This window comes from Kitasatospora sp. NPDC004272 (genome assembly GCF_053603035.1).
In genome coordinates this window covers 1-54,120 of record NZ_JBSGET010000042.1, presented here as the reverse complement: position 1 = coordinate 54,120, position 54,120 = coordinate 1, and the positions used below count along the sequence as shown (strand labels likewise).

Annotated in this window: 51 protein-coding genes and 1 pseudogene; 36 read left to right on the top strand and 16 right to left on the bottom strand. The window is 74.4% G+C overall.

Annotated features, from left to right (window positions below; translation table 11 throughout):
* The first annotated feature begins 155 nt into the window (after positions 1-155).
* From ACWEO5_RS15615 to ACWEO5_RS15600, 4 genes are all read left to right on the top strand, one after another.
* On the top strand, positions 156-575 hold the full coding sequence (locus ACWEO5_RS15615) for a roadblock/LC7 domain-containing protein (RefSeq protein ID WP_344556529.1): 420 nt from the start codon (positions 156-158) through the stop codon (positions 573-575).
* A gap of 8 nt (positions 576-583) precedes the next feature.
* Entirely contained in the window at positions 584-1,093 is a 510-nt protein-coding gene (locus tag ACWEO5_RS15610; RefSeq protein WP_452162897.1) for a DUF742 domain-containing protein, read from the top strand.
* Positions 1,074-1,685: a GTP-binding protein gene (locus ACWEO5_RS15605; protein WP_452162896.1), complete on the top strand. Its 612-nt coding sequence runs from the start codon at positions 1,074-1,076 to the stop codon at positions 1,683-1,685. Before ACWEO5_RS15610 ends, ACWEO5_RS15605 begins: the two co-directional genes overlap by 20 nt.
* A 597-nt stretch (positions 1,686-2,282) precedes the next feature.
* Entirely contained in the window at positions 2,283-2,942 is a 660-nt protein-coding gene (locus ACWEO5_RS15600) for a winged helix-turn-helix domain-containing protein (protein WP_452162895.1), read from the top strand.
* Positions 2,943-3,061: 119 nt separating this feature from the next.
* Here ACWEO5_RS15600 and ACWEO5_RS15595 read toward each other — a convergent pair whose 3' ends face one another.
* Positions 3,062-3,832: an IclR family transcriptional regulator gene (locus tag ACWEO5_RS15595; RefSeq protein WP_452162894.1), complete on the bottom strand. Its 771-nt coding sequence runs from the start codon at positions 3,830-3,832 to the stop codon at positions 3,062-3,064.
* A 365-nt stretch (positions 3,833-4,197) separates the two neighbouring features.
* Between ACWEO5_RS15595 and ACWEO5_RS15590 the strand changes: the two genes are divergently transcribed.
* The 6 genes from ACWEO5_RS15590 to ACWEO5_RS15565 are packed head-to-tail and all read left to right on the top strand — an operon-like array spanning position 4,198 to position 9,887.
* On the top strand, positions 4,198-5,208 hold the full coding sequence (locus tag ACWEO5_RS15590; protein WP_452162893.1) for an ABC transporter substrate-binding protein: 1,011 nt from the start codon (positions 4,198-4,200) through the stop codon (positions 5,206-5,208).
* 30 nt (positions 5,209-5,238) lie between these two features.
* Complete coding sequence (locus ACWEO5_RS15585) at positions 5,239-6,279, top strand: ABC transporter substrate-binding protein (protein ID WP_452162892.1); 1,041 nt, start codon at positions 5,239-5,241, stop codon at positions 6,277-6,279.
* Positions 6,276-7,124, top strand: a complete 849-nt coding sequence (locus ACWEO5_RS15580; protein ID WP_452162891.1) for an ABC transporter permease — start codon at positions 6,276-6,278, stop codon at positions 7,122-7,124. Before ACWEO5_RS15585 ends, ACWEO5_RS15580 begins: the two co-directional genes overlap by 4 nt.
* On the top strand, positions 7,121-7,876 hold the full coding sequence (locus tag ACWEO5_RS15575; RefSeq protein ID WP_452162890.1) for an ABC transporter ATP-binding protein: 756 nt from the start codon (positions 7,121-7,123) through the stop codon (positions 7,874-7,876). Before ACWEO5_RS15580 ends, ACWEO5_RS15575 begins: the two co-directional genes overlap by 4 nt.
* Positions 7,877-7,902: 26 nt before the next feature.
* On the top strand, positions 7,903-8,811 hold the full coding sequence (locus tag ACWEO5_RS15570) for an ABC transporter substrate-binding protein (protein ID WP_452162889.1): 909 nt from the start codon (positions 7,903-7,905) through the stop codon (positions 8,809-8,811).
* 5 nt (positions 8,812-8,816) lie between these two features.
* Positions 8,817-9,887 carry an LLM class flavin-dependent oxidoreductase gene (locus ACWEO5_RS15565; protein ID WP_452162888.1) on the top strand — a complete coding sequence of 357 codons (1,071 nt, stop codon included), beginning with the start codon at positions 8,817-8,819 and terminating at the stop codon, positions 9,885-9,887.
* A 65-nt stretch (positions 9,888-9,952) separates the two neighbouring features.
* On the opposite strand, the gene ACWEO5_RS15560 is transcribed toward ACWEO5_RS15565, so the two are convergent.
* Complete coding sequence (locus ACWEO5_RS15560) at positions 9,953-10,942, bottom strand: aldo/keto reductase (RefSeq protein WP_452162887.1); 990 nt, start codon at positions 10,940-10,942, stop codon at positions 9,953-9,955.
* A gap of 165 nt (positions 10,943-11,107) precedes the next feature.
* Here ACWEO5_RS15560 and ACWEO5_RS15555 point away from each other — a divergent pair, with 165 nt between their 5' ends.
* The 9 genes and pseudogenes from ACWEO5_RS15555 to ACWEO5_RS15515 all read left to right on the top strand — a co-directional run.
* The gene (locus ACWEO5_RS15555) at positions 11,108-11,557 is read left to right on the top strand and encodes a group III truncated hemoglobin (protein ID WP_452162886.1); all 450 of its coding nucleotides are present in this window, start codon (positions 11,108-11,110) and stop codon (positions 11,555-11,557) included.
* 257 nt (positions 11,558-11,814) lie between these two features.
* A complete protein-coding gene (locus ACWEO5_RS15550) occupies positions 11,815-15,441 on the top strand; it encodes a BTAD domain-containing putative transcriptional regulator (protein ID WP_452162885.1) in 3,627 nt (1,208 codons plus the stop codon).
* A 157-nt stretch (positions 15,442-15,598) separates the two neighbouring features.
* Entirely contained in the window at positions 15,599-17,770 is a 2,172-nt protein-coding gene (locus ACWEO5_RS15545; RefSeq protein WP_452162884.1) for an MMPL family transporter, read from the top strand.
* A gap of 54 nt (positions 17,771-17,824) precedes the next feature.
* On the top strand, positions 17,825-18,184 hold the full coding sequence (locus tag ACWEO5_RS15540; RefSeq protein ID WP_452162883.1) for a DUF488 domain-containing protein: 360 nt from the start codon (positions 17,825-17,827) through the stop codon (positions 18,182-18,184).
* Positions 18,185-18,241: 57 nt separating this feature from the next.
* Positions 18,242-19,924 carry an aspartate-alanine antiporter gene (gene aspT / locus ACWEO5_RS15535; protein ID WP_452162882.1) on the top strand — a complete coding sequence of 561 codons (1,683 nt, stop codon included), beginning with the start codon at positions 18,242-18,244 and terminating at the stop codon, positions 19,922-19,924.
* 6 nt (positions 19,925-19,930) lie between these two features.
* Entirely contained in the window at positions 19,931-21,628 is a 1,698-nt protein-coding gene (gene aspT, locus ACWEO5_RS15530; protein WP_452162881.1) for an aspartate-alanine antiporter, read from the top strand.
* A gap of 22 nt (positions 21,629-21,650) precedes the next feature.
* Positions 21,651-23,303 (top strand): bifunctional aspartate transaminase/aspartate 4-decarboxylase, encoded by a 1,653-nt coding sequence (locus tag ACWEO5_RS15525; RefSeq protein ID WP_452162880.1) that lies wholly within the window; start codon positions 21,651-21,653, stop codon positions 23,301-23,303.
* 242 nt (positions 23,304-23,545) lie between these two features.
* The gene (locus ACWEO5_RS15520) at positions 23,546-24,409 is read left to right on the top strand and encodes a universal stress protein (protein WP_452162879.1); all 864 of its coding nucleotides are present in this window, start codon (positions 23,546-23,548) and stop codon (positions 24,407-24,409) included.
* Between the two features lie 211 nt (positions 24,410-24,620).
* A pseudogene (locus ACWEO5_RS15515) lies at positions 24,621-24,911 on the top strand (SDR family oxidoreductase); the annotation flags it as partial.
* Between the two features lie 54 nt (positions 24,912-24,965).
* Here ACWEO5_RS15515 and ACWEO5_RS15510 read toward each other — a convergent pair.
* Both ACWEO5_RS15510 and ACWEO5_RS15505 read right to left on the bottom strand, forming a co-directional pair.
* Positions 24,966-25,295 (bottom strand): MoaF-related domain-containing protein, encoded by a 330-nt coding sequence (locus ACWEO5_RS15510; RefSeq protein ID WP_344556573.1) that lies wholly within the window; start codon positions 25,293-25,295, stop codon positions 24,966-24,968.
* Positions 25,296-25,409: 114 nt separating this feature from the next.
* Positions 25,410-25,805 (bottom strand): ribonuclease domain-containing protein, encoded by a 396-nt coding sequence (locus ACWEO5_RS15505; protein ID WP_452162878.1) that lies wholly within the window; start codon positions 25,803-25,805, stop codon positions 25,410-25,412.
* 516 nt (positions 25,806-26,321) lie between these two features.
* Here ACWEO5_RS15505 and ACWEO5_RS15500 point away from each other — a divergent pair.
* The gene (locus ACWEO5_RS15500; protein ID WP_452162877.1) at positions 26,322-27,476 is read left to right on the top strand and encodes a glycoside hydrolase family 16 protein; all 1,155 of its coding nucleotides are present in this window, start codon (positions 26,322-26,324) and stop codon (positions 27,474-27,476) included.
* 31 nt (positions 27,477-27,507) lie between these two features.
* On the opposite strand, the gene ACWEO5_RS15495 is transcribed toward ACWEO5_RS15500, so the two are convergent.
* Positions 27,508-27,975: a hypothetical protein gene (locus tag ACWEO5_RS15495; protein ID WP_452162876.1), complete on the bottom strand. Its 468-nt coding sequence runs from the start codon at positions 27,973-27,975 to the stop codon at positions 27,508-27,510.
* Between the two features lie 90 nt (positions 27,976-28,065).
* Here ACWEO5_RS15495 and ACWEO5_RS15490 point away from each other — a divergent pair, with 90 nt between their 5' ends.
* Both ACWEO5_RS15490 and ACWEO5_RS15485 read left to right on the top strand, forming a co-directional pair.
* On the top strand, positions 28,066-28,623 hold the full coding sequence (locus tag ACWEO5_RS15490; RefSeq protein WP_452162875.1) for a hypothetical protein: 558 nt from the start codon (positions 28,066-28,068) through the stop codon (positions 28,621-28,623).
* A gap of 369 nt (positions 28,624-28,992) precedes the next feature.
* Positions 28,993-30,327, top strand: a complete 1,335-nt coding sequence (locus ACWEO5_RS15485; RefSeq protein ID WP_452162874.1) for an SUKH-4 family immunity protein — start codon at positions 28,993-28,995, stop codon at positions 30,325-30,327.
* Positions 30,328-30,334: 7 nt separating this feature from the next.
* Here ACWEO5_RS15485 and ACWEO5_RS15480 read toward each other — a convergent pair whose 3' ends face one another.
* A complete protein-coding gene (locus tag ACWEO5_RS15480; RefSeq protein WP_452162873.1) occupies positions 30,335-31,105 on the bottom strand; it encodes an IclR family transcriptional regulator in 771 nt (256 codons plus the stop codon).
* A gap of 126 nt (positions 31,106-31,231) precedes the next feature.
* On the opposite strand from ACWEO5_RS15480, the gene aceB reads away from it, so the two are divergent.
* Together aceB and ACWEO5_RS15470 are read left to right on the top strand one after the other, a co-directional pair.
* The gene (gene aceB / locus ACWEO5_RS15475) at positions 31,232-32,878 is read left to right on the top strand and encodes a malate synthase A (RefSeq protein WP_452162872.1); all 1,647 of its coding nucleotides are present in this window, start codon (positions 31,232-31,234) and stop codon (positions 32,876-32,878) included.
* Between the two features lie 83 nt (positions 32,879-32,961).
* On the top strand, positions 32,962-33,348 hold the full coding sequence (locus ACWEO5_RS15470; protein WP_452162871.1) for an allophanate hydrolase-related protein: 387 nt from the start codon (positions 32,962-32,964) through the stop codon (positions 33,346-33,348).
* A 23-nt stretch (positions 33,349-33,371) separates the two neighbouring features.
* Here the strand turns inward: ACWEO5_RS15470 and ACWEO5_RS15465 are convergent, their stop codons facing one another.
* Positions 33,372-33,734: a hypothetical protein gene (locus ACWEO5_RS15465; RefSeq protein ID WP_452162870.1), complete on the bottom strand. Its 363-nt coding sequence runs from the start codon at positions 33,732-33,734 to the stop codon at positions 33,372-33,374.
* Positions 33,735-34,192: 458 nt separating this feature from the next.
* Between ACWEO5_RS15465 and ACWEO5_RS15460 the strand changes: the two genes are divergently transcribed.
* Positions 34,193-35,824, top strand: a complete 1,632-nt coding sequence (locus tag ACWEO5_RS15460) for a TROVE domain-containing protein (protein WP_452162869.1) — start codon at positions 34,193-34,195, stop codon at positions 35,822-35,824.
* 128 nt (positions 35,825-35,952) lie between these two features.
* On the opposite strand, the gene ACWEO5_RS15455 is transcribed toward ACWEO5_RS15460, so the two are convergent.
* The 7 genes from ACWEO5_RS15455 to ACWEO5_RS15425 form a co-directional block, all read right to left on the bottom strand.
* Positions 35,953-37,335 (bottom strand): 8-oxoguanine deaminase, encoded by a 1,383-nt coding sequence (locus ACWEO5_RS15455; protein WP_452162868.1) that lies wholly within the window; start codon positions 37,333-37,335, stop codon positions 35,953-35,955.
* Positions 37,296-38,705 carry a nucleobase:cation symporter-2 family protein gene (locus ACWEO5_RS15450; protein ID WP_452162867.1) on the bottom strand — a complete coding sequence of 470 codons (1,410 nt, stop codon included), beginning with the start codon at positions 38,703-38,705 and terminating at the stop codon, positions 37,296-37,298. The genes ACWEO5_RS15455 and ACWEO5_RS15450 overlap by 40 nt, the downstream gene beginning before the upstream one ends.
* A gap of 209 nt (positions 38,706-38,914) precedes the next feature.
* Positions 38,915-39,835, bottom strand: coding sequence for a factor-independent urate hydroxylase (pucL, locus tag ACWEO5_RS15445; RefSeq protein ID WP_344556601.1), 921 nt, complete (start codon positions 39,833-39,835; stop codon positions 38,915-38,917).
* Positions 39,836-39,866: 31 nt separating this feature from the next.
* Positions 39,867-40,199: a hydroxyisourate hydrolase gene (gene uraH, locus ACWEO5_RS15440; RefSeq protein WP_344556603.1), complete on the bottom strand. Its 333-nt coding sequence runs from the start codon at positions 40,197-40,199 to the stop codon at positions 39,867-39,869.
* 45 nt (positions 40,200-40,244) lie between these two features.
* A complete protein-coding gene (gene uraD, locus ACWEO5_RS15435) occupies positions 40,245-40,760 on the bottom strand; it encodes a 2-oxo-4-hydroxy-4-carboxy-5-ureidoimidazoline decarboxylase (protein WP_452162866.1) in 516 nt (171 codons plus the stop codon).
* A gap of 153 nt (positions 40,761-40,913) precedes the next feature.
* A complete protein-coding gene (locus ACWEO5_RS15430; RefSeq protein ID WP_452162865.1) occupies positions 40,914-41,285 on the bottom strand; it encodes a helix-turn-helix domain-containing protein in 372 nt (123 codons plus the stop codon).
* Positions 41,282-41,554: a thiamine-binding protein gene (locus tag ACWEO5_RS15425; protein ID WP_344556611.1), complete on the bottom strand. Its 273-nt coding sequence runs from the start codon at positions 41,552-41,554 to the stop codon at positions 41,282-41,284. Before ACWEO5_RS15425 ends, ACWEO5_RS15430 begins: the two co-directional genes overlap by 4 nt.
* Positions 41,555-41,752: 198 nt before the next feature.
* Here ACWEO5_RS15425 and ACWEO5_RS15420 point away from each other — a divergent pair, with 198 nt between their 5' ends.
* The 8 genes from ACWEO5_RS15420 to ACWEO5_RS15385 all read left to right on the top strand — a co-directional run bounded on the left by ACWEO5_RS15420 (position 41,753) and on the right by ACWEO5_RS15385 (position 50,829).
* Positions 41,753-42,598 (top strand): TIM barrel protein, encoded by an 846-nt coding sequence (locus ACWEO5_RS15420; RefSeq protein ID WP_452162864.1) that lies wholly within the window; start codon positions 41,753-41,755, stop codon positions 42,596-42,598.
* Positions 42,599-42,641: 43 nt separating this feature from the next.
* On the top strand, positions 42,642-43,529 hold the full coding sequence (locus ACWEO5_RS15415) for a 2-hydroxy-3-oxopropionate reductase (RefSeq protein ID WP_452162863.1): 888 nt from the start codon (positions 42,642-42,644) through the stop codon (positions 43,527-43,529).
* 229 nt (positions 43,530-43,758) lie between these two features.
* Entirely contained in the window at positions 43,759-44,871 is a 1,113-nt protein-coding gene (locus ACWEO5_RS15410) for a glycerate kinase (RefSeq protein ID WP_452162862.1), read from the top strand.
* 157 nt (positions 44,872-45,028) lie between these two features.
* On the top strand, positions 45,029-46,381 hold the full coding sequence (gene allB, locus ACWEO5_RS15405; RefSeq protein WP_452162861.1) for an allantoinase AllB: 1,353 nt from the start codon (positions 45,029-45,031) through the stop codon (positions 46,379-46,381).
* Between the two features lie 38 nt (positions 46,382-46,419).
* Positions 46,420-47,571 carry an allantoicase gene (gene alc, locus ACWEO5_RS15400; RefSeq protein WP_452162860.1) on the top strand — a complete coding sequence of 384 codons (1,152 nt, stop codon included), beginning with the start codon at positions 46,420-46,422 and terminating at the stop codon, positions 47,569-47,571.
* Between the two features lie 141 nt (positions 47,572-47,712).
* Positions 47,713-49,173: a catalase gene (locus ACWEO5_RS15395; RefSeq protein WP_452162859.1), complete on the top strand. Its 1,461-nt coding sequence runs from the start codon at positions 47,713-47,715 to the stop codon at positions 49,171-49,173.
* A 185-nt stretch (positions 49,174-49,358) separates the two neighbouring features.
* A complete protein-coding gene (locus tag ACWEO5_RS15390; protein ID WP_452162858.1) occupies positions 49,359-50,150 on the top strand; it encodes an IclR family transcriptional regulator in 792 nt (263 codons plus the stop codon).
* 52 nt (positions 50,151-50,202) lie between these two features.
* Positions 50,203-50,829 carry a GNAT family N-acetyltransferase gene (locus ACWEO5_RS15385; protein WP_452162857.1) on the top strand — a complete coding sequence of 209 codons (627 nt, stop codon included), beginning with the start codon at positions 50,203-50,205 and terminating at the stop codon, positions 50,827-50,829.
* Positions 50,830-51,078: 249 nt separating this feature from the next.
* On the opposite strand, the gene ACWEO5_RS15380 is transcribed toward ACWEO5_RS15385, so the two are convergent.
* Positions 51,079-51,456, bottom strand: coding sequence for a fluoride efflux transporter FluC (locus ACWEO5_RS15380; protein WP_452162856.1), 378 nt, complete (start codon positions 51,454-51,456; stop codon positions 51,079-51,081).
* Positions 51,446-51,943, bottom strand: coding sequence for a fluoride efflux transporter FluC (locus ACWEO5_RS15375; RefSeq protein ID WP_452162855.1), 498 nt, complete (start codon positions 51,941-51,943; stop codon positions 51,446-51,448). Before ACWEO5_RS15375 ends, ACWEO5_RS15380 begins: the two co-directional genes overlap by 11 nt.
* 170 nt (positions 51,944-52,113) lie before the next feature.
* Between ACWEO5_RS15375 and ACWEO5_RS15370 the strand changes: the two genes are divergently transcribed.
* The 3 genes from ACWEO5_RS15370 to ACWEO5_RS15360 all read left to right on the top strand — a co-directional run.
* Entirely contained in the window at positions 52,114-53,079 is a 966-nt protein-coding gene (locus ACWEO5_RS15370) for an urea transporter (protein WP_452162854.1), read from the top strand.
* A 67-nt stretch (positions 53,080-53,146) separates the two neighbouring features.
* The gene (locus tag ACWEO5_RS15365) at positions 53,147-53,452 is read left to right on the top strand and encodes an urease subunit gamma (protein ID WP_344556628.1); all 306 of its coding nucleotides are present in this window, start codon (positions 53,147-53,149) and stop codon (positions 53,450-53,452) included.
* 2 nt (positions 53,453-53,454) lie between these two features.
* On the top strand, positions 53,455-54,120 hold a 666-nt coding region (locus ACWEO5_RS15360; protein ID WP_452162853.1), incomplete at its 3' end, for a cobalamin biosynthesis protein CbiX.

Sequence of the window (54,120 nt, the reverse complement as noted above, 5' to 3'; positions counted from 1 at the left end):
CCGCTGCTCCCCGTCCCCGGGCAGGCGCCCAGACTGCGGGTCGCGCTGCCCTCCGCGCCGGTGCCGCCCGCGCTGCCCGCCGCCCCCAGCCGTTCCGTCCCGCCGGCGCACCAACCGCCGACCGCACCGCCCGCACCAGCAGAAGGAACCGAATCATGACCGCAACAACACCGCCGTCCGGGGACCTCGACTGGCTCCTCAACGACCTGGTCGGCCGGGTGGCGACCCTTCGGCATGCGGTGATCCTGTCCAGCGACGGCCTGGCCACCGGCGTCTCCAGCGGCCTCGGCCGCGAGGACGCCGAGCACCTGGCCGCGGTCGCCGCGGGCTTCCACAGCCTCGCCAAGGGCGCCGGCCGGCACTTCCAGGTCGGCGGAGTCCGGCAGACCATGGTCGAGCTGGACGAGGCGTTCCTGTTCATCACCGCGGCCGGTGACGGCAGCTGCCTCGCCGTGCTCAGCGACGCCGAGTCCGACGTGGGCCAGATCGCCTACGAGATGGCACTGTTGGTCAAGCGCGTCGGCGAGCACCTGGCCGCCGAACCGAGGACCGAGAACACGCTGCCCGGGAGATGACCGATTCGATGAGCGAGCCCGATCCGACCGAGCCGACCGAGGCCACCGCCCCGGCCGGTGCCGGTGGTGCGCCCGCGGACGACGAGGGGGCCGGCGCCGAGCCGGTCGACCTGTTCGCGCCCCGCACCCCGGTGGACGACCGCTGGTTCGACGACGAGGCCGGGCCGGTGGTCCGGCTGTTCTCGATGACCAGGGGGCGCGCCCGCCCGGTCGACGACGGCCTGTTCGACCTGATCTCCCTGGTCACCGCCGCCGGGCCGGCCCCCGGCCCCGGCGGCGCCCGGCCCGACCTCGTGCTCGACCCGGAACACCACGCGATCCTCGGACTCTGCCGCGACGAGCCGCTCAGCGTCGCCGAGCTGGGCTCCTACACCGACCTTCCGGTGAGCGTGGTCCGGGTCCTGCTCGGCGACCTCCACGACGCCGATCTGATCAGCGTCACCCGACCCTTCCAGCTCGCCCAGCAACCGGACGAGCGCCTGCTGCGAGACGTGATCAATGGCCTCCGTGCACTCTGACGCCCCGTCGACCTCCACCGCCGCCCGCAAAGCCCCCTGGGCCACCAGCGCGGTCAAGATCCTGATCGCCGGCGGCTTCGGCGCGGGCAAGACCACCCTGGTCGGCGCGGTCAGCGAGATCCGCCCGCTGCGCACCGAGGAGTCGCTCAGCGAGGTCGGCCGCCCGGTCGACGACACCGCCGGGGTGGAGGCCAAGCGCACCACCACCGTCGCGATGGACTTCGGCCGGATCGACCTCAAGCCCGGCCTCGCCCTGTACCTGTTCGGCACCCCCGGCCAGGACCGGTTCTGGTTCGTCTGGGACGAGCTCGCCCGCGGCACCCTCGGCGCGGTCGTCCTCGCCGACACCCGGCGGCTGGCGGACTCCTTCCCCTCGGTCGACTACTTCGAGCAGCGCGGCATCCCGTTCATCGTCGCCGTCAACTGCTTCGAGGGCACCGAGGTGTACGCCCCCGACGACGTCCGCGCCGCGCTCGACCTGCCGGCCGGGGTGCCCGTGCTGCTGTGCGACGCCCGGCGCCGCGAGGACGGCAAGGAGTTGCTGATCCGCCTGGTCGAGCACGCGGCGGACCGGGCCGGCGTGCGGCTCTGACGCCGTTTCGGGCCTCCGGGCCCGGGCGGCCGAGGTATTTCTGCCTCCGATATTTTTTGCGTCCGTGCAGGTGGGGGCGGTGGCGTCCGGATGGTGGACGCTTTCCGTCTCGCCCTGCGGATGCGCCCCTCCGGTGGGTTGCCTTCCGGGCACCGGGCGTGGAAGTCTCGTAGTCGTGCCCGCCGCCGAACGGCCGCGGAGCCCGACACACCCGGGGGGAGGAGCCGCGCCATGACCGTATCGGTCCGCCTCGCCGCGCTCCCGGTGCTCCCCGTCCTCACCGTCCGCCGGTACATCGACCACGGCCGGATCTACAGCGCCTGCTGTCGCTGACGCACCGCCACCCGGCCCGCCCCTGACGGGCGGTGGCGGTTCCGTGCGTCCCCGCCGACCCACGCAGCGCCCGGAGAGCAACCGTGCACGTACGCACCCTCCTCGAACCGTTCTGGCCCTCGCGCCGGAACCACCACTTCGACCTGCCCTGTCGGCGCGCGACCAGCGCCTCCCGGCCCCGGACCTGACCGACCGTCAACTCCCGTGCGCCGGAAGCGCAGACGACGACCACCCACCGACCGTCACGCGCGAAAGAGCCCTCACATGTCGTACGCCGCCACCGCCACCGCGACCCCGCACCTGCGCGCGGTCCGCTCCCTCCCCAACCTCGCCCCCGCGACCGCCGCCGGCCTCGCCGCCGAACACCGGCGGGCCGCCGGGCCCCGGCCGGTCGCCGCCGCCACCGTCGCCCCCGCGCCCGCCCCGGAGAGCCTGCTCGCCGGACTCCAGGACGGCGCCGCCGTGGTCGCCGCCCTCCCGCAGTCCGTCCTCCCGCAGGGGCTGCTCGCCCAGCTCGGCGCGACCAACTCCCCGCTGGTCGGCTACCTGGTCCTGGTGCCCGCGGAGACCCCGGCCGCCGCCGCCCCCGCCGCCGTCGAGGCCCCGGCGGCCCCCCGGCCGTTCACCCGCCCCGCCGACAGCGGCATCTCCGTCGACCTCGACCGCCGCAACGCCTACGTCGACGGCGTGCTGCTCGACCTCACCTACCTCGAATTCGAACTCCTCGCCCACCTCACCGAGCACCCGCACCGGGTCCACACCCGCGACCAGCTCGTCCACACCGTCTGGGGCTACGGCCACGTCGGTGACGGCCGCACCGTCGACGTCCACGTCGCCCGCCTGCGCCGCAAGCTCGGCGCGGCCTACCGCGACACCATCGTCACCGTCCGCCGGGTCGGCTACAAGTACGCCCCGGTGGCGTAGCGGACCGCACGCCCGCCCGCGCAGGCCGCGGCGAGGACACCCCGGTGTCCCGCCGCGGCCTGCGCGCTTCCGCGCCCCGGGCCGTCAACCGCCTTTCCGCACCGCCCCGGCGGCGCGGCTCAGCGCTGGTCCGGGGGCAGCAGCAGGACGGTGAGCGCCGCCGCGCAGGCACGGGCGTGGGTGAGGGCGCGGGGCAGCTCCTCGTCGGGGAGGCGGGCGGGGGTGGCGCGGACGGCGAGGGCGAAGCGCGCGCTCGGGGTGCGGTCGAGGACGGGGACGGCGAGGGTGCGGACGCCGGGGGCGGACTCGCCGTCGTTGAGGGCGTAGCCGCGCTCGCGGGTGCGGGCGAGCTCGGCGTCCAGCGCGGCCGGGTCGGTGAGGGTGTGCGGGGTGTAGGCGGGCAGCGGGCCGTCCAGCGGCGGGTCGGCGGGGGAGGGCCAGGCCAGCAGCACCTTGCCGAGGGCGGTGGAGTGCAGCGGGCGGCGCAGGCCCAGGCCGGTGGAGGGCAGGACGGAGCCGCCGACCAGGATGACGGCGTGCGGGCCGGAGCGGATGGCCAGGTCGGCGGTGGCGCCGGTGCGGGCGGCCAGCCGGTCGAGTTCGGGGCCGGCCAGGTGCAGGCCGCGCTGGTGGAAGGTGAGCTGGCCGAGCTCGGCGACGGCCGGGCCGAGCCGGTAGCGGGCGGTGCGTTCGTCCTGGTCGAGGAAGCCGGTGGCGACCAGGGTGCGGGCCAGGCGGTGCGCGGTGGAGACGGACAGGCCGGTGCGGCGGGCGAGTTCGGAGGCGCTGAGGTCGGGCCCGTTGTCGTGGAAGCAGTTCAGCAGGCCGAGCGCCCGGTGGACCGCCTGGGCGCCGCTCGGCGGGGCGGGGAGGGTTCCGGGGGCGGGCATCGCACTTCTCCGGTTCGGTTCGTTGCGGGCTGAGGAGGGGGCAACTTCCGTGCTCAGCCCAGGATATGGGCGTGATCACGAAGGCAGTGTTGCGGCAGTGTTGCGGCCGACGGGTCTTGTGTGAACAGGTGATCCCATCATCTGGCAAGGCTTGATTCCGCCCCCGGTCGGATGGAACGCTCAGGTCATCAGGTCACCGCCGGCTGGAGCAGCCGGTCCGAACAGGAGGGAGCCCACCGTGAAGACGCACCGGTGCCTCTCCTGCTGTTGTCGCTGACCGCCCCCGAACCCCCTTTCCCCGCCCGGCCGTTCCCACCATGCGGAACGAAGCCCGCGCGCCTCCTGCCGATCACCGGAGCCCCGCCATGAGCACCACCCCCGCCGCGCCCCCGTACCCCGACACCCTGTGGTTCACCCGCTGCCCGGTGCCGACCGCCACCGGCATCGCCGCCGACCAGGGCTGGCTGGCCCGGGAGTTCGCCGCCGAGGGCATCGCGGTGCGCTCGCTGCAGGACGTCCCGCCGGAGGTCGCCGCCGACCACCACTACACCCACGCGCTGACCGGCCTGTTCCGGGAGGGCGGCAACGTCCCGGCGCTGTGGGCCCGTTCGCGCGGCGAACGGACCAGGCTGATCGGCCTCACCTGGATCGAGGAGCGCCAGACGGTGCTCGTCCGGGAGGGCGGCGGCATCGACTCCGCCGAGCGGCTGCGCGGGCGGCGGCTCGCGGTGCCCCGGCACCCGATCGCGATCGACTTCTGGCGGGCGATGGCACTGGCCGGCCACCACGGCGCGCTGGCCTCGGCCGGCCTCGGCCCGGCGGACGTCGAGTGGGTGGACGTCGAGGCCGAGCGGAACGGCGGCCAGTGGGAGGCCGAGCTGACCGCGCTGGCCGAGGGCCGGGTGGACGCCGTGTACGTGAAGGGCGCGCTCGCCGTGGAGGCCGCCCGCCGCCACGGGGCCGTCCCCGCCGTCGAGTTGGACGCGCTGCCGGACCGCCGGCACCGGGTCAACAACGGCACCCCGCGCCCGATCACCGTCCACCAGCAGCTGCTGGACGAGCACCCCGAGCTGGTGGCCCGGTTCCTGGCCGTGCTGCTGCGCGCCGCCGACTGGGCGGCCGGGCGGCCCGCGGAGGTGGCCCGGATCCTCGGCGCCGAGACCGGCGCCGGACCGGAGGGCGTCGCGGGCGCCTACGCGGCGGGCAGCCACCGCACCCTGCACCCGGACCTGTCCGCCGAACGCCTCGAACTCCTGGCCCGGCAGGAGGAGTTCCTGCACGCCCACGGCTTCCTCGCCGACCGGGTCGACGTGCACGCCTGGGCCGACCCCGCCCCGCTGGCCGCCGCCCGCGCCCTGCTCGCCGCCCGCCCCTGACACTTCCCCCCGACCCTGCTGGAGAGCCCCATGAGCACCACCACCACCGTCCGCCGCCGCACCCTGCTCGCCGCCACCGCCCTGACCGCCGTCGCCGCGCTCGCCCTGACCGCCTGCGGCTCGTCCGTGAAGGACGCCTCGGCCTCCGCCGACGGAAAGGGCGCCGAGGTGGTGCTGAGAGTCCCCGACCCCGGGAACTCCGGCTTCCTCGCCAAGGGCAAGAAGGACGGCTCGCTGGACGCGGCGCTGGCCGCCGTGCACGCCAAGGTGGTGTGGACCGGCAGCGCCGGGCCGTTCGCCCCCGCAGCGCAGGCCCTCAACGCCGACCAGCTGGACGTCGCCCAGGGGTCGATCACCTCGGCCGTCGCCGCGCTCGCCCAGAAGCCCGGCTTCAAGCTGTTCGCGCAGACCGAACCGGACCAGGCCGGCGAGGGCATCCTGGTGAAGAACGGCTCCCCGATCAAGGAGATCCAGGACCTGGTCGGCAGGAAGGTCGCCGTCTCGCAGGGCGGCACCTCCGAGTACCTGCTGCTCAAGGCGCTGGAGAAGAACGGCATCCCGGCCGACAAGGTCGAGCGGGTCTACCTGCGGGCCGACCAGACCTCCGGCGTCTTCAACTCCGGCCAGGTCGACGCCTGGGCGACCTGGGGCACCTTCTCGATCCCCGCCATCGCCAACGGAGGCGCGCACTTCCTGGCCGACGGCAAGGCCGTCGGCAGCGACAACTACGCGGTGTGGGCGGTGCGTTCGACCTTCGCCGAGAAGCACCCCGACGTACTGAAGGCGTTCTACGGCTACCTGCACGAGAACGGCGCCAAGGAGAAGGCCGACCCGGCCGCCTACCTCAACGTGTTCACCGACGCCGGCCCGACCGCCGTCACCCCCGCCGAGAAGGACATCGCCGTCGACTTCGGCAAGCAGCGCGCCGTCGACTCGCCGATCACCGACGCCGACGCGGCCCGGTTCGCGGTGGTCGCCGAGTTCTACGCCGACCAGGGCGTCACCAAGAGCCTGGTCGACGTCAAGCCCTACCTGATCGACATCGACTCCCTCGCCGGGAGCGGGAAATGACCGTCACCACCGAGGCGGCCCGGGCCGCCGGGCTGGTCGCCCCCCGGGCCCGCACCACCGCCGACCGGCCGCGCGGCGTCTCGCTCGCCCTGCGCACCCTGGGCCCGGTCGCCCTGATCGCCGCCTGGCAGATCTCCTCGGCGACCGGCGCGCTCACCCCCGACGTGCTCGCCTCTCCCGGCCAAGTCCTGCAAGCCGTAAAGGAGTTGTGGGGCAACGGGCAGCTCACCGACGCGCTCTCCACCTCGCTGACCCGGGCCGCCCTCGGCCTGCTGTTCGGCGCCGGCACCGGCCTGGTGCTCGGCGTGGTCACCGGCTTCTTCCGGCTCGGCGACGAACTGCTCGACTCCGCGATCCAAGTCCTGCGCACCGTCCCGTTCCTGGCGCTGGTGCCGCTGTTCATGGTCTGGTTCGGCATCACCGAGACCGCGAAGATCGCGCTGATCGGCGTCGCCACCTCCTTCCCGATGTACGTCTCCGCCTCCGGCGGCGTCCGCAGCACCGACCGCAAACTCGTCGAGGCGATGCGCAGCTTCGGCCTCTCCCGCTGGGCGATCGTCCGCGAGGTGGTGCTGCCCGGCGCGCTGCCCGCCCTGCTCTCCGGGCTGCGGCTGTCGATGACGCTCAGCGTGATCGCGCTGATCGCCGCCGAGGAGATCAACTCCACCGAGGGGATCGGCTACCTGATGGCCCAGGCGCAGAACTTCTCCCGCACCGACGTGCTCGCCGTCTGCATCCTGATCTACGGCCTGCTCGGCCTGGCCGCCGACGGCGCGGTGCGCGTCCTGGAACGCGTCCTGATGCCCTGGCGGCCCGCCGGCGGGCGAGCGGGGGCCGGACGATGAGCACCACCACGACCACCACGACCACGACCACCGCCCCCGCCGTCCACCTCCGGGGCCTGCGCCGGGTGTTCGGCACCCGGGCCGTCCTGGACGGCGTCGACCTGGACATCGCCCGCGGCGAGTTCCTCGCCCTGCTCGGCGCCTCCGGCACCGGCAAGACCACCCTGCTGCGGATCCTCGGCGCACTCGACCGCGCCGACGAGGGCACCGTGCTCGTCCCGCCCTCGCGCACCGTGGTGTTCCAGGAACCCCGGCTGATCCCGTCCAAGCGCGTCCTGGGCAACGTCACCGTCGGCCTGCCGCGCGGCGCCGCCACCCGGGAGACCGGCCGCCGGGCCCTGGCCGAGGTCGGCCTCGCCGACCACGCCGACGCCTGGCCCGGCACCCTCTCCGGCGGCGAGGCGCAGCGCGCCGCCCTCGCCCGGGCCCTCGTCCGGGAACCCGAACTCCTGCTGCTGGACGAGCCGTTCGCCGCCCTGGACGCGCTCACCCGGCTGCGCATGCAGGACCTGGTCGGCGAACTGTGCCGCAAGCACCGGCCCGCCGTCCTGCTGGTCACCCACGACGTGGACGAGGCGATCCGGCTCGCCGACCGGGTGGCCGTGCTGCGCGACGGCGCGCTCGTCCGCGACGAGACCGTCACCGTCGAACGCCCCCGGGACGCCGCCGACCCCGACTTCGCGGCGCTGCGCCGCCGCCTGCTCGCCGACCTCGGCGTGCACCGGGACTCCGCACCACAGCACGTCAACTAGCTTCTCCTGCAAGGAAAGAGACCGCCATGACCATCACCGTCGGTGTGCACCGCTCCAACCCGTCCCTCTACCACCTGGCCCGACTCGACTACCTCCAGCAGGAGTTGGCCCCGCTCGGCGAGAACGCCGAGTTCCACCACTACGCCGACGGCACCAAGACCGGCCCCTACCTGGCCGACGGCACCATCGACTTCGGCGGCACCGGCTCCACCCCGCCGGTCACCGCCCAGGCCGCCGGGCACGACATCGTCTACACCGCGGTCTCCGCGCCCCGCCCCGACCACGGCGCGCTGCTGGTCGCCGCCGACGGGCCGGTGCACTCGATCGCCGACCTCAAGGGCACCACCGTGGTGCTCGGCATCGGCTCCTGGCAGACCCACCTGCTCGCCAAGGCCCTCCACCAGCACGGCCTCTCTTACCGCGACGACATCAGCGCCGAGCGCCCCGCCGGGGACGAGGCCGAGCGGCTGCGCGGCGGCGCCATCGCCGGCTGGATCGCCCAGGGCGCCGAACTCGCCGCCGCCCGCCGCACCGGGGAGTTCCGCGAACTGATCCGCACCGGCGACGTCATCACCGACCGCTCGGTGTTCTTCGCCCGCCGCGAATTCGCCGTCCAGCGGCCCGAGGTGGTCGCCGCCATCGTCACCGCCCTGCAGCGCGCCGACCACTGGGCCGCCGCCCACCCGGCCGAGGCCGCCGCCCTCGCCGCCGAGGACCAGGGCGGCGAGGCCGCCGACTGGCACACCGCGCTGGCCGCCCTGCCCTGGCAACTGGAGCCCGCCACCGCCGAGTTCGTCGCCGAGCAGCAGGAAGCCGCCGACATCTTCCACCAGGTCGGCTTCATCGACCGCGCCGTCACCGTCGCCGACGCCCACCTGCCCGAGCTGGAGCAGCCCGTCGCCGCCGCCGTCTCCCGCGCCGCGAAGGAGGCGTGAGCACCATGGCCACCGAAGTCCTCTGGTACCTGATCCCCCGCGAGGGCCACTACCCGTGGGAGCCCGAAGGCCGCCGCCCGGTCGACCTCGGCTACCTCCAGCACCTCGCCGCCACCGTGGAACGGCTCGGCTACACCGGCGCCCTGCTCGCCACCGACCAGTACGACGTGTGGACGCTCGGCTCCGCGCTGGCCGCCGCCACCGGCCCCGGCTTCCAGCCCCTGCTGGCCGTCCACCCCGGCCTGGTCGCCCCCACCCTGCTGGCCAAGATGGCGCTCTCCTTCGAGCACCTGCACGGCCCCGGCCGGCTCCGCTTCAACGTGGTCAACGGCTCCACCAACCAGCTGCGCGAGTACGGCCTGCACGTCGAGCACGACGACCGCTACCGGCTCTCCGCCGAGTACTGGAGCCTGGTCAAGCGCCTCACCAGCGGCGAAGTCTTCGACCACGAGGGCGAGTTCTACCAGCTGAAGAACGCCGGAGCCTCGCTGCGCGACCTGCCGCCGCTGCGCGAGGGCCACATCCCGCTCTGGTTCGGCGGCTCCTCCCCGGCGGGCATCGAGGTCGCCGCCGAGCACGTCGACGTCTACCTCACCTGGGGCGAACCCCCGCACCTGCTCAAGGAGAAGCTGGAGCGCGTCCGCGAACGCGCCGCCGCGCACGGCCGCAGCCTGCGGCTCGGCCTGCGGCTGCACCTGATCGTCCGCGACACCGAGGAACAGGCCTGGGCCGCCGCCGACCGCCTGCTCGACGTCACCAGCGAGGCCACCTACGCCCGCCAGCTCGGCGGCCGGGCCGGCGAGGACGGCATCGGCTGGCAGCGCCAGTTCCGCCAGCACGGCGGCCGCGTCCCGGCCCGCGCGCGGGAGCTGGAGGAGCACCCCAACCTGTGGCCCGGGATGAGCCTGTTCCGCCCCGGCCCCGGCACCGCCGTGGTCGGCTCCACCGAGCAGGTCGTCGAACGGCTCCGGGAGTTCCAGGAGTTGGGCGTGGACACCTTCATCCTCTCCGGGAACCCGCTGCTGGAGGAGGCGTACCGGGTCGCCGAGACCGTCCTGCCGAAGCTGCACCCCTGAGCCCCCCGGAACCGGGCGGGCGGCCGAACTCCCCCCGGCCGCCCGCCCGTTCGGCGCCCTGCCGGTTACCTGCTGATCCGGTCGATCTCCGCCAGCTCCGCGGCGGTCAGCGGACCGGCCGCCAGCGCGTCCAGGTTCTGGTCCAGCTGCTTCACGCTCGACGCGCCGATGATCACCGACACCACCCGCTCGTCCCGCAGCACCCAGGACAGCGCCAGCTGCGCCAGGCTCTGCCCGCGGCCCTCCGCGACCTTCGCCAGCGCCCGCAGCTGCTCCAGCTTCGCCCCCGTCAGCGCCTCCTCCTTCAGGAAGTGGCCGACCGACATCCGCGAACCCGCCGGGACGTCACCCGACAGGTAGCGGTCCGTCAACAGGCCCTGCGCCAGCGGGGAGTAGGCGATCAGCGCGGTCTGCGTCTCGCCCACCGCGTCCAGCAGGCCCTGCTCCGGCTCCCGGTTCAGGATCGAGTAGCTGGCCTGGTTCAGCAGGCACGGCGTGCCCAGCTCGCGCAGGATCGCCACCGCCTCCCGGTGCTGCTCCGCCGGGTAGTTGGAGATCGCCGCGTACAGCGCGCGGCCCGAGCGCACCGCCGTGTCCAGCGCCCCCATGGTCTCCTCCAGCGGGGTGGTCGGGTCCCACCGGTGCGAGTAGAAGACGTCGACGTAGTCCAGGCCCATCCGGCTCAGCGACTGGTCCAGGCTGGCCAGCAGGTACTTGCGGCTGCCGCCGTCCCCGTACGGGCCCGGCCACATGTCCCAGCCCGCCTTCGAGGCGATGAACAGCTCGTCCCGGAACGGGCGGAAGTCCTGCGCGAACAGGTAGCCGAAGTTGCGCTCCGCGCTGCCGTACGGCGGGCCGTAGTTGTTCGCCAGGTCGAAGTGGGTCACCCCCCGGTCGAAGGCCCGGCGCAGCACCGCGCGCTGCACCTCCAGCGGCTGGGTGTCACCGAAGTTGTGCCACAGGCCGAGCGAGACGGCGGGCAGCTGCACGCCGCTGCGCCCGGCGCGGCGGAAGGTCATCGAGGCGTAGCGGTCTTCTGCGGGGAGGAAGCTCATGAACAGCATCCTGCCAGCTAGGAGCCCCGGGGGGACCAACGGCCCTGCCCGTGGACACCACCCCGGCGTAGCCTGGCCGGACGGGCGCGGTAGCGCGCACCGTCCGTGACAGCGCGTGACGACGAGTGACAGCGACAGCGCGGAACAGCACGAGAGGACACCGCCGTGGCACTGCCGGACATCACCAGCCGGGCCGACCTGGAACAGGCCCTCCGGCTCTTCTACCGCGCCGCCTTCGCCGACCCGCTGATCGGCCCGCACTTCACCGAGATCGCCCGCCTCGACCTGGAGGCCCACCTCCCGCGGATCACCGACTTCTGGGAGAGCGCCCTGCTGCGCACCGCCTCCTACCGGGGCAACGCGCTCGCCCCGCACGCCGCCCTGCACGCCGTCGCCCCGCTCACCGCCGCCCACTTCGGCCGCTGGGTCCAGCTCTGGCGCGCCACCCTCGACGGCCGGCACGCCGGGCCCGTCACCGAACGCGCCAAGGCCCAGTCCCAGCGGATCGCCGTCGCCATGCTGCGCCGCCTCGGCGAGGGCGACACCGGCGGCGGCAGCGGCGGCTTCGTCCCGCTCAGCGCCGTCCGACTGGCCTCCGGCAGCGCCGCCGTCTGACCGCGCCGCGAACGGCCCGGGACGACCGGGCCCGGACCGCCCCGCCCGGCCCCGGCCCGGGGCGTCAGGATCCGCCGGGCCGCTCCGGAGCCCGGGCGGGGGTCCGCTTGGAGCCCACTTGGAACGCAGGCCGGCACCGGTCGCGCGGGGGCATCGCATAGGCTCGACCCACGATGGTGCGGATCACTGTGCTCGGGACACTGACGGCGCAAGTGGCGGGGGCCGCCACCCGGTTGGGAGGCCCGCGCCAGCGTGGCGTGCTCGCCCGACTCCTGGTCGCCCGCGGGACGGTCGTCCCCGCCGACCGGCTCATCGACGGCCTGTGGGAGGGCCGCCCGCCCGCCAAGGCCGCCGGCTCCCTCCAGGCGTACGTCTCCAACCTGCGCCGCCTGCTCGAACCCGAACGCGGCCCCCGCCAGGAGGCCCGCCTGCTGGTCAGCGAGGCGGGCGGCTACGCGCTGCGCGGCGTGCGCACCGACGCCCAGGAGTTCGAGGACCTGCTCGACGCCCCCGCCGCTCCGGCTGCTCCCGGGGAGGCCGGAGCGCCCGGCGGCCCCGGCGGTCCCGGCGGCCCGCACCCGGACGGTGCGGGGCGGCTGCGGCGGGCGCTCGGACTGTGGCGGGGCCCCGCGTACGGCGAGTTCGCCGACCGGGCCTGGGCCGCCCCCGAGATCGCCCGGCTGGAGGAGTTGCGCACCACCGCACGGGAGTCCGCCGTCGAAGCCGACCTCGCCGCCGGCCGGGCCCGCGCCGCCGCGCGGGACGCCGCCGCCCTGGTCGAGGACCACCCGCTGCGCGAGCAGTCCTGGCGGCTGCTCGCCCTCGCCCTCTGGCACGGCGGCCGCCAGGCCGAGGCGCTCGCCGCCGTCCGCCGCGCCCGCGGCTACTTCGCCACCGAACTCGGCCTGGACCCCGGCCCGTTGCTCACCGCCGTCGAATCCGCGATCCTCCACCAGCGCGCCGAGGAGCTGACCCCGCGCCGCACCCCGCCGCCCCGACCGGCCGGGCCGGCCGGGGGAGCAACGGACACCGCGGGGCCCGGAACCGGCGCGGCCGGCTGCGGCGGGGCCCCGATGCGGCCCGCCGGGGGCGTCGCGGGCGTGGCGGGGCCGACCGGGGCGGTACTGCCGTCGGCCGGTGCGGCCGGGGCACCGCCGGGGTCCGCCGCCGGGGCTGCTGGGCTTGGCGGGGGTGCGGTGGGGGCTGTTGGTGGGGTCGTTCCCTGGGACGTCTGGGCGGCCGATCCGGCTGGGACCGTTGCGCCGTCGGCCGGTGCGGCCGGGGGCGTGCTCGGGCCCGGCGGGGACGGTCCCCGGGCCGTCCCGGCGGCCGTACCCGCGCTCGTTCCCGTGGTCCGTCCGGGTGCCGGGCGTCCGCAGGTGTTCGTGGGGCGGCAGGACGAGGTGGCGGCGCTGCTGGACGCGGCCGGGCGGGCCCGGGGCGGGGCCGGGTTCGCGCTGGTGGGCGGGGAGGCGGGGGCCGGGAAGTCGACCCTGCTGGAGCGGTTGCGGGAGCGACTGACCGACAGGGGCTGGCGGGTGGTGACCGGCCGGTGTCCGGAGAGCGCGGGGGCGCCGGCGGCCTGGGCGTGGACCGAGGTGCTGCGTGACCTGGCCCGGTACGAGCCGTCCACCGCCGCGGACCCGCTGCTCGCCCCGCTGCTCGCCGACCCGGACCCGACCGGCCGGCAGGACGCCGTCTCCGGCCGGTTCCGGCTGCACCGCGCGGTCGTCGCCCACCTGCACGCCGCCGCCCGGACGGTGCCGCTCGCCGTCCTGCTGGACGACCTGCACGCCGCCGACCCGGAGACCAGGGAACTGCTCGGCGAACTGGCCGCCGACCCGGCCGCCCCCGGCGGCGGCCTGCTGGTGGTGGCCGCGCTGCGCCCGGGCGAGGGCGAACTCGCGGACGTACTGGCCAAGTTGGCCCGCCGTTCGCCGGTGCGGGTGCCGCTCGGAGGACTCGCCGAGCCTGACGCCGGACGGCTGATCGAGGCGGTCTGCGCCGCCCCCGTCCGCCCGGAGACCGTCCGGGCGCTGGCCGAACGCACCGGCGGGAACCCGTTCTACCTCGCCGAGATCGCCCAACTCCTTTCCCTGGAGGACGAGTCCATCGCGCTGCGGCAGGTCCCGCAGGGCGTCCGGGACGTGCTGCGCCGCCGCTTCGAGCGGCTGCCCGCGCCCGCCGTCGACCTGCTGCGGCTGGCCGCCGTCGCGGGCCGGGAGAGCGACGTCGACCTGCTGCTGCGGGCCGGTGAGCAGGACGAGGACACCGCCACCGAGGCCGTCGAGGCGGCCGTCGCGGGCGGCCTGCTGCTCGAACCCCGGCCCGGTACCGTCCGGTTCGCCCACGTGCTGGTCCGCGACACCCTGTACGCCGACCTCGGCGGCCTGCGCCGGGCCCGCCTGCACGGCCGGATCGGCCACGCCCTGCAGGACCTGCGCCCCGGTGAACTCACCGCGCTGGCCCACCACTTCACCCAGGCCGCGACCGCCGCCACGGCCGCCCTCGCGGTCGACCACTGCGTGCGCGCCGCCGAGGCCGCCGAGCGCCGCTACGCCCACCCCAGCGCCGTCAACCTGCTCCGGCAGGCCGTCGACAACCTGGAGCGCGCCGCCGAACGGCCCGGCGAGGACCGGCCCGCCCGCCGGATCGAGCTGCTCGGCGCCCTGCTGCGCGCCCAGGTCCGGGCCGGGCAGGTCACCGCCGCCACCCGCACCAAGGCCCGCGCGCTCGAACTGGCCCGGGAGAGCGGCCGGGAGGAACTCCTGATCGCCGCCTGGACCGCCTGGACCGAACCCACCCCGTGGGTCACCCACCCGTACGGCGCGCTCGACCAGGAGGCCGTCGACCAGCTCACCCGGCTGCTGCGCCGCACCGACCTGCCGCCCGCCACCCGCTGCCGGCTGCTCGACGCGCTCACCCAGGAACTCGACTGCGCGGGCTCCACCGAGGCGGTCGCCGCCGGGTACGAGGCGCTGGAGATCGCCCGCGCCGAGGGCGACCCGCGGCTGCTCTGCCTCGCGCTCACCGCCCGGGCCCGCTCCTGCGACCACGAGCTGGCGCCGGTCGACCGGAGCGCGCTGGCCGCCGAACTCGCCGCGCTCGCCACCGAGCACGACCTGCCCGCCTACCGCTGGCACGCCGAGCACCTGGCCGCCACCGCCGCCGCCGTGCACGGCGACCTCCCCGCGCTGCGCCGCCACATGGCGGTCGGGGAGGAACTCGCGCACCGCTACGGGCTGGCCGAGTTCGTCGACGTGGTGCTGTTCCAGCGCGGCATGCTGGAACTCGCCGCGGGCCGGCTGGCGGAGGCGGCCGCCCTGTACGAGCAGGCCCTGACCGGTCTGCGCGAACGCGGCTCGCTGCACGCGGCCGGGCTGGACGCGCTGATCGGGGTGGTGATCGCCCACCGGCAGGGCCGCCTCGCCGAGACGCTGCCGCTGATCCGGGAGCACCAGGCCCAGTACGGCCCGCTGATCACCGACGTCACCGCGCTCGCCATGTTCGCCGCCGGGCACGACCCGGGGGAGGTCCGGCGGGTCCGGGGCGAGCCGCAGGGCGTCCAGGCCGACTACTTCCGCTCGCTGTTCCTGCAGCTGCGCGCCGAGCTGGTGATCGCCCTGGACGAACGCGAGGAGGCCGCCGAACTGCTGGCGGAGATGCGCCCGTTGGCCCACCTGGTGGCCGGCGCGGCGTCCACCTCGATCGCGATCCGCCCGGTCGCCCTCACCCTCGGCGAACTCGCCCGCCACCTCGGCCGCACCGCCGAGGCGGTCGGGCACTTCCGGCAGGCCGCCGAGGTCGCCCGCCGCTGGGAGGCCCCCGACTGGGCGGCCGAGGCCACCGCCGCGCTGGCCGCCCTGGGCGCCCCGGACGGGTGACCCGCTCCGCCGGGCCGCCGCCGCGGGTCCCGGCCGGGGACGCCTCCCGGTCGGGCGTCCCGGCCGGGACTTGGAACGGGCTGCCAAGTGGGCTCCAAGAGCGCCCTTCCACACTGGGGTCCGACCTCGTTCGACCGCTGCACGGAAGGCTTCTGCAATGTCCACACTCCTCGGCCGCCTCGGCGGGGCCGCGGCGGCCCGGCCCTGGCGCACCGTCGCCGCCTGGGTGCTGCTGATAGGCGCGGTGCTCGGCCTGGCGCAGGCGTTCGGCGGCGAGCCGCGCGACAACTACCGGATCCCCGGCACCCCGTCCACCGCCGGGATGGACCTGCTGAACGCGCGCTTCCCGGAGACCTCCGGCACCAGCGCCCGGGTGGTCGTGCACGCCCGCGACGGGGAGGCGCTGCCCGCCGACGCGCTGGCCGCGCTGCGCGGCAGCCTGGCGAGGGTGCCGCACGCGCTGTCGGTGAGCGAGCCGGTGCCGTCCCGGGCCGGGGACACCGCGCTGCTGACGGTCGGCTACGACGTCAAGGTGACCGCGTTCAAGGGCTCCGCGGGCCTGGACGCGCTGCGGGACGCCGCCCGGGCCACCACCGGCGCCGGGTACCAGGTCGAGTTCGGCGGCGAGCTGCCGGAGAACTTCAGCGCCCCGAACGGGACGGCCGAGGCGATCGGCATGGGCGCCGCGCTGGTGATCCTGGTGGTCGCGCTGGGCTCGGTCACCGCGGCGGGCCTGCCGCTGCTGGTCGCGCTGGCCGGGCTGGGCGCCGGCACCGGGCTGATCACCCTGCTGTCGGCCGTCGTCGACATCAGCGACATCGCGCCCACGGTGGCCTCCATGGTCGGCCTCGGCGTCGGCATCGACTACGCGCTGCTGCTGGTCTCCCGGCACGTGGAGGGGTTGCGCCGGGGCCTGGACGCCCGCGCCGCCGCCACCGAGGCGAACGCCACCGCGGGCTCCTCGGTGGTGGTCGCGGGGGCGACGGTGCTGGTCTCGCTGCTCGGCCTCAAGCTGGCGGGCCTGTCCACCTACGCCTCGTTCGGCTACGCGACCTTCGCCACCGTCGGCGCCGTGATGGCGGCCGCCCTGACGCTGGTGCCCGCGCTGGCCGCGCTCGCCGGCCCGCGCCTGCTGCGCCGCGCCGAACGCCGCGCCCCCGTTCCGCCCGCGGAACGCCACGGCCCCGCCCCCGCCCCCGCCGCGGAAGGCGCGACCCGCACCGAGCGCTGGGCCCGGCTGATCGGCCGCCGCCCGGTGACCGCCGCGGTCCTGTCGCTGGCCGTGCTGCTCGCGCTGGCCGCCCCGATGCTCGGCATGCGCACCTGGCCGCAGGACGCCGGCAGCCAGGCGTCCGGCAGCACCACCCGCAAGGCGTACGACCTGATCGCCGGCGCGTACGGCCCCGGCGCGAACGGGCCGCTGCTGCTCGCGGTCGACCTGGACCGGCTGCCGTCCGCCGAACTCCCGTCGCTGGAGCAGAAGTTGGCGGCGGAACCGGGCGTCGCCGCAGTCCGCCCGGCGCTGGTGAACGCGGCGGGCGACGCCGCGGTGATCAGCGTCCAGCCCGCCACCGGCCCGCAGGACGAGGCCACCGTCGAGCTGCTGGACCGGCTGCGCGACGGCGCACTCCCGGCCGGGGTGCAGGTCACCGGCACGGTCGCGGCCTTCTCCGACATCTCCGACCGGCTCGCGCAGCGGCTGTGGGTGGTGGTCCCGTTCGTGGTGGTGCTGGCGCTGATCCTGCTGACCGTGCTGTTCCGGGCGCCGGTGATCGCGGTCAAGGCCGCCGCGATGAACCTGCTGTCGGTGGCCGCCGCGTACGGGGTGATGACGGCGGTCTTCCAGCACGACGCGGGTGCGAAGCTGCTCGGGCTGCCGCACGCGGTGCCGGTCTCCAGCTGGGTGCCGATCCTGATGTTCACCATCCTGTTCGGCCTGTCGATGGACTACGAGGTGTTCCTGCTCTCCCGGGTCCGCGAGGACTGGCTGGCCACCGGCGACGCCCGCGGCAGCGTGGTGCGCGGCCTGTCCGCCACCGGGCGGGTGATCAGCAGCGCCGCGGCGATCATGGTGGCGGTGTTCACCGGCTTCGCGATCGACCCCGACATCACGGTCAAGATGATCGGCGTGGGCATGGCCGCCGCCGTCCTGGTGGACGCCACCGTGGTCCGGATGGTCCTGGTGCCCGCGACCATGACCCTGCTCGGCCGCCACAACTGGTGGCTGCCCCGCTGGCTGGACCGCCTGCTCCCGCAGCTGCGGATCGAGCACGGCGACGCCCCCGCCCCCGCCGTCCCCGCCCCCGCCGGGCAGCCGGTCGAGGTCTGACCCCGCCCGCGCCGCTCCCGCTCCATGGGCCCCGCCGTGCTTACGGTGGGGCCCATGGGCGTACGGGTGGAGCGGGTGTACGAGGAGCCGGACGGCGGCCTGCGGGTGCTGGTGGACCGGCTGTGGCCGCGCGGGCTGCGCAAGGAGGACGCGCACCTGGACCGCTGGGCGAAGGAGGTGGCGCCCTCCGCGGAGCTGCGCCGCTGGTTCCACGGGCCGGACGGGCGGTACCCGGAGTTCGTCCGGCGCTACCGGGCCGAGCTGGACGGGCCGGACGCGCGGCGGGAGCTGGACGGGCTGTGCGAGGCGGCCGGCTCCGGGGAGCTGGTGCTGCTGACGGCGGTGAAGGAGCCGGGGCACAGCCACGCGCAGGTGCTGCTGGAAGTGGTGCGGGAACGCTGCGCACAGCGATGATGATCATGGCGGCGTGTTAAATCGGACATATAGCTTCAATTCCGCTCTAATACGCTCATGAGTCTCCTGCGTGAGAACGCCGTTCTCGCCCTCTTCTTCTGCCTGGGCCTGGGCTACCTGGTCGGAAAGCTCCGCGTCGGACCGATCCAACTGGGCGGCATCTGCGGCGTCCTGATCGTGTCGATGCTGGTCGGCGCCCAGAACGTCTCGGTGAACGCGGACGTCAAGAACGTCGCGTTCGCCCTGTTCATCTTCTCGCTCGGCTACATCGCCGGCCCGCAGTTCTTCGCCAACATGAACGCCAAGGGCCTGCGCTTCGGCGTGCTCTCCGTCATGGAGGCGGTCGTCGTCGTCCTGATGGCGCTCGGCATCGCCAAGGGCTTCGACCTCGACGTCGGCACCGCCGCCGGCATCCTGGCCGGCGCCGCCACCGAGTCCGCCGCCGTCGGCACCGCGCAGGACGCGATCGCCAAGCTCCCCGGCATCACCGCCGACCAGACCACCCAGCTGCAGGCGCACGTCGCCACCGCCTACTCGGTCTGCTACCTGTTCGGCCTGATCAGCATCGTCCTGCTGACCAGCCAGCTGTTCCCGCTGCTGATGCGGATCAAGCTGCCCGAAGCCTCCCGCCGGGTCTGGGAGAAGATGCGCGGCGAGGGCGGCGAACTGGAGCCCGGCGAGGCCCCCTCGCTGCCCGCCCTGGTCGGCCGCACCTACCTGGTCTCGCAGGGCGAGGGCACCCGGATCAGCCAGGTCCAGGAGCGCTCCGGCCAACTCGTCACCGTCGAGGCCGTCCAGCGCGGCGGCAAGAAGCTCGGCGTCGACGACGACCCGGTGCTGCGCCGCGGCGACCAGGTGCTGGTGGTCGGCCGCCGCGCCGCCGTGCTGGACGCCGGGCACGAACTCGGCCCCGAGACCAGCGGCGTCCCCGGCCTGGACAGCCCGATGGCGGTCCGCCAGGTCGTGGTCACCAACAAGGAGGTCGCCGGACGCACCCTCAACGCCGTCCGCGACCAGGACCACGACGTCACCGGCGGCGTCTTCCTCACCGACATCCAGCGGGTCGACCACCACCTGCCCGCCGTCGGCGAGACCGAGGTGCACCGCGGCGACACCCTCACCGTGGTCGGCGCCCGCTCCCGGGTCGAGAAGTTCGCGGGCAAGGTCGGCGCCACCGTCCGCTCCGACACCGCCGACTACATCTACATCTCGCTCGGCATCTGCCTGGGCGTCCTGCTCGGCAAGGTCAACGTCCACTTCGGCGAGGTCAACCTGACCCTCGGCACCGGCGGCGGCTGCCTGATCTCCGGCCTGGTCTTCGGCTGGTTCCGCTCGCTGCGCCCCACCTTCGGCGCCTACCCGCCGGCCGCCGCGCAGACCATGAAGGACCTCGGCCTGGCCATGTTCATCGCGGTCACCGGCATGGCCGCCGGGCCCGACGCCGGGCCGCTGCTCAAGCAGTACCCCGTGCTGCTACCGGTCTCCGGGATCCTGATGGTGGCCGTCCCGGCCTTCCTCGGCCTGTTCATCGGACGCCGCTTCCTCAAGATCGAACCGCCGATCCTGGTCGGCGCGATCGCCGGGCAGCAGTGCTCCACCCCCGCGATCACCGCCGTCGGCAACGTCGCCCAGAGCAGCGTCCCGATGCTCGGCTACACCATCACCTACACCATTTCCAACTTCCTGCTGCCGCTGACCGGACCGCTGCTGGTCGGCCTGGTCGGCCTGGGCGGGGGATGAGGACCCATGGACTGGATCACCGACCACGTCTTCAAGCCCTACCCCGAACTGCTGATCTTCCTGACCATCGCGATCGGCTTCCTGGTCGGCCGGCTGCACTGGAAGGCCATCGGCCTGGGCGCCGTCACCGGCTGCCTGATCGCCGGGCTGTTCACCGGCTGGGTGACCGAGGTCGAGGTCAACGGCACCGTCAAGTCGGTGTTCTTCATCATGTTCCTGTTCGCCCTCGGCTACAAGGTCGGCCCGCAGTTCTTCCGCGGCCTCAAGAAGGACGGCCTGCCCCAGGTCGCGGTCACCGTCGCGGTCTGCCTCAGCGGCCTGGCGATCTGCTGGGGCTTCGCCGAGATGCTCGGGTACGGCCCCGGCCTCGGCGCCGGACTGCTCGGCGGCGCGCTCACCCAGTCCGCCGTCATCGGCGTCGCCCAGGACGCCATCGGCGGCCTGCCCGGCCTCAGCCAGGACCAGATCACCGCGCAGCAGAACCTCGTCCCGATCGGGTACGCCGTCACCTACCCGCTCGGCACCATCCTGTGCGCGATCCTGCTGGCCAACATCGCCCCCCGCTTCCTGCACAGCGACCTCGCCGCCGACTCCCGCGAACTGGCCGCGGAACTCGACGCCCCCGCCGACGACCCCGACCTCGCCGAGGGCTACTACGAGGTCGTGCTGCGCGCCTACACCGCCGTCAACGGCCCGATCGGCTCCACCATCGAGCAGTTCGAACAGCGCGAGCAGGCCGCCGGCCGCCGGGTCTACCTCACCCGGGTCCGCCGCGACGGCAAGATCCTCGACCACGACCAGCAGACCGTCATCGAGCGCGGCGACGTGCTCGCCGTCAGCGCGCTCCGCCACGACCTGGTCGAACTCGACCCGGCCGGCGCCATCGGCCCGGAGGCCGACGACGTCGAACTGCTCGGCTACCAGACCGAGCACCTGCACGTGGTCGCCTCCGAGAAGGCCCAACTCGGCAAGACCATCGCGGAGCTCCGGCGCGAGCCGTTCATGGTCGGCGTCTTCGTCGACAAGGTCTACCGCTCCGGCGCCGAGTTCCCCTACCGGCTCACCACCCAGGTCGAACGCGGCGACACCCTGCTGCTCTCCGGCCCCTCCCGGCTGGTCGGCCCGGCCGCCGCGGCGATCGGCAAGCCCGTGCCGACCAGCTTCGCCACCGACATGACCTGGGTGGGCCTGGGCATCTTCCTCGGCGGCTGCATCGGCATCCCCGCGCTCACCCTCGGCGGCGTCCCGATCAGCCTGTCCACCTCCGGCGGCGCGCTGATCATGGGCCTGGTGTTCGGCTGGATCCGCGGCAAGTACCCCACCTACGGCAACGTGCCGCCCGGCGCCCAGTGGTTCATGGACACCCTCGGCCTGTGCGCGTTCGTCGCCATCGTCGGCATCAACGCCGGGCCGAGCTTCACCAGCGGCCTCTCCCAGGCCGGTTGGGGCCTGCTGCTGTGGGGCGCCGTCGCCACCGTCGTCCCGCTGGTCGTCGGCCTGCTGGTCGGCCACTTCGTGTTCAGGATGCGCCCGCCGATCCTGATGGGCGTGGTGGCCGGCGCGCAGACCACCACCGCCGCGATCGGCGCCATCAACGAAGCCTCCCGCAGCCAGATCCCCACCCTCGGCTACACCATCCCGTACGCCGCAGGAAACGTCCTGCTGACCATCTGGGGCGCCGTCATCGTCGCCCTGCTCGGCTAGTCGCCCCGGAAGGACCCGCACCATGAGCAAGCCGTCGATCAGCCGCGAGGAGATCCAGCGCCTCTCCCGGCTCAGCCCGTTCGAACTCAAGGGCGAGTTCATCGCACTCGCCGAGCGCTACCAGGCCGACCAGCCCGGGCAGAAGGACAAGTCCACCGTCCACATGCTCAACGCGGGCCGCGGCAACCCCAACTGGGTCTGCACCGGCCCCCGCGAGGCGATGCTCGCGCTCGGCCACTTCGCGCTCGGCGAGTCCCGCCGGGTCTGGACCGCCGACAACCTCGGCGGCATGCCCGAGCAGAAGGGCATCGCCGCCCGCTACGACCACTTCGCCCGCTCCCACCCCGAACTGCCCGGCATCGACCTGCTCACCGCCTGCACCGGCCTCGCCGTCGACCGCTTCGACCTCGACCGCGACGCCTTCCTGCACGAGCTCGCGGACGCCGCGATCGGCGACAACTACCCCGTCCCCGACCGGATGCTGACCTGCGCCGAGCAGATCGTCACCGGCTACCTCCAGGACGAACTGATGGACCGCCGGCCCCCCGAGGGGCAGCTCGACCTGTTCGCCACCGAGGGCGGCACCGCCGCGATGTGCTACGTCTTCGACTCGCTGATGAAGAACGGCATCCTGCACAAGGGCGACAAGATCGCCCTGATGGTGCCGGTCTTCACGCCCTACATCGAGATCCCCGAACTCGACACCTACGAGTTCGACGTGGTCCTGGTCCAGGCGTCCTCCTTCGCCGAGGCCGGCGTGCGCGAATGGCGCTACCCCACCGAGGAGGTCGCCAAGCTCGCCGACCCCGCCGTCAAACTGGTCTGCCTGGTCAACCCCAGCAACCCGCCCTCGCTGGCGCTCTCCCAGCGGGTCGCCGACCAGATCGGGTCCATCGTCGCCACCGACAACCCCGGCCTGATCATCGTCACCGACGACGTCTACGGCACCTTCGTCGACCACTTCCGCAGCATCGCCGCCGACCTGCCCCGCAACACCCTGCTCGTCTACTCCTACTCCAAGCACTACGGCGCCACCGGCCACCGCCTCGGCGTGATCGGCCTCCACCGCGACAACGTTATCGACGACGCCCTCGCCGCCCTCCCGCAGGCCGAGAAGGACCGGCTCGCCAAGCGCTACGGCAGCCTCAGCCTCGACCCCGGCAGCATCCGGTTCATCGACCGCCTGGTCGCCGACTCCCGCCAGGTCGCCCTCAACCACACCGCCGGCCTCTCCCTCCCGCAGCAGGCCCAGCTCACCCTGTTCTCGCTCTTCGCGATGCTCCCCGAGGGCAAGGCGTACAAGGCCAAGGTGCAGGCCATCGTCAAGCAGCGCCTCGACCTGCTGCTCGAAGGCTCCGGCATGAAGATCTCCGAGGACCCGCAGCGGGCCGGCTACTACATCGAACTCGACCTGCTCGCCGAGGCCGAACGCACCTCCGGCCCCGACTTCGCCGCCTACCTGAAGAAGAACTACGAACCCACCGAACCCCTGTTCCGGCTCGCCGAGCAGACCGGCGTCGTCCTCCTCAACGGCGGCGGCTTCGACGGCCCCGAGTGGTCGGTCCGGGTCTCCCTCGCCAACCTCGACGACCTCGACTACCTCAAGATCGGCCACCACCTGAAGGCCATCTTCGACGACTACCGCGCCGAGTGGCAGTCCGCCGGGGGCAACTGACACCCCGTCGCACCGGCCGCCGGGGCCGCGCTCCTCGCCAGGGGGCGCGGCCCCGGCCGGTCAGTGCGGTTCCTTCCGGGCCGACCGGGAATCGGCCGTGGTGCCCTGCCCGGGCAGCAGGACCCGCATCCGGCGGGCCTTGGCGCGGGACCCGGCGGGAGCCGTGCCGGGTTGGCCGGGCGGGGCGGGCGGCGCATGCTGGAGGGGAGCGGCCGGGGCGAGCCCGGTCCGAGGAGTGCGTCATGGAGATCAGGGCAGCGAACGGGGTGGTGGCGGGGATCGACGGGTCGGTGCCCGCGGCCGAGGCCGCCGAGTGGGGCGCCCGGGAGGCCGAGTGGCGGGGGACCGGGCTGCACCTGGTGCACGCCGTCAACACCGGGACGGTGACGCTCTCGCCGCGCGCCGGCGCCACCGTCACCGATCTGATCCTGCGCGAGGCCGCCGAACTGCTGGAAGCGGTGCAGGCCACCCTGGAGGCCGCCCACCCCGGACTGCGGATCACCGGCGACGTGGTGCCGCGCGACGCCGGGGAGGCGGTGCTGACCGCGGCCGAGCACGCCTCGCTCGCGGTGCTCGGGACCCGCGGCCACGGCGGCTTCGCCTCGCTGCTGCTCGGCTCGGTCAGCCTGCGGGTGGCCGCGCACGCCGCCTGCCCGGTGGCGGTGGTCCGCGGCGCCGACCACCCGGACGGGCCGGTACTGGTCGCCGTCCACGACGAGCGCGACGCCGCCGCGCTGCGCTTCGGCTGCGAGACCGCCGCCCGCCGGGGCCTGCCGGTGCGGGCGGTGCACGCCTGGTCGCCGGTGGTCGCCGACGTGGGGCGGATGGCGCCGATGGTCGACGAACTGGGCGAGGAGGCCCAGCTGCACGAGCAGCTGCTGCGCCGCACCTGCGACCCGGTGCGCGAGGACTACCCGGACGTCGAGGTGGAGAGCCACCAGCTGACCGGCTCGGTCGCCGCGACCGTGGTCGAGGAGTCCCGGACCGCCGCCCTGGTGGTGCTCTCCCGGCACGAGCCCGCGCCGCGCTTCGGCCTGCGGCTGGCCACCCCGGTGCACGCCGTGCTGCACCACGCGCACTGCCCGGTGGCGGTCGTCCCGGTGTGAGGGCGTCCGGCCGGCGCTCGCGTCAGGCGGGGGGCAGCAGCGGACCGGCGAGGCGGCGGAAGGCGCTCTCGGCGAGGTCGGCGGCGTCCGCGGGGGCGTGTCGCGGGCGGCCCAGGTCTCGACGGCCACCCGCATCGCGGTGTTCGCGGCGGCGGCCGGCAGCCGGGCGTCCAGCTCCTCGGCGTCCAGGCCGGTGAGCCGGGCCAGGACGGGGACCAAGGGCGGCGTCCAGTCCTTCACCCACGCCATCGCCGCCGAGTACGCCGAGCAGGGCCTGCGCGCCGTCAGCGTCGCGCCCGGCTCGATCGCCTCCGGCATGACCGCCGGCCCCGGCCTGCCCGAGGACGCCGACATGTCGTGGTGCGCGAAGCTGCGGCCCGCGATCGGCGAGGGCTTCGCCGGCCCCGAGACGGTGGCCGGCGTGATCGCCATGCCGGCCTCCGACGACGGAGCGTTCGTCACCGGCACCGAGATCCGGATCGACGGCGGCACCCACGCCTGACCCCGCCGCTCCCTCCCGGGCGCGGGGCCGGCCGGAGTCCCGGGCGCCCTCGGGCTACCAGGAGGGGGTGAGGGTGCCGGTGTGCAGCTCGCCGACCCGGCCGGTCTCGCCCTCCCAGGTCCAGAACACCTTCACCGTCAGGGCGTCGAGGTCCATCACGTGGCTGACGGTGATGCCGCTGCGCTCCGTCCAGGAGACGAACCAGACGTTCGGGCCGACCGCCGCGACGTGCAGCGGGACGTCCTCGTGCTGGCCGGCCGACTCGCCCAGGCCCTCCCAGTGCAGCCGGGTGCCGTCCGCGGAGTAGGCGTTGCGGAAGGAGGCGCCGTTGTCGACCTCGAAGAGGTAGGTGCGGCCGGCGAAGCCCGGCAGGGGGGCGTTCATGGGAGGTCCTTCGGGCGGTCGGAGCGGCGGTCGGAGCGGCGGGCACGGTCGGGGTGGCCGCACCCGCCCAACCTATCGGACCGGCGCCCGGGCCGGGGCCCGGACCGGTGCGGGTCAGCAGCCGAAGTTGACGCGGTAGAACGTCGCGTAGTGGTCGGCCGTGTAGTAGTCCTCGTGGTAGACCTTGCCGGTGATGACCCGTCGGGTGCCGCGGGTCGAACTGCCCGGGGTGATCACGGTGTACTCGTGGTAGTAGCCGGACGTCTGTGCGGGCAGGATGCCCTCCCGGTTCTGGAACACCACGCCGTCCTGCGAGTAGGGGAACGGCCCGCCCGCGTCGATCAGGCGGATGGTGTCGCGTCCCTGGCTGGGCAGCGCCGAGTAGCAGATGTTCCCGCTGACCGCGGCCTGCGCCTGGCCGGTGGCCGCCAGGGTGGGGGCGAGGGTCAGCAGGCCGAGGGCGGCGACCGAGACGGCACGGATCTTCAACGCGCGTAGAGTCATTCGCATGCCAGCAGTCTGACGGCTCGTCGGCTCCGGCGGAACCCTTGGCGCGAACACTTCACGTGCGGGTCACCGCCGGACCACCCCGGCGACCCGCCCCGTACCGACGGCGACCCGAGGCGTGCCGACGGCGGCCCGGGGCGTGCTCGGGGCGACCCGGCCGGTGGTGACGGAGAGTGATGTGAGAGTGCTCTCAGCCGGGCCGGGATCCTTGGAGACAAAGCGACAATCTGCCTAGCCTGCGGGTGCGTCCAGGATCGGACGCACCCGCCGTCGGGACGCCGAATCCCGCCCGGTCGACGGCGTTCCCACAGCACACCACGGGCGGGAGCGGGGGACCCACGGCAGTACGCCGTGCCAGGCCACCCGCCCCTGCCCGGCGGCGCGGCCCGCGGCACGGCTCGGGGTGAAGCCGCGCGCACGCGCTCCTCGCGCGTTCGCGGGCGGCCGGGCGTGCGCGGAGAGTCACGCGACGGCCCGAACCCGACAGCTCACCCCGCAGGCGTCGCGGAGGACCCACCCATGCGACCCAACCCCCTCGCCCTCGCCACCCCTGCCCGGCTCGGCGTCCTGGCCGGCGCCGCCGCGCTGGTCGGCGTGCCGCTCGCCGCACCGGCCGGCGCCGCCGTCCTCACCGGGACCGCCACCGGCGTCGTCCAGGACCGGCTCGCCCCGGCCGGGATGACCGCGGGCAGCGCGAGCACCGCCTCGCTCACCCTGCACGCGAGCCGCTGCTTCACCGCCAAGACCGTCGGCGTCGGCGTCCGCGACGCCGCCGGGAGCAACCTGGACTTCCCCGGCAGCGCGAGCAACGTCCGGATCTGCCCCGGCGGGACCACCGTCACCACCGGCGCCCGCACCCTCCCGGCCGGGAGCTACACCCAGTTCGGGTTCTGGCAGGACACCGCGGGGAGCTGGCACAACCTGCCCTCCCGGACGCTCACCGTGACCGACGCCGCCCCGGGCACCCCCACCGCCCCCGCCGCTCCCGTCCCGGGCAAGGCGCTGACCTGGTCGGAGGAGTTCTCCGGCCCGATCGACTGGGGCACCAAGTGGACCGGCGACCGCAGCAGCGCCTACCGCTACGGCAGCCACAACCCCGACGACAACAAGCTCGACTGGCTGGCCCCGTCCGCCGTCACCGTCTCCGGCGGCGTCGCCACCTTCACCGCCACCCCGTCCGCGCACACCCTGGAGAACGGCAAGCAGGCCTGGGACACCGGGCTGCTCACCACCGAGTACAGCAAGGACGGCTTCCAGGTCCGCACCGGCGACTACATCGAGGCCCGGGTGAAGCTGCCCGCCGGCGACGGGGCCTGGCCCGCGCTGTGGACCTGGAAGGACGGCGGCAACGAGATCGACAGCTTCGAGTACCACCCCGACAACCCGAACCTGCTGGAACTCTCCAACCGGATCCGCTCCGGCCTGAAGTACCACACCGACGCGAACGCGATCGCCCCCGACCGCTGGGTCACCATCGGCACGTACTACGGCGCCGACTCGGTCGACTGGTACGTCAACGGCGCGAAGGTGTTCTCCGACGGGACGGGCGTCGGCGCGAACTGGTCGGCCTACCCCATCCTCAACCTGTCGCTCAGCGCCGGGCAGTACCACCCGGCGGCGAGCGGCAGCGCGCCGGTCGCGTTCGGCGCCGACTACCTGCGGGTCTACCGGTGACCCGCGGCTGACCGCCCGCCGGGGCGGAGCGTCAGGAGACGGTGAGGACGAACGGCGTCCGGTTGTTCACCGGGTTGCGGTCGTCCGCGCTCACCACCCGCACCTGCCCCACGGTCCTCAGACCGTGGGGCAGGCCCGTGTCCGCCCGGACCGGCACCAGCGCGGTCGCGGAGCGCAGCGGGGGGAGGCCCGCCGGGAAGGTGCAGCTCACCGTCCGCCCGGTGGCCGTGCAGGAGGACGGGAAGTAGGGGCCGGCGGGCGTGAAGCCCGGCGGCAGCTCGACCAGCACGGTGAACGGCGAACCCGCCGTCTGCGGGCCGCCGTTGGCCACGAAGGCGTGCACCGTGGTCGTCCCGCCGGGGGCCACCGGGTCCGGGTCCAGGCGCACCGCCTTGAGGTCCGAGTCCGAGGTCGCGGCGGCCGCGCCCGGTGCGGCCAGGGTGCCGAGGGCGCCCAGGGCGAGCGCCGAGGCGGCGAGCAGGGAGACGAGGCGGCGCACGGGCCCTCCTACGGGGTGTCGACGGGTCTTCACCCAGCGTAGTGTCGGGTGCTACCGGTGGCGTCGGACCACGCCGCTACAGTGCGCCGCATGACCTCTCCGTCCGCGTCACCCGCCGCCCCGCCCTCGCTGATCGACGCCGTCCGCGCGCACGAGGACGCGGCCGACTTCCTGCGCTGGCCCGGCGAGCTCGACCTCGACCACTACGAGCACGGCGAACCCGTCCACCTCGCCTCCGGGGCCCGGCTGGAGGTCTTCGCCAAGGACGGCGCCGGCGGGACGTACTTCTTCTGCGGCGAGGGCGGCGAGGAACGGCCCGTCCTGTACGCCGACTCCGAGGGCGGCGCCGCGCTGCTCGCCGTCGGCCTGCCCGAACTGCTGCGCCTGCTGCTGGTCGTGCCCTGGTGGCGGGACTGCCGGGAGTTCACCGCCGAGGAGAGCCGGGAGATCGCCGCGGAGTACCTGGCGGACGAACCCGACCTGGACGCCGGACGCGCGGCGGCCGCCGCCGCCCTCGGGATCGAACTCCCCACCGAGGCGGAGGTGTTGACCCGCCTGCGGGAGCGGGCCACCGTCACCGGCCGCGACCACCGGCTGATCTTCACCCCCGAGGGCACCGAGTACCGGCCCCTGATCGCGGGGGACTGATCACGGGGGCTTGATCGCGGGGTCCGTCCGCAGGGCGGGCGGAAAACCGGGTGACGCGGCGGCGGCCGGGTGGCACCATCGGGCGGCCGCCCGGACCCGCCGGGCCGACCGTCGGGAGGCCGCCGTTTCCGTTCGTCGGCATCCGTGGAGCCTGGCCCGGGCCGAGGTCGATCCGGCCCGGCACCCGTTCGAACTGGACGCGGCGGGGGATCGGGCTCGACCTGGTCGGGCCGCTGACCGTCACCCGCTACGCCGACGATCCGGCGGGCGCGGCCGATCTCGCCGTGCTGGTGGGGGTGCTGGCCCGGGCGGCCCGGCGGCGGGCCGCCCGCCGGGCCGGGCGTCGGCGCGCGCCGGTAGCGTGGGGGCATGGGATCTTCGCGGGGGGCTGCCCGCCGGCAGTCGTGGACGGCTGAACTGCCCGGGGCGGCAAGGGAGTTCCTCGACGCCGCCGGGGTGGAGTGGGAGCCGCTGAACGAGGGCGGGCTGCGGACCTTCGCCCGGTACGTGCGGGAGCACGCGGACGGGCAGGAGGAGGTCCTGCAGGCCGGGCTGCGGATCATGGTCGACCTGAAGCGGTACTTCGAGGGGCCGGTGCACGAGGCGCTGCTCGCCGAGTACCGGGCGGGGGCGGAGGGCGGGCTCGCCGACATGGTGGACGGCATCCGGGTCTGCGCGGACCGGTTGGACGTCGCGGCCGAGGTGATCGCGGTCATGCAGAACGAGGTGGTCGAGGAGCTGGCGGCGCTGGCCGCCGACCGCACCGGCCCGCCGGAGCGGCGCGCCGCCGCCGCGCGCAAGCACGTCGACCACCTGGAGGAGCACCTGCTGCACTACGTGGTCGACCAGGTCAACGAGGTCGCGGTGGCCGGGCTGACCGAGGCCGTCGAGGGGGCCGCCGCCCCCGGGCGCCCGGCCTCCGCGGCGCTGCTCGCCGCGCTCGACCGGGACGCGGACGCCGTTCCGGGCCACCGGGTGCTCTCGTCGGCGCGGGTGGAGCGCGCCGCCGGGGCGATGCAGTGCCTGACGGGCCGGGCCGAGCTGCTGATGGAACTGCTCCGCGCCCGGGCGAGGACCGTCGACTTCCGCTCCCCGCCCGGCCCCGACGACGCGGTCCACCGGGAGTTCCTGATCGACCGGGGCACCGCGCTGGCGGTGTTCGGCGCCGACGGGACGGTCACCCTGACCGCACCGGAGCTGCTGGCCCGGGTCGGGCACCGGCCGACCCGGGTGTTCCTGCGGGACGTCGGCCTGCCCGACGACACGGTGTTCTTCGGGGCGAGCCAGGAGTACTGCGACGGCGAGGCGGAGATCGGCGACCGGGCGTGGGCGCCGCACGCGGGGCCGTTCGACCCGGCGTCCTGGCTGTGCGTCGGCGGCTTCGGCGGCGACGGCTTCCACCTCGACACCGCCACCGGCACGGTGTACTGCGTCCCCGAGGAGGGCGAGGCGCACCCGGTGGCGAGCAGCCCGGACCGCTTCGTCCTGGCGCTGTCCGCGCTGGAGACCGAGCGCCCGCTGTACGACCCCGAGCGGCAGCGGTTCGACGGCCTCGACCCGGAGGGCGTCGAGGACCGCTTCCTGGCCCTGCTGCGCCGCACCGACCCGGGGCTGCCGCCGGGCCCGGGGTCGTTCTGGTCCCGCGTCCTGGAGCACGTGCACCGCGGGCTGGACCGCTACCGACCGGTGCACGGAGGGAGTTGACGAACCGTCAGAGGACTTCGCCGAGGCGGGCGGCGATGCCCTGCATGAGGGGGACCAGCCCGGCGGCGCCGGACTGGGCTTCGAGGGCCTGGATCCGGGCCTCGGGGCCGGAGACGGAGAGCGCGGTGGGGGTGGGCGCGCCGGGGACGGCGACGGCGATGCAGCGGACGCCGATCTCCTGCTCCTGGTCGTCGACCACGTAGCCCAGGTCGCGGGCGGTGGCGAGCCGGCCGAGCAGCGCGGCGGGCTCGGTGACGGTGTACGGGGTGTGGGCCTGGAGCGGGCCGGGGCCGAGCAGGGCGCGGGCCTCGTCCTCGGGGAGCTGGGCGAGCAGCGCCTTGCCGACGCCGGTGCAGTGCGGCTGGACGCGCCGGCCGACCTCGGTGAACATCCGCATCGAGCGGCGGGACTGCACCTGCCCGACGTACACCACCTCGCCGCCCTCCAGCACGGCCAGGTTGGCGGTCTCGCCGGTGGCCTCCATGAGTTCGGCCAGGTAGGGGCGGGCCCAGGAGCCGAGCAGGCGGCCCGCGGTCTCGCCGAGGCGGATCAGGCGCGGGCCGAGGGTGTAGCGGCGGGCGGTGTCCTGCCGGACGTAGCCCTGGGCGACCAGGGTGCGCACCAGGCGGTGGATGGTCGGCATCGGCAGGCCGGAGGTGGCGGAGAGCTCGCTGAGGGTGGCGACGCCGCCGGAGTCGGCGAGCGCCTCCAGGAGCTGGAAGGCGCGCTCGACGGACTGCACCGAGCCGGTGGTGCGTTCGGTGGAGGTGCTGGCCACGAGCGTTCCTTTCGATGTCCGGGGAGGAGTAGAGTCCACGCGATCATCAACAAACCGTTGAAATTCTGTATCGCGGAAACTAGTCTCCACTGTACAGAACGGAACAGCCCAAGGAGAGTCCTGCCCATGGCCGCCGCAGATCAGGGTCCGTCCCCCGCCGTCCCCGGTGTCACGGTCGCCGGTCCGCCGGTGCCGCGTGCCGAGGAGGTGCTGACCGCCGGTGCGCTGGAGTTCGTCGCCGACCTGCACCGCACGTTCGACGGCCGCCGCCGCGAACTGCTGGCCGCCCGCCGCGAGCGCCGCGCCGAGATCGCCCGCACCGGCACGCTGGACTTCCTGCCGCAGACCGCCGACGTCCGCGCCGGGGACTGGAAGGTCGCCCCCGCGCCGCGCGCCCTGCTGGACCGCCGGGTCGAGATCACCGGCCCCACCGACCGCAAGATGGTCGTCAACGCGCTCAATTCCGGCGCGAAGGTCTGGCTCGCCGACTTCGAGGACGCCACCGCCCCCACCTGGGAGAACGTCCTCTCCGGGCAGGTCAACCTGATCGACGCCTTCGAGGGCCGGATCGACTTCACCAGCGCCCAGGGCAAGGCGTACGCCCTCAAGCCCGCCGCCGAACTCGCCACCGTCGTGGTCCGCCCGCGCGGCTGGCACCTGGACGAACGGCACCTCACCGTCGACGGCGCCCCGGTGGCCGGCGCCTTCGTCGACTTCGGCCTGTACTTCTTCCACAACGCCGCCCGGCTGCTCGCCAAGGGCGAGCAGGACCCGAACTCCGGCCCCTACTTCTACCTCCCCAAGACCGAGAGCCACCTGGAGGCCCGGCTCTGGAACGAGGTCTTCACCCACGCCCAGGCCGCCCTCGGCATCCCGCACGGCACGGTCCGCGCCACCGTGCTGATCGAGACCGTCACCGCCGCCTTCGAGATGGACGAGATCCTCTACGAACTGCGCGACCACGCCGCCGGGTTGAACGCCGGCCGGTGGGACTACCTGTTCTCGATCGTGAAGAACTTCCGGGACGGCGGCGAGCACTACGTCCTGCCCGACCGCAACACCGTCACCATGGCCTCCCCGTTCATGGCCGCCTACGCCCGGCTGCTCGTGCGGACCTGCCACCGGCGCGGCGCGCACGCCATCGGCGGCATGGCCGCGTTCATCCCCTCCCGCAAGGACCCGGAGGTCAACGCCGCCGCCCTGGTCAAGGTCCGGGCCGACAAGGAGCGCGAGGCCGGCGGCGGCTTCGACGGCTCCTGGGTCGCCCACCCCGACCTGGTGCCGGTCGCCCGGGAGTGCTTCGACGCGGTGCTCGGCGAGCGCCCGCACCAGAAGGACGCCCCCGGCTCGTCCGAGCCGGTCACCCCCGCCCAACTCCTCGACGTCGCCGGGGCCGGCGGCAGCTGCACCCGCACCGGCCTGCACAACGCCGTCCAGGTCGGCGTCCGCTACATCGAGGCCTGGCTGCGCGGCCTCGGCGCGGTCGGCATCTTCCACATGATGGAGGACGCCGCCACCGCCGAGATCTCCCGCTCGCAGATCTGGCAGTGGATCCACAACGGCGTGGTCCTCGCCGACACCGGCGAGAAGACCACCGCCGAACTCGTCCGCCGCCTGGTCGCCGAGGAACTCGCCGCGTTGAGGGCCGAGTTGGGCGAGCAGGCGTACGCCGCCGGGCGCTGGACCGAGGCCGCCGCGCTGTTCGAGCAGGTCGCCCTCGCCGAGGACTTCCCGGACTTCCTCACCCTGCCCGCGCTCGCCCTCATCGACTGAACGAGCGCCCTGCCCGCTCCGCCCCGTACCGCCGGCACCCTCACACCAGCCGCGGTACGGGGCGGCCCGACGAAAGGAGCACCATGGCACGCGTCTTCTTCAACGGCCAGGCCATGACCGGCGGCCCGTTCCACGCCAAGGTCCACGGCCACCTGATCGGCCCGGCCGCCACCGCCCCCGGCTACCGCTTCTTCTCGATCCGCGACGAGTGCCCCGCCCTGCTCGCCGACCCGGGCGTCGACACCGCCGTCGAGGGCGAACTCTACGACCTCCCGCTGGAGCACCTCCGGGACGCCGTCCTGCCCGGCGAACCGCTCGAACTGGAGCTGGGCGTCATCGAGTTGGCCGACGGCACCCCCGCGCTGTCGATGGTGCTGGCCCGCGGCCAGCTCGAACGCGGCGTGCACCGCGAGATCACCCAACACGGCGGCTGGCGCGCCTACTTGGCGACCCTCGGCCGCGAAGCCTGAACCCCGCTGCCGGGCAAGGGAGTTCAGAACAGCGACTCCAGCAGGCCACCCAGCAGCAGGACGGTGGACGGCAACGCCGCCAGCCCCGCGCGCACCCGGTGCCACCGCTGCCGGGGCAGGCCGAGCACCAGGCGGCCCAGCAGGCCCACCAGCACCCAGCCGAGCACGGCCAGCAGCAGGAGCGGCACCCCCAGGATCAGCCACGGCAGCATGCCGTCGTTCTCGGTCGGGTCCCGGTGGGTCCACCCCAGCGCGTCCAGCGGGTAGTTCACGGCGAAGAAGAACGCCAGCCAGACCGGGACGACCAGCAGGACCCCGTACACCAGACCCGCCGCACCGGCCACCGCCCAGCGCACCGGCCCGGCCGATACAGGGGGAGTGGTCACGGGTTGCCTCCGGGCGGAAAAAACAGGTGCGGACAGGGGGTCCTTCCAGACTAGGGTGAACCCCGTTCAGGTGCGCAGGCAGGGGTTACTTCTCTGGATGGGTCCGCCGGTTCCCACCGGCAGGCCCAGGTGAAGGAACAGCTCCACGTCACCCCCGCCGATCCCGGTCTCTGGACACACGACTGCCACCTCCCGGTGCGCAGGCGCCGGTTACTTCCTCCAACGAAACCACCGGCACCGCTTCAGATCTCGGGAGGCCACCGCGCCGGGGCGTCCGGTGCGCAGGCGGGGGTTACTTCTTGGTGCGGGCATCGCCGGGTTCGAGTCCCGGACGACCGCGCGCACGCGCGCGCGGCCGGTGGCCCGGTTCCCCCCGCCGGGATGCGGGCCGCACCGGCCCGCGATCTCGGACGCCCCGGTTCGGCATGCCTCCCCGCAGGACGCAGGAGGACTTCCCCATGGCCCGCTTCAACATCCGCCGCGCCGTCGCCGAGGCGTTCACCGGCCCGGCCTCGCCCGTGACCAGCACCGGGCGGACCGTCCCGAACCACAACGGCGGAACGGGCCACCTGCGCGACGAGAAGTCCGAACTCTTCCTGCTCGCCGTCGCCAACCTCGTCGGCCAGGACAGCTTCTACGAACGCGGCGGCGCCCGCGACGACCGCTACACCGCCCTCGTCCGCCACCTCGCCGTCCGCGACCCCGAGTGGACCCTCGACCTGCTGCGCTGGCTGCGCCACGGCGCCGCGATGCGCACCGCCCCGCTGGTCGGCGCCGCCGAGTTCACCCGCGCCCGGCTCGACGCCGGCCTGCCCGGCCACTCCCGCCAGGTCGTCGACGCGGTCCTCCAGCGCCCCGACGAGCCCGGCGAACTCCTCGCCTACTGGACCTCCCGCTACGGCCGCGCCCTGCCCAAGCCGCTCAAGCGCGGCGTCGCCGACGCCGTCGCCCGGCTCTACGACGCCCGCGCCCTGCTCAAGTACGACACCGCGAGCAAGGGCTACCGCTTCGGCGACGTCCTGGAACTCACCCACCCCGCCCCGCACCGAGACAAGCCCTGGCAGGGCGAGCTGTTCCGCTACGCGCTCGACCGCCGCCACCGCCCCGACGAGGCGCTCCCGCCCGCCGGGAACGCCGTCCTGACCGCCCACCGCGAACTGACCGCCCTGCCCGTCGCCGAACGCCGCGCCGCCGTCACCGCCCCCGGCGGCGCCGAGCGGCTGGCCGCCGCCGGAATGACCTGGGAGGCCCTGGCCGGCTGGCTCCAGGGCCCGCTGGACGCCGCCGTCTGGGAGGCCGTCATCCCCTCGATGGGCCCGATGGCCCTGGTCCGCAACCTGCGCAACTTCGACCGGGCCGAGGTCTCGGACGAGGTGGCCGCGGTCGTCGCCCGCCGGATCGCCGACCGCGGCGAGGTCAGGCGCTCGCGCCAGTTCCCGTTCCGCTACCTCGCCGCGCACCGGCACGCGCCCTCGCTGCGCTGGGGCCACGCCCTGGAGCAGGCGCTGCGGCACTCGCTGGAGAACGTGCCGGAACTGCCCGGACGCACCCTCGTCCTGGTCGACCGCTCCGGCTCGATGTTCGACCGGCCCAGCGCGCAGAGCGAACTCAACCGGGCCGACACCGCCGCCGTCTTCGGCACCGCGATCGCGCTGCGCTCCGCCGCCGCCGACCTGGTCGAGTTCGGCACCAGCAGCCGGAGGATCGACGTCCGGCGGGGCGACTCCCTGCTCAAGGCGGTCGACCGCTTCGGCGACCTCGGCGGCACCAACACCGCCGAAGCCGTCCGCGCCCACTACCGCGGCCACGACCGGGTGGTGATCGTCACCGACGAACAGACCCACGGCGGCTCCCACCGCGACCCGCTGGAGCCCGTCCCCGCCCACGTCCCCTCCTACACCTGGAACCTGGCCGGCTACCGCACCGGCCACGCCCCCTCCGGCACCGCCAACCGCCACACCTTCGGCGGCCTCACCGACGCCGCGTTCCGCCTCGTCCCGCTGCTGGAGGCCGGGCAGGACGCCGCCTGGCCGTGGGAGCAGGACCAGCGGGGATCGAAGAAGCACCCGGAGGTCCGGCCGCAGCGGTAGCGCTGCACCGGCCGGGCGCGCGAAGGGCAGGGGTCGGCCCCGGACCCTTCGCCGTGGGTCCGGGGCCGTTGGTCCGGGGACCCGCCGTCGTCCCTGGCGGTGGGCCCCCGGGGCTCGGTGGGGGTGGGTCAGCCGCGGGCGGCGAGGTCGCGGGCGGCGCGGGCGGCGGCGAGGGCGATGCGGTCCTCGTCGGCGGTGGTGAGGCGGCCGTTCTCGACGACCGCGTTGCCGTTGACGAAGAGGGCGGCCAGCGGGGGGAGGGCGCCGAGGACGAGGGCGGCGACCGGGTCGGCGATCGAGGAGTGCAGGACGCCGTCGACCTTCCACAGGGCGAGGTCGGCGAGCTTGCCGGGCTCGATCGAGCCGATCTCGTCCTGGCGGCCCAGGACGCGGGCGCCGCCCATGGTGCCCAGCCGCAGCGCCTGGCGCACCGTCAGGGCGTCGGGGCGGCCGTGCAGGCGGTTGATCAGCAGGGCGTTGCGCAGCTCGGTGCCCAGCTCGCCGGACTCGTTGGAGGCGGTGCCGTCCACGCCGAGGCCGACCGGCACGCCCGCCCGCAGCATGTCGGGGACGCGGGCGATGCCGGCGGCGAGCCGGGCGTTGGAGGACGGGCAGTGCGCGACGCCGGTGCCGGTCTCGGCGAACTTGGCGATGTCGGAGTCGTTCATGTGGACGCAGTGCGCCATCCAGACGTCCTCGCCGAGCCAGCCGGTCGACTCGAAGTAGTCGGTCGGGCCCATCCCGAACAGCTGCTTGCAGAACTCCTCCTCCTCGGCGGTCTCCGAGCCGTGGGTGTGCAGCCGCACGCCCTTGCGGCGGGCCAACTCGGCGGACTGCCGCATCAGTTCGGTGGAGACCGAGAACGGGGAGCAGGGCGCGATGGCGACCTGGAGCATGGAGCCGAACGAGGCGTCGTGCCACTTGTCGACGGCGCTCTCGGAGGCGGCGAGGATCTCGTCGGTGTCCTCGACCGCGTGGTCCGGCGGCAGGCCGCCGTCCTTCTTGCTGCGGTCCATCGAGCCGCGCAGCGCGGTGAACCGCAGGCCGAGCTCCTGCACGCCCGCCACCGAGGCGCCGAGCACGTCGCCGCCGCCGCGCGGGAAGACGTAGTGGTGGTCGGAGGCGGTGGTGCAGCCCGACTTGAGCAGCGCCGCGGCGGAGCCCTGGGTGGCGGCGTGCACCAGGTCCTCGTCGATGCGGGCCCAGGTCGGGTAGAGCGCCACCAGCCAGTCGAACAAGATGCTGTCCTGGGCCAGTCCGCGGGTGATCCACTGGTAGAAGTGGTGGTGGGTGTTGACCAGCCCGGGGGTGAGCAGGTGCCCCTCGCCGTTGATCCGGCGCGCCACGTTCTCCAGCCAGGCGGGCGCGGGCCCGTCGCCGACCGACTCGACGGTGTTGCCGAGCAGGACCACGTGGCCGCGGGCGTACTCGGTGTCGCGGGCGTCGACGGTGGCGATCGCGACGTTCTCGATCACGATCCGCCGGTCGGCGGCGGGGGGCTGGACTGCCATGGGGGTACTCCTTGGAGGGAACGGCCGGCGGAGCCGACGTGGTGGAACAGCAGGTTGAGCAGCACCGCGGCCAGGCAGCCGGCCGAGATGCCGGAGTGCATCAGGGTGCGGACGGCCTCCGGGAACCCGTCGTAGAAGGTCGGTGCGGCGATCGGGACGATCCCCACCCCGAGCGCGACCGACACCAGGACGGTGTGCGAGGTGGACTCCATCCCGGCCTCCGCGAGGGTGCGGATGCCGGACGCCGCGACGGTGCCGAACAGCACGATCCCCGCGCCGCCGAGCACCGGCTGCGGCACCAGCGACACCAGCGCGCCGAGCACCGGGAACAGGCCCAGCAGCACCAGGATGCCGCCGCCGGCCGCGACCACGAACCGGCTGCGCACCCCGGTGAGCGCCACCAGTCCGATGTTCTGGGCGAACGCGGTGCACGCGAAGCCGTTGAACACCGGGCTGACCGCGGTGGCCAGGCCGTCCGCGCGCAGGCCCGCCGCCAGGGTGGGCTCGTCCGCCTCGCGGTCGACGACCCGTCCCAGCGCCAGCATGTCGGCGGTGGACTCGGTCATCGACACCACCATGACGATGCACATCGACACGATGGCCGCGGCGTCGAACCGCGGCCCGCCGAAGTGGAACGGCGAGGGCAGCGCGAACACCTGCGCGTCGCCGATCCCCGAGAAGTCGGCCAGGCCGAGCGGGAAGGCCGCGAGGGTGCCGGCGGCCAGGCCGATCAGCAGCGACATCTGCTGCCAGAAGCCGCGCAGCAGCCGGTTGCCGAGCACCACCGCGCACAGCGTGAACGCGGCCAGGCCGACCGCCTTCGCCGAGCCGTAGCCGGGCGCGCCCGGCGAGCCGCCGCGCGCCCAGTTGACCGCCACCGGCAGCAGCGACACCCCGATCAGGGTGATCACGGTGCCCTGCACGACCGGCGGGAAGAACCTGACCAGCCGGCAGAAGTACGGCGCCGCGAGGAAGCACAGGACCCCCGCGACGATCACCGCCCCGAAGACCACCGGGAGGGCGTCCTTCGGGCCGTGCTCCTTCGCTATCGCCAGCATCGGGGCGACGCCGGCGAACGAGACGCCGTTGACGAACGGGAGCCGGGCCCCGATCCGCCAGACGCCGAGGGTCTGGAGCAGGGTGGCCAGCCCGGCGGTGAACAGGCTGGCCGATATCAGCAGGGCGAGTTCGCCGGGGGCCAGCCCGACGCCCGCGCCCACGATCAGCGGTGGAGCGACCACGCCGGCGTACATCGCGGCGACGTGCTGCAGCCCGGTGCCGAACAGCTTCGGCGGGGAGAGCACCTCGTCGACCGGGTGGGTGGTGGGGGTGGAACCGTCGTCAGTGGTGGGGGTGGTGCGGAGTGCCATGGAAGAGCCCCTTTGCTGCCCCTGGCTCTCGGCGCAACCCGGGCGCTGGAGAGGGTGGTGGATCGGCCGGAGGGCGGGACGACGGTGCAGGGTCCCTCGGCGTGCTCTCCGGCTCCCGGGACTGCCGCCGTGAGGGCGGGCGCGGTCTCCGAACGGTGTGGGGGAGGGAGAGGAGGACTGCGGTGCTGCGTGGGTGGGTTGACGGAGCGTCAGGAGACCGGGATGACCGGGGTGACGCCCTCGCGGTGCACGGTGCCCTCGATCAGGCCGTACATCCGGTCGGCGGCGAAGTAGACCTCGTTCTCGTTCTTCAGTCCGAACGGCTCCAGGTCGACCAGGAAGTGGTGCTTGTTCGGCAGCTCCAGGCGGACCTCGTCCACCTCGGCGCGGTTGTTCAGCACCCGGGTGCCCATCGCGTGCAGGGTCTGCTGCAGCGAGTACGAGTAGGTCTCGGCGAACGCCTCCAGCAGGTGGCGGCGCACCTGCTGGTACGAGCGGTTCCAGTTCGGCTCCGGCTCGCCGTCGCGGCCGTGGAAGCCGAACGCCCAGCGGGCGGTCACCTGGGTGGCCAGGATGCGGTCGTACGCCTCCTGGAGGGTGGTGTACCCGTCCTTGATGTAGCCCCAGAACTCGGAGTTGGTGGTGTTCATCACCACCAGGTCCTTGAGTCCGGAGACCACCCGGAACCGGTCGCCGTCGTACACCACCTCGGTGGTGCGCACCTCCTGGCCCTTGCGGACGAAGGAGTGGCCGACCTCCTCGGAGCCGATGAACCGGGAGGAGGAGTCGGGCGTCCTGATCCGCTCCCAGCCGTACTCCTCGATCCGGATCCGGGCGCTGTGCACCACGCCGCGCTCGGTGTCCTCGACGAAGTGCCGGGCCAGCCGGACGCCGAAGCCCTCGGCGGACTCGATGCCGTGCTCCTTGGCGTAGGCGTACACGGTGTTCTTGGTGGTGTCGGTGGGCAGGCAGTTGGCGTTCGAGCCGGTGAGGTGCACGTCCTCGAACGCGCCGCGCAGCGAGACCGAGACGTTCAGGTCCTTGATCTCGTGGCGGGTGGAATCGCGGTAGACCCGGACGATGCGGTTCTCCGCCTTGCCGTACTGGTTCTGACCGAGCACGTGGGCCATGGGGTGGCTCCTAGGGTTCCTGGCGGCCTACCTAGCTTCCGCGGTAGACCGAGTAGCCGAACGGGTTGAGCAGCAACGGCACGTGGTAGTGGTGCTGCGCGGGCGCGACCGTGAAGACGATCGAGACCTCGGGGAAGAACGGCCGCTCGGCCGACCCCGCGTAGTACGCGGCGGTGTCGAAGAGCAGCCGGACGACCGAGCCCGCCTCCGCGGCCGGCAGATCCGCGACCCGGCCGTCGGAGTCCGTGGCGGAGGCGCCGAGCACCTTCCAACCACCCTCGGTGTGCAGTGCCAGCTCGACCGGTACGCCCGCGGCCGGGCGGCCGAGGCTGGTGTCGAGCACATGCGTGGAGATGCCGGTCATGGTGGGAAGACCTCACTGAATGGCAGGGAGTGACTGTCCGTCAATTCACCGCGGCGCGTCAAGCAGCCGGTCGAGCCGAATGTCGTTGATCTTCCGCAGCTCGCCCCGGACCACCTCCGCCTCGGTGGCGGCGTCGTTCGGGTACCGCTCGCGCAGCGCGGCGAGCATGCCGTCCGCGGTGCGGCCGGTCGCGCAGATCAGGAACACGTGGCCGAACTTCGCCTCGTAGGCGGCGTTGGCGGTGCGCAACTCGTCCAGCACGGACGGGTCGACGCCCCGGACGCCGGCCTGTTCGCGCGCGGAGACGGCGTCCCCCGGCTTGGGGGCGCCGATCCGGGCGTGGCCGGCCATCGCGTCGTGCAGGTCGGCCGCGGAGAGCCCAGCCATCGCCTTCGCGTTGGCGGTGAGCACGTCCCCGCGGTCGTGCCAGGGGCGGGACGCCGCGACGGCGGCGGCCCAGGCGGGGCTGGAACAGACCTCCAGCAGGGTCTCGCGCAGTTCGGACGCGTCGGCGGCCGAGAGCGCGGGGAGCCCGGAGCGGGCAGGGGGTGGCTGGGTCACGGGTGGACCTCCTGAGGGTTGGTGCCACCCGCACAAGCTAGATCGGCCGCAACAGGCCGTCAACACTTTGTTGAACTGTTTGTGGTGACAGCACACGGCGCCGGGTCCGCGACCCGGCGCCGTGTGCGATCCGCCAAGAGCGCGACCGGCGGCTCAGCCCTTCTCCTGCCGGTTCAGGTAGTTGTACACGGTGAACCGGCTGACCCCGAGCGCCGACGCGACCGTCTCCACCCCGTGGCGGACGGTGAACGCGCCGCGCTCCTCCAGCAGGGCCACCACCCGCTGTTTCTCCGCGCGGTCCAGCTCGGTCAGCGGCCGGCCGTCGAACTGCCGGGCCATCTCCGCCAGCAGCCGGTCCAGCGCGCTGCTCAGGTGCGGCAGCCGCACCGCGACCGCCGGTGCGCCGTCCCACTCCAGCAGCACGTCCTCGGCCCGGGCCTCGGACGGCGCGACCGCGGTCGCGCCGACCGCGGCCAGCAGTGGCTGCAGGGCGGCGGCGAACGGGTGGTTCAGGGCGCCGCTCACTGCGCATCCCCTCCCTCGGGTCCTGCGGGCTCCCCGTCCAGCACGCTGACCTGGACCGAGATCCGGCTCGCCCCCGCCGCCAGGGTCTCCCGCAGCAGGCGGGTGACGGCGGCCAGGGCCTCCTCGGCCCCGCCCTCGGCGCTGGTGCCGAACGGCCCCACCGAGACGGCGAGCCCCGCCTCCTCCACCACGCGGCGCGCGGCCCTGGCGTGCTCGGGGAACCCGTCCAGTTCGAACGGCTCTGTCGTGAACTCCACCATCAATCGCACCCGCTCAGCTTATCGACCCGGCCGCCCTGGGTGATCGGACAGGGTGCCCGGGTGGGGCGGCCGGGCGTTCGGTGGCTTCAACAAAATGTTGCGGCGTCCTTGACAGTCCGGATGGCGGCGGAGAAGCTTCCATCAAGCAGAATCCGGCTTCCGGATCGTGGAATTTGACCGGGGAGTTGCCCGGCGAGAGCGATTGAGGTGAACGACGTGACCGCTGCCGCCCAGCACCACTTCACGGTCAACCTGTCCATCCTGTTCGGCGAACTGCCCCTGCTGGAGCGGCCCGCCGCGGCCGCCGCGGCCGGCTTCACCGCCGCCGAACTCTGGTGGCCCTTCGGCGCGGAGCACGCCCCCGGCGCGGAGGCCACCGAGGCCCTGGCCGGCGCGTTCGAGGCGGCCGGCGTCCGGCTGACCGGCCTCAACCTCCTCGACGACCTGACCCGCGGCGCCCGCGGCACGCTCTCCCTCCCCGCCGAGAGCGCGCGCTTCCGGGAGAACGTCCCGGTCGCCACCGCCCTCGCCGAACGCCTGGGCACCGGCGCGCTCAACGCCCTCTACGGCAACCGCGTCCCCGGCGCCGACCCCGCCGAACAGGACGCCCTCGCCCTGGAGAACCTCGCACTGGCCGCCCGCGCCGCGCACTCCATCGGCGCCGTCCTGCTGGTCGAGACCCTCAACTCGGCCGAGTCCCCCGACTACCCGCTGGTCACCGCCGCCGCCGCGGTCGACGTCGTCGACAAGGTCAACGCCGCCACCGGCCTCGGCAACGCCAAGTTCCTCTGCGACCTCTACCACCTCGCCCGCAACGGCGAGGACCCGGCCGCCGTCATCGACGCCCACGCCGACCGGATCGGCCACGTGCAGATCGCCGACACCCCCGGCCGCAACGAACCCGGCACCGGCGAACTCGACTTCGAGGCCCTGTTCGCCCGCCTGACCGCGGCCGGCTACCGGGGGCTCGTCGGCCTGGAGTACCGCCCGGCCGGCGGCGTCAGCGCCGAGAGCTTCGACTGGCTGCCGCGCGAGCTGCGCGCCGCGCGCTGAGCCCTCCCCCTTCGACACCCTCACAGCTAAGGACCCGCACGCGATGAGCCGCAAGATCGCCTTCATCGGCCTCGGCATCATGGGCAAGCCCATGGCCGTCAACCTGGTCAAGGCCGGCCACCACGTCACCGGCTACAACCTCACCCGGGAGCCCATCGACGCCCTGGTCGCCGCGGGCGGCCACGGCGCGGCCTCGATCGCCGAGGCCGTCGCCGACGCCGAGGTCGTCATCACCATGGTCCCCGCCGACCCGCAGGTCGAGCAGGTCGTCCTCGGCGAGGACGGCGTCCTGGCGCACGCCCGGCCCGGCGCGCTGGTCATCGACATGTCCAGCATCACCCCGCAGACCTCGATCAAGGTCGACGCCGCCGCGAAGGCCGCCGGCCTGCGCGCCCTGGACGCCCCCGTCTCCGGCGGCGAGGCCGGTGCCGTCGAGGCCGTGCTCTCCATCATGGTCGGCGGCGCGGACGCCGACTTCGCCGAGGCCAAGCCGCTGTTCGACGCGCTCGGCACCACCGTCGTGCACGTCGGCCTGGCCGGGGCCGGCCAGACCGTCAAGGCCGCCAACCAGCTGATCGTCGCCGTCAACATCCAGGTCCTCGCCGAGGCCGTGGTCTTCCTGGAGAACGCGGGCGTCGACCTCGCCGCCGCGCTCGACGTCCTCGGCGGCGGGCTGGCCGGGTCCACCGTGCTGAACCGCAAGAAGGGCAACATGCTCGCCCGCGAGTTCGCCCCCGGCTTCCGGATCGACCTCCACCACAAGGACATGGGCATCGTCACCGACGCCGCCCGCGCCGTCGGCGCCGCGCTCCCGCTCGGCGCGGTCGCCGCCCAGCTGGTCGCCTCCGCCCGCGCCAACGGCGACGGCTCCCTCGACCACTCGGCCCTGCTGCGCGGCGTCGAACGGCTCTCCGGCCGCGAGGTCAAGTAAGGGGAATCCAGGCTCGGGAGAGAACCGCCAGGGGCTCGGGGAACGGCGAGGCCCAGTCTGCGAGTGGTTCACTGCCGGAGCGCGCATCGGCTTCCGGTTCTGTCACGGACACGCAGCAGCACGGACACTCCGATGGGCTCCGGCCGTCAGCAGCACGGACTCGCCGTTCCCCGAGCCCCTGGTCGCACCTGTTCGTTCCAGTAGAGAGGCCCGTCTCGTGCGAGGTCATGTGGTTGTCGCCCCCGACAAGTTCAAGGGGTCGCTGGAGGGCGCCGAGGTCGCCGCGCGGATCGCCGCCGGGGTCCGGCGGGGGGTGCCCGGGATGGAGGTGCGGGAGCTGCCGGTGGCCGACGGCGGGGAGGGGACGCTGGCGGCCGCGCTCGCGGCGGGGTTCTCCCGGGTGGACGTGAAGGTCGCCGGGCCGACCGGGCTGCCGGTGGTCGCGGGGCTGGCGGTGAAGGGCGGGACCGCGGTGGTCGAGCTGGCGCAGGCGTCCGGGCTGGCCCGGCTGCCGGGGGGCCGGACGGCGCCGCTGGCGGCGGGCTCGTACGGGGTCGGGCAGTTGATCGCGAAGGCGGTCTCGCTCGGGGCGTCCCGGGTGGTGCTGGGCCTCGGGGGGAGCGCCTGCACCGACGGCGGCGCGGGCATGGCGCAGGCGCTGGGCGTCGAGCTGTACGACGCGGACGGCGCGCCGCTGCCGCCGGGCGGGGCCGCGCTGCGGCGCCTCGCCCGGGTGGAGCCGGGCCCGCTGGCGGAGCGCCTGCGCGGGGTGGAGGTGACCGTCGCGTGCGACGTGGACAACCCGCTGCTGGGCCCGCGCGGGGCGGCCGCCGTGTACGGGCCGCAGAAGGGCGCGGACGCCGCCGACCTGCTGGTGCTGGAGGAGGGGCTGACCCGCTGGGCGGACGCGGTCGCGCAGCTGACGGGCCGTGACGTCCGCGGCGCGGCGGGCGCGGGCGCGGCCGGCGGGGTGGGCTTCGCCGCGCTGGCGCTGCTCGGGGCGGCCGTGCGGCCCGGCATCGAACTGCTGCTGGAGCTCTTGGGCTTCGAGCGGGCGGTGCGCGGGGCGCGCCTGGTGGTGACGGGCGAGGGCTGCCTGGACGCGCAGACCCTGCACGGCAAGGCCCCGGCGGGGGTGGCCGCGGCGGCCGCCCGGGCCGGGGTGCCGGTGGCGGCGGTGGCCGGGCGGCTGGAGCTGGCCGAGCGGGAGTGGCGGTCGGCGGGCTTCGTCGCGGCGCTGGCGCTGGCCGACCTGGCGGGCGGTCCGGCGGAGTCGATGGCCCGGGCGGGCGAGCTGGCCGAGCTGGCGGGGGAGCGGCTGGCGGTCGCGCTGCTGCGCTGACGGCCGTACTGCCGCCCCGGGAAGGGCCGCCGTGGCCGCGCTGACGGCCCGTCGCGCTCTCGTACGTTCACACATTGACGTTTTGTTGAAGGCGAGCCTAGGCTCCCAGCACTCCTTCGACCCACCCCCGCTCCCCACGACGCTCGGAGGTTCCCCCATGCCCATCGACGACGCGGTGATCCGCTCCCGGCGGGTGGTCCTGCCGGACGGCGAACGCCCCGCCGACGTGCTGGTCCGGGCCGGGAGGATCGAGCGGGTCGCCCCGCACGGCACCCTGCCGGCCGACGGCCGCCGGCTCACCGACCTCGGCGCCCTCGCGCTGCTGCCCGGCCTGGTCGACACCCACGTGCACGTCAACGAGCCCGGCCGGACCGACTGGGAGGGCTTCGCCTCCGCGACGAAGGCCGCCGCGGCCGGCGGCGTCACCACCGTCGTCGACATGCCGCTCAACTCGATCCCGCCGACCACCACGGTCGCGGGCCTCGACGCCAAGCGGAAGACCGCCGAGGGCCAGGCGTGGGTCGACCTGGGATTCTGGGGCGGCGCCGTCCCCGGCAACACCGACCAGCTCGAACTCCTGCACCAGCGGGGCGTGTTCGGCTTCAAGTCGTTCCTCGCCCCGTCCGGGGTGGACGAGTTCCCGCACCTGGCCACCCCCGCCGACCTGGAGTCCGCGCTCGCCGAGCAGGCCCGGATCGGCGCCCTGGCGATCATCCACGCCGAGGACCCGGCCGTGCTGGACGCCGCCCCCCAGGTGCCCGGCACCCACTACCGCGACTTCCTGGCCTCCCGCCCGGACGACGCCGAGGCCGCCGCCGTCGGCGCCCTGCTGGCCGCCGCCCGCCGCACCGGCGCCCGGGTGCACGTCCTGCACGTCTCCTCCGCCGCCGTGCTGCCGCTGCTGCGCCGCGCCCGGGCGGACGGCGTCGACGTCACCGCCGAGACCTGCCCGCACTACCTGACGCTGGCCGCCGAGGAGGTCCCCGACGGGGACACCGCCTTCAAGTGCTGCCCGCCGATCCGCGACGAGTCCAACCGCGACCTGCTCTGGCAGGCCCTCGCGGACGGCGAGTTCGCCGCCGTGGTCTCCGACCACTCGCCCTCCACCCCCGCGCTCAAACTCCTCGCCCGGCACGGCGGCAGCGGCGACTTCGCCGCCGCCTGGGGCGGCATCGCCTCCCTCCAACTGGGCCTGCCCGCCGTCTGGACCGAGGCCCGCCGCCGCGGCCACACCCTGGCGGACGTGGTCCGCTGGATGGCCGCCGGCCCCGCCGCACTGGTCGGCCTGACCGGCACCAAGGGCGCCATCGCGCCCGGGTACGACGCCGACCTGGTGGCCTTCGACCCGGACGGCGAACTGACCGTCCGCGCCGAGCGCCTCCACCACAAGAACCCGGTCACCCCGTACGCGGGCCGCACCCTCGCCGGGCTGGTCCACCGCACCTGGCTGCGCGGGCGGCCCGTCGACCCCGACGGCGCCCCGCACGGCCGGCAGATCGTCCGACCCTGACCCCGCAGACACCACAACGCTGGAAGAAGGAGCATCAGTTGAGTACTGACCTGACCTCGAACGCGCCGTTCACCGAGCTGGTCGACCTGGCCTCCCGGCTGCTCGGCGCGGGCGTGGTCGCCACCAACGAGGACACCTTCGCGGACGCCGAGAACCTGCTGGTCGCCGCCCCCGCCGAGTTCCGCCCGCACACCTTCGGCCACAAGGGCCAGATCATGGACGGCTGGGAGTCCCGGCGCCGCCGCGGCGCCAGCGCCGAGCAGCCGCACCCCACCGACGAGGACCACGACTGGGCGGTCGTCCGGCTCGGCGTCGCGGGCCGGATCCGCGGCGTGGTCGTCGACACCGCGCACTTCACCGGCAACTACCCCGAGACCGCGTCCGTCCAGGCCGCCTCGGTGCCCGGCCACCCCTCGCCGGAGGAACTCGCCGCCGCCGACTGGACCGACCTCGTCCCGCGCACCGCGCTCAAGGGCGACACCGCGCACCGGTTCCCGGTCGACCACCCCGGCCGCTGGACCCACGTCCGCCTCAACATCTGGCCGGACGGCGGCGTCGCCCGGCTGCGCGTGCACGGCGAGGTGCTGCCCGACCCGCGCGACCTGGCCGGCCTCACCTTCGACCTGGCCGCCCAGGAGCACGGCGGCGTCGCCGAGGCCGCCTCCGACCGCTACTTCTCCTCCCCGCACAACCTGAACGCTCCCGGCCGAGCCTCCGTCATGGGCGACGGCTGGGAGACCCGGCGTCGGCGCGACAAGGCCAACGACTGGGTGCGAGTGGCCCTGGCCGGGGGCGGCGAGGTGCTGGCGGCGGAGGTGGACACCTCCTGCTTCGTCGCCAACGCCCCCGGCTGGGCCGAACTCGTCGGCACCGACGGCGAGCAGGAGACCGTCCTGCTGCCGCGCACCCGGCTGCAGCCCGACACCCGCCACCGCTACCGGCTCCCGGCGGGCACCCCCGTCACCCACGTCCGGATCAACGTCTACCCCGACGGCGGCCTCGCCCGGCTGCGCCTCACCGGCCGCCTCACCCCCGCCGGGCAGGACGCGCTCGCGCTGCGCTGGTTCAACGCGATCCCGCTGCCGGAGGCCCGCGAGGCCCTCGCCGCGGCCGGCCTGCCGACCGACCTCGCCGAGGCCCGCCCGCTCACCGACGCGACGGCCATCCGGCCGCTGTACGAAGGCGTTTGAGGGCGCGCAGCTGTTCCCGGTGCCGTTCCCCACACGCAGCAGCCCCGACCTCCGCTGGGCTCCGGCCACCAGCAGCACGGACTCGCCGTTCCCCGAGCCCCTGCCTCCTCCCGAACCATCTGCCGAACGCAAGGACCACGCATGCCCAGAACCCTCACCACCGAGTCCGGCGCGCCCGTCGCCGACAACCAGAACAGCGCCTCGGCCGGCGAGTACGGCCCGCTGCTGGTGCAGGACCAGCACCTGTTGGAGAAGCTGGCCCGGTTCAACCGGGAGCGGATCCCGGAGCGGGTGGTGCACGCCCGCGGGTCGGGTGCGTACGGGTACTTCGAGGTGACCGACGAGGTCTCGCGGTACACCGAGGCGGCGTTCCTCTCGCAGGTCGGCAAGCGCACCGAGCTGTTCCTGCGCTTCTCCACCGTCGCGGGTGCGCTCGGCTCGACCGACGCGGTGCGCGACCCGCGCGGCTTCGCGGTGAAGTTCTACACCGAGCAGGGCAACTACGACCTGGTCGGCAACAACACCCCGGTGTTCTTCATCAAGGACCCGCTGAAGTTCCCGGACTTCATCCACTCGCAGAAGCGCGACCCGTACACCGGCATCCAGGAGCCCGACAACGTCTGGGACTTCTGGGCGCACTCGCCGGCCTCCACCCACCAGATCACCTGGCTGTTCGGCGACCGCGGCATCCCGGCCTCCTACCGGCACATGAACGGCTTCGGCTCGCACACCTACCAGTGGGTCAACGCCGAGGGCCGGGCGCACTGGGTGAAGTACCACTTCAAGACCAACCAGGGCGTCCGCTCGCTGGACGCCGAGCAGGCCGCGCAGACCGCCGGCGGCGACGCCGACAGCCACCAGCGCGACCTGCACCAGGCGATCGAGCGCGGGGTGTTCCCGTCCTGGACGCTGTACGTGCAGCTGATGCCGGTCGAGGACGCCGCGGACTACCGGTTCAACCCGTTCGACCTGACCAAGGTGTGGCCGCACGCCGACTACCCGCTGGTCAAGGTCGGCCGGCTGGTGCTCAACCGCAACCCGGAGAACGTGTTCGCCGAGGTCGAGCAGGCCGCGTTCTCGCCGAACAACTTCGTGCCCGGCATCGGCCCCTCGCCCGACAAGATGCTCCAGGGCCGCCTGTTCGCCTACGCCGACGCCCAGCGCTACCGGCTCGGCGTCAACCACACCCAGCTGCCGGTCAACGCCCCGCGCGCCGCCGAGGCCGCCAACTACGGCCAGGACGGCTACGCCGCGCTCAACCCGAACGGCCGCAACAAGAACTACGAGCCCAACTCGTACGGCGGCCCGGCCCAGACCGACGAGGCCCTGCACGCCCCGCAGCCGGTTTCCGGCCACACCGGCACCTACGCCACGCCCGCGCACGGCAAGGACGACGACTTCTTCCAGGCCGGGGAGCTCTACCGGCTGATGACGGCGGCCGAGAAGTCCCGCCTGATCGCCAACCTGGCCGGTTCGCTGGCCCAGGTCGGCCGGGACGACGTGGTCGAGCGCAACCTCGCCCACTTCCACGCCGCCGACCCGGAGTACGGCGCCCGACTGGCCGCCGCAGTCACGGAACTCCGCTCGGCGAAGGAGGACTGACGAAGCGTCAAGCCCCGGTCCCCGGCGGGCGCCGCGCCCGTCGGGGACCGGGCCCGCCCCGTCGGGGCATATGCCTGTCAAGGGGGACCGGTCCGCGGGGGCGAAAAACCGGTGAGGGGCCGGTGCGGGAGCGGTGCGGCCCCTACGCTGAGAGGGAGGCGGTGCCGGCGGGAGGGGGTCAGGCCATGTCCACGGTGCGCGGCGGGGGACGGCGCGACGGGCTGCCGGGGGCGGGCGGCGGCGGGGCGGGCCCGTTCGGGGTGCTGCGCCGGGCGCTGCGCCTGCTGGAGGCGGTGGACCGCCGGCCGCAGGGTGCGACGGCGGCCGAACTGGCCCGGGAGCTGACCCTGCCGGAGGCCCAGGTGCGGCTGATCGCCGAGGAGTTGGAGACCGAAGGGTACCTGGTCCGGCTGGAGGGCGGCTGGGCGCTCGGCGGGGCCTGCACCCTGCTGGGGGCGCAGCAGCGGGAACCGATGGTCCGGGCCCGGCTGAACCACCGGCTGGAGGAGCTGCGCGACGAACTGGGCGCGGCCGTGTACTTCAGCCGCTACCACGACGGGGAGCTCTCGGTGGAGGCGGTGTGCGCGGACGAGGACGCCCCGGCCGTGCACGAGTGGGCGGACTTCCGGGCCACCGCGCACGCCTCCGCGATCGGCAAGTGCCTGCTCGCGCAGCTCGACCACGACGCCCGGCTCGACCACCTCGCCCGCCACCCGGCGGCCCCGCTGACCGCCCGCACCATCACCGGCACCGACCGGCTGCTGCAGCGGCTCGACCGGCAGCCCGCCACCGTCCCCGTGCTGGACCTGCAGGAGTACTCGATGGACACGGTGTGCGCGGCCGTCCCGGTGGTCGCCGGGAGCACCGTCGGCTGCCTGGCCACCTCGCTGCCCGTCGCCCAGGCGCACCGGCTGCGCGAGGCCGCCGAACTGCTGGTCGTCCGGGCGGCGCCGCTGATGCTGGCGATGGCGGTCTGACGGGAGATCAACCCCCTTGCCGAACGGAGGTTTCGACAGCAGGATGCGCGGCATGAGCCAGCTCCCGCCCCGCCCCGCCGTCCGCCCCTACCGGCCCGCCGACCGGGCCGCCCTGTTCGACATCTGCGTGCGCACCGCCGAGAACGGCGGCGACTCCCGGCAGACCTACCCGGACCACGAACTGCTCCCGAACATCTTCGCCGCCCCGTACGCCGCCCTGGAACCGGACCTGGCGTTCGTGCTGGACGACGGCGGGCGCGCGGTCGGCTACGTGCTGGCGACCGCCGACACCCCGGCGTTCGTCCGCCGCTTCCGGGACGAGTGGCTGCCCACCCTCGCCGACCGCTACCCGCCGCTCACCGGCGAACCGGCCACCCCCGACGAGGTGATGCTCCACCTGATGCACACCCCCGAGCGGCTGCTGCTGCCCGAACTCGCCGACTACCCCGCCCACCTGCACATCGACCTGCTCCCCAGCCACCAGCGGGCGGGCCACGGGCGGGAGTTGATGCACACCCTGCTGGCCGCGCTGGCCGCCAAGGGCGTCCCCCGGGTTCACCTCGGCATGGTCACCGCCAACACCGCGGCCCGCGCCTTCTACGACCGCCTCGGCTTCCACCCCATCGCCGTCCCCGACCCCGGCCCCCTCACCTACCTGGGCCGCCGCACCGCCGGTTGAGCCGGGGCGCCGTCAGCGCGAAGAGGCCCGTCGACCGGATCGGGGGCGATCCGGTCGACAGGCCCGTACCGTTCGACGTGTCCCCTCAACCACCGGTGAATCCCCCCATCGGGTGGCAGCACGTCGACCGCGAAGCGCCCCGAGCGGCGAGGGCCTTCTTCGCGTGGACCACGTTAGCCAGCCGGGACGGCCGCGGGTTGGCCGTGCGTCCACAGCGGGTTGGCACTGTGTCCACTCCACGGCGCGCCGTCAGCGCAGGGCGCCCGCCGCTCCCGCGCCCGCGAACGACAGCGCCGTGCCGACCAGTACCGACACCGCCAGGTACAGCCCGGACAGCGCCACCCGCCGGGTGGAGGCCAGCGTGAACACCTCGTAGGAGAAGGTCGACCAGGTGGAGAGCGCCCCGCAGAAGCCGGTGCCCAGCAGCAGCAGTCCGTGGGCGCCCAGGTGCCCGCGCAGCGCCGCCTCGGAGAGGAAGCCGAGCAGGAGGCAGGCCGCGGCGTTGGCGGCCAGCGTCCCGTACGGGAACGGGCTGTGCACCCGGGACTTGACGGCCACCCCGGTCAGGTAGCGGACCGGCGCGCCGGCCAGGCCGCCGAGCAGCACGAGCAGCCAGTCAGCGAGCACCGGACGCCTCCTGGTGCGCCGGGACGCCCACCGCGGCCCGGGCCGCGAACACGCCGAGGGCCACGCCGGCCAGTGCCGCCGCCACCGTCAGCAGCAGGTAGGCCGCGGCGGTGCCGTAGGCGTCGCCGCGCACCAGCTCCCGCACGTTGTCCGTGTAGTGGGAGAAGGTGGTGAACCCGCCGAGGAAGCCGGTGCCCAGCAGGGCGCCCGCCATCCTCTTGTGCCGGGGGAACCGCGCGGCCAGCACCGTCATCAGGGCGCCCATCACCAGGCACCCCACCGCGTTGACGGTGAGGATCGGCCACGGGAACGCGGTGCCGGTCGTCGGCCACAGCCGCTCCACCCCGTAGCGGGCGCCCGCGCCGAGCGCCCCGCCCGCCGCGACCGCGGCCACCACCGGCAGCTGCCGGCCCGGGGCGTGCTCCGAGTGGGCGTGGCCGGGGGGCCGGGCCCGGTGGTGGGCCGGGTCGAGGTACGGGTTGGTCATCGGGATCCTCCGGGGGCCGCCGTGGGCCGATCAGGCGAACAATCGCGAACACGCGGTTGGCCCGTCCGGCCGTCCGGCCGAACCGGGATAGAAGTGACGCGCAGTCATCTACGGTGCACAACAGCGTATTTCACCTGAACCGCAAGTCCTGGGACATTTCCGGAGAACAAGTGACACGAGCGGCCGAAACGGGTGGACGCGGTCCCCTGGAGCGCGAACCGCTGGCCTACCTCGCGGCCTCGCTGCGCGGCGTCGGCCAGGTCGACCTGCAACCGCAGCTGCTCACCGGCGCGTTCATCCTCGCGGGGCTGTGGGCGGCGGGCTGGAAGGTCGGCCTGTTCGCGACCCTCGGCACGCTGATCTCCACCGCCGCCGCGTACGCGTTCGGCGTCGACCGCGGCTCCGTCGCGCTCGGCCTGCAGGGCTACTCGGGCTGCCTCACCGGCATCGCCCTGATCGGCTCGCTCGGCAACCACCCCGCCACGTACGTCCTCACCGTCGTCGGCTGCGTGCTGTGCACCGTCCTGACCGCCGCGCTCACCACCCTGCTGAAGCCCTACGGGCTGACCGCGCTGACGGCTCCGTTCTGCATCGTCTCCGGCGTGATGGTGCTCGGCGCCCCCTCCTTCGACCGGATCTGGCACGGCGCCCCCGCCCCCGTCGCCGAGCCCACCAGCGGCGACACCGGCATCACCTTCTCCGACCTGTGGCACGCCTTCTTCGGCAACGTCTCGCAGGTCTTCCTGGTGGACAGCTGGTACGTCGGCCTGATCATGCTGGTCGGCCTGGCCTGCGCGGGCGTCCGGGTGGTGCTCGCCGCCGCGCTCGGCTCGGTGGCCGGCATCGTCTCCGCCTGGGCGCTCGGCGCGCCCACCGCGCAGATCTCCTCGGGGATCTACGGCTACAACGCCGTCCTGGTCGGCATCGCCCTCGGTGCCGTGTTCCTGGCGGGCACCCCGTGGAACGCGGGCTACGCGCTGTTCGGCGCGGCCCTGTCCACCGGCCTGACCGCCGCGATCACCTCGTTCTTCAAACCCTTCGACGGCCACACCTTCACCTGGCCGTTCATCCTCACCACCTGGGCGCTGCTCGCCGCCGTCCCGCAACTGCCCCGGCTGCGGGCCGCCACCGCCTGACCCGCCCCCGCCCCCGCCGTCCCGTTCCCGCCGTCCCGTCCCCCCGTCCCGAGGAAGGCACCCGCCGATGAACCTCGCACCCCGCGAGATCGACAAACTGGTCGTCTACGTGGTCGCGGACCTGGCCCGCAAGCGCCAGGGACGCGGCCTCAAGCTGAACTACAGCGAAGCCGTCGCCCTGATCACCGAAGCCATCCTGGAAGCCGCCCGGGACGGCAGGTCCGTCGCCGACTGCATGGAACTCGGCCGGCACGTCCTCGGCGCCGACGCCTGCATGGACGGGGTGCGGCAGATGCTGCCGCTGCTCCAGGTCGAGGCTTCGTTCACCGACGGCACCAAGCTGGTCTCCGTGCACGACCCCATCGGGGGCTGACGGTGTCCGGCACCCGCGCCCACGTGCTGGCGGTCTGCGGGTACGAGTCCGGGCACGGCAGCGCCCTGCGCCACCTCGCCGGACCGGACACCACCGTGGTCACCAGTGGCCGCGAGCTCTACCGGGCGCTCGCCGCCCGCCCCGCCCGGCAGGACACCGCCGTCGTCCCGATGACGCTCGGCCGCGACCCCGAACTGGTCGCCGACACCGCCCGCACCGTCCGCGCCCTGCCGCCGGAGGCGCACCGCGCGGACCCCTCGGCCGGGGTGCTCGCCGTCGCCGACCCGTTCGGCGACGCCGGGCACCTGACCGGCTGGCTGCGCGCCGCCGCCGCCACCGTCCCCGACGCGGCCGCGTTGCTGCTCACCGCCCCCGGCGGCGACCCGTACCAGGACGCCGAGCTGTACCGGGTCGCCCACCTGGTGCGCCGGTACGGGCGGCACCGGCTGGTGGAGTGCGCGCTGACCGGCGGCGACCCCGACCCGGCCGAGGCCGTGCGGCGCTGCGCGCTGCTGGGGGCCCGTCAGGTCGCGGTGCTCCCCGCCTCCTTCCTGCCGCCCGCCGGGCCGGACGCCCCCGCCGGGACGACGGTCCTGGACGCCGGACCGCTGCTCGGCCCCGCCGCGACGGCCGCGGTGCTCTCCGCCCGGGCCGCTGCCGCGCTGCGC

Bases quoted from the DNA above. Each gene is read 5' to 3' on its own strand.
- ACWEO5_RS15615 (WP_344556529.1), top strand. From the start codon at position 156: ATGACCGCAACAACACCGCCGTCCGGGGACCTCGACTGGCTCCTCAAC.
- ACWEO5_RS15610 (WP_452162897.1), top strand. From the start codon at position 584: ATGAGCGAGCCCGATCCGACCGAGCCGACCGAGGCCACCGCCCCGGCC.
- ACWEO5_RS15605 (WP_452162896.1), top strand. From the start codon at position 1,074: ATGGCCTCCGTGCACTCTGACGCCCCGTCGACCTCCACCGCCGCCCGC.
- ACWEO5_RS15600 (WP_452162895.1), top strand. From the start codon at position 2,283: ATGTCGTACGCCGCCACCGCCACCGCGACCCCGCACCTGCGCGCGGTC.
- ACWEO5_RS15595 (WP_452162894.1), bottom strand. From the start codon at position 3,832: ATGCCCGCCCCCGGAACCCTCCCCGCCCCGCCGAGCGGCGCCCAGGCG.
- ACWEO5_RS15590 (WP_452162893.1), top strand. From the start codon at position 4,198: ATGAGCACCACCCCCGCCGCGCCCCCGTACCCCGACACCCTGTGGTTC.
- ACWEO5_RS15585 (WP_452162892.1), top strand. From the start codon at position 5,239: ATGAGCACCACCACCACCGTCCGCCGCCGCACCCTGCTCGCCGCCACC.
- ACWEO5_RS15580 (WP_452162891.1), top strand. From the start codon at position 6,276: ATGACCGTCACCACCGAGGCGGCCCGGGCCGCCGGGCTGGTCGCCCCC.
- ACWEO5_RS15575 (WP_452162890.1), top strand. From the start codon at position 7,121: ATGAGCACCACCACGACCACCACGACCACGACCACCGCCCCCGCCGTC.
- ACWEO5_RS15570 (WP_452162889.1), top strand. From the start codon at position 7,903: ATGACCATCACCGTCGGTGTGCACCGCTCCAACCCGTCCCTCTACCAC.
- ACWEO5_RS15565 (WP_452162888.1), top strand. From the start codon at position 8,817: ATGGCCACCGAAGTCCTCTGGTACCTGATCCCCCGCGAGGGCCACTAC.
- ACWEO5_RS15560 (WP_452162887.1), bottom strand. From the start codon at position 10,942: ATGAGCTTCCTCCCCGCAGAAGACCGCTACGCCTCGATGACCTTCCGC.
- ACWEO5_RS15545 (WP_452162884.1), top strand. From the start codon at position 15,599: ATGTCCACACTCCTCGGCCGCCTCGGCGGGGCCGCGGCGGCCCGGCCC.
- ACWEO5_RS15540 (WP_452162883.1), top strand. From the start codon at position 17,825: ATGGGCGTACGGGTGGAGCGGGTGTACGAGGAGCCGGACGGCGGCCTG.
- aspT (WP_452162882.1), top strand. From the start codon at position 18,242: ATGAGTCTCCTGCGTGAGAACGCCGTTCTCGCCCTCTTCTTCTGCCTG.
- aspT (WP_452162881.1), top strand. From the start codon at position 19,931: ATGGACTGGATCACCGACCACGTCTTCAAGCCCTACCCCGAACTGCTG.
- ACWEO5_RS15525 (WP_452162880.1), top strand. From the start codon at position 21,651: ATGAGCAAGCCGTCGATCAGCCGCGAGGAGATCCAGCGCCTCTCCCGG.
- ACWEO5_RS15520 (WP_452162879.1), top strand. From the start codon at position 23,546: ATGGAGATCAGGGCAGCGAACGGGGTGGTGGCGGGGATCGACGGGTCG.
- ACWEO5_RS15510 (WP_344556573.1), bottom strand. From the start codon at position 25,295: ATGAACGCCCCCCTGCCGGGCTTCGCCGGCCGCACCTACCTCTTCGAG.
- ACWEO5_RS15505 (WP_452162878.1), bottom strand. From the start codon at position 25,805: ATGCGAATGACTCTACGCGCGTTGAAGATCCGTGCCGTCTCGGTCGCC.
- ACWEO5_RS15500 (WP_452162877.1), top strand. From the start codon at position 26,322: ATGCGACCCAACCCCCTCGCCCTCGCCACCCCTGCCCGGCTCGGCGTC.
- ACWEO5_RS15490 (WP_452162875.1), top strand. From the start codon at position 28,066: ATGACCTCTCCGTCCGCGTCACCCGCCGCCCCGCCCTCGCTGATCGAC.
- ACWEO5_RS15485 (WP_452162874.1), top strand. From the start codon at position 28,993: ATGGGATCTTCGCGGGGGGCTGCCCGCCGGCAGTCGTGGACGGCTGAA.
- aceB (WP_452162872.1), top strand. From the start codon at position 31,232: ATGGCCGCCGCAGATCAGGGTCCGTCCCCCGCCGTCCCCGGTGTCACG.
- ACWEO5_RS15470 (WP_452162871.1), top strand. From the start codon at position 32,962: ATGGCACGCGTCTTCTTCAACGGCCAGGCCATGACCGGCGGCCCGTTC.
- ACWEO5_RS15460 (WP_452162869.1), top strand. From the start codon at position 34,193: ATGGCCCGCTTCAACATCCGCCGCGCCGTCGCCGAGGCGTTCACCGGC.
- ACWEO5_RS15455 (WP_452162868.1), bottom strand. From the start codon at position 37,335: ATGGCAGTCCAGCCCCCCGCCGCCGACCGGCGGATCGTGATCGAGAAC.
- ACWEO5_RS15450 (WP_452162867.1), bottom strand. From the start codon at position 38,705: ATGGCACTCCGCACCACCCCCACCACTGACGACGGTTCCACCCCCACC.
- pucL (WP_344556601.1), bottom strand. From the start codon at position 39,835: ATGGCCCACGTGCTCGGTCAGAACCAGTACGGCAAGGCGGAGAACCGC.
- uraH (WP_344556603.1), bottom strand. From the start codon at position 40,199: ATGACCGGCATCTCCACGCATGTGCTCGACACCAGCCTCGGCCGCCCG.
- ACWEO5_RS15415 (WP_452162863.1), top strand. From the start codon at position 42,642: ATGAGCCGCAAGATCGCCTTCATCGGCCTCGGCATCATGGGCAAGCCC.
- allB (WP_452162861.1), top strand. From the start codon at position 45,029: ATGCCCATCGACGACGCGGTGATCCGCTCCCGGCGGGTGGTCCTGCCG.
- ACWEO5_RS15395 (WP_452162859.1), top strand. From the start codon at position 47,713: ATGCCCAGAACCCTCACCACCGAGTCCGGCGCGCCCGTCGCCGACAAC.
- ACWEO5_RS15390 (WP_452162858.1), top strand. From the start codon at position 49,359: ATGTCCACGGTGCGCGGCGGGGGACGGCGCGACGGGCTGCCGGGGGCG.
- ACWEO5_RS15385 (WP_452162857.1), top strand. From the start codon at position 50,203: ATGAGCCAGCTCCCGCCCCGCCCCGCCGTCCGCCCCTACCGGCCCGCC.
- ACWEO5_RS15375 (WP_452162855.1), bottom strand. From the start codon at position 51,943: ATGACCAACCCGTACCTCGACCCGGCCCACCACCGGGCCCGGCCCCCC.
- ACWEO5_RS15365 (WP_344556628.1), top strand. From the start codon at position 53,147: ATGAACCTCGCACCCCGCGAGATCGACAAACTGGTCGTCTACGTGGTC.